The 56,289-nt window shown below is 67.6% G+C and carries 50 protein-coding genes (1 of these 50 only partly in view); 24 read left to right on the forward strand and 26 right to left on the reverse strand.

Annotated elements, in window-relative coordinates:
* Positions 1 to 267 precede the first annotated feature (267 nt).
* Positions 268 to 3,288 (reverse strand): CHASE domain-containing hybrid sensor histidine kinase/response regulator family protein, encoded by a 3,021-nt coding sequence (locus YWC_RS0100010; RefSeq protein ID WP_051306097.1) that lies wholly within the window; start codon positions 3,286 to 3,288, stop codon positions 268 to 270.
* A gap of 101 nt (positions 3,289 to 3,389) precedes the next feature.
* On the opposite strand from YWC_RS0100010, the gene YWC_RS0100015 reads away from it, so the two are divergent.
* On the forward strand, positions 3,390 to 5,444 hold the full coding sequence (locus YWC_RS0100015) for a prolyl oligopeptidase family serine peptidase (protein WP_027863542.1): 2,055 nt from the start codon (positions 3,390 to 3,392) through the stop codon (positions 5,442 to 5,444).
* Here the strand turns inward: YWC_RS0100015 and YWC_RS0100020 are convergent.
* A complete protein-coding gene (locus tag YWC_RS0100020) occupies positions 5,432 to 6,025 on the reverse strand; it encodes an acyl-homoserine-lactone synthase (RefSeq protein ID WP_027863543.1) in 594 nt (197 codons plus the stop codon). The genes YWC_RS0100015 and YWC_RS0100020 overlap by 13 nt on opposite strands.
* Positions 6,026 to 6,182: 157 nt before the next feature.
* On the opposite strand from YWC_RS0100020, the gene YWC_RS27670 reads away from it, so the two are divergent.
* Entirely contained in the window at positions 6,183 to 6,455 is a 273-nt protein-coding gene (locus YWC_RS27670) for a helix-turn-helix domain-containing protein (protein ID WP_036212428.1), read from the forward strand.
* Here the strand turns inward: YWC_RS27670 and YWC_RS0100030 are convergent.
* On the reverse strand, positions 6,430 to 7,164 hold the full coding sequence (locus YWC_RS0100030; RefSeq protein ID WP_036212431.1) for a helix-turn-helix transcriptional regulator: 735 nt from the start codon (positions 7,162 to 7,164) through the stop codon (positions 6,430 to 6,432). The two genes, YWC_RS27670 and YWC_RS0100030, sit on opposite strands and share 26 nt — an antisense overlap.
* 353 nt (positions 7,165 to 7,517) lie before the next feature.
* Between YWC_RS0100030 and YWC_RS0100035 the strand changes: the two genes are divergently transcribed.
* The gene (locus YWC_RS0100035) at positions 7,518 to 12,422 is read left to right on the forward strand and encodes a HAMP domain-containing protein (RefSeq protein ID WP_027863545.1); all 4,905 of its coding nucleotides are present in this window, start codon (positions 7,518 to 7,520) and stop codon (positions 12,420 to 12,422) included.
* Positions 12,406 to 13,284, forward strand: coding sequence for a protein-glutamate O-methyltransferase CheR (locus YWC_RS0100040; protein ID WP_229412971.1), 879 nt, complete (start codon positions 12,406 to 12,408; stop codon positions 13,282 to 13,284). The genes YWC_RS0100035 and YWC_RS0100040 overlap by 17 nt, the downstream gene beginning before the upstream one ends.
* A gap of 55 nt (positions 13,285 to 13,339) precedes the next feature.
* Here YWC_RS0100040 and YWC_RS0100045 read toward each other — a convergent pair whose 3' ends face one another.
* Together YWC_RS0100045 and glpD are read right to left on the reverse strand one after the other, a co-directional pair.
* Positions 13,340 to 13,954 (reverse strand): glutathione S-transferase family protein, encoded by a 615-nt coding sequence (locus tag YWC_RS0100045; RefSeq protein WP_027863547.1) that lies wholly within the window; start codon positions 13,952 to 13,954, stop codon positions 13,340 to 13,342.
* Positions 13,955 to 14,008: 54 nt separating this feature from the next.
* Positions 14,009 to 15,565: a glycerol-3-phosphate dehydrogenase gene (gene glpD, locus YWC_RS0100050; RefSeq protein ID WP_027863548.1), complete on the reverse strand. Its 1,557-nt coding sequence runs from the start codon at positions 15,563 to 15,565 to the stop codon at positions 14,009 to 14,011.
* Positions 15,566 to 15,686: 121 nt separating this feature from the next.
* Between glpD and YWC_RS0100055 the strand changes: the two genes are divergently transcribed.
* Complete coding sequence (locus tag YWC_RS0100055; RefSeq protein WP_027863549.1) at positions 15,687 to 16,331, forward strand: phosphohydrolase; 645 nt, start codon at positions 15,687 to 15,689, stop codon at positions 16,329 to 16,331.
* 342 nt (positions 16,332 to 16,673) lie between these two features.
* On the opposite strand, the gene YWC_RS0100060 is transcribed toward YWC_RS0100055, so the two are convergent.
* A complete protein-coding gene (locus tag YWC_RS0100060; RefSeq protein ID WP_027863550.1) occupies positions 16,674 to 18,764 on the reverse strand; it encodes an ATP-dependent helicase in 2,091 nt (696 codons plus the stop codon).
* Between the two features lie 467 nt (positions 18,765 to 19,231).
* Between YWC_RS0100060 and YWC_RS33265 the strand changes: the two genes are divergently transcribed.
* The 8 genes from YWC_RS33265 (at position 19,232) to YWC_RS0100100 (ending at position 25,104) form a co-directional block, all read left to right on the forward strand.
* Positions 19,232 to 19,408, forward strand: coding sequence for a hypothetical protein (locus YWC_RS33265; protein WP_169728066.1), 177 nt, complete (start codon positions 19,232 to 19,234; stop codon positions 19,406 to 19,408).
* Positions 19,409 to 19,458: 50 nt separating this feature from the next.
* Complete coding sequence (locus YWC_RS0100070; RefSeq protein WP_027863551.1) at positions 19,459 to 20,046, forward strand: chromate transporter; 588 nt, start codon at positions 19,459 to 19,461, stop codon at positions 20,044 to 20,046.
* A complete protein-coding gene (locus tag YWC_RS0100075; RefSeq protein ID WP_027863552.1) occupies positions 20,043 to 20,621 on the forward strand; it encodes a chromate transporter in 579 nt (192 codons plus the stop codon). Before YWC_RS0100070 ends, YWC_RS0100075 begins: the two co-directional genes overlap by 4 nt.
* A 60-nt stretch (positions 20,622 to 20,681) precedes the next feature.
* Complete coding sequence (gene fghA / locus YWC_RS0100080) at positions 20,682 to 21,524, forward strand: S-formylglutathione hydrolase (RefSeq protein ID WP_027863553.1); 843 nt, start codon at positions 20,682 to 20,684, stop codon at positions 21,522 to 21,524.
* Between the two features lie 117 nt (positions 21,525 to 21,641).
* Positions 21,642 to 22,112: an Hsp20/alpha crystallin family protein gene (locus YWC_RS0100085; RefSeq protein WP_036212544.1), complete on the forward strand. Its 471-nt coding sequence runs from the start codon at positions 21,642 to 21,644 to the stop codon at positions 22,110 to 22,112.
* Between the two features lie 109 nt (positions 22,113 to 22,221).
* Positions 22,222 to 22,944, forward strand: a complete 723-nt coding sequence (locus YWC_RS0100090) for a phosphoribosyltransferase (protein ID WP_027863555.1) — start codon at positions 22,222 to 22,224, stop codon at positions 22,942 to 22,944.
* A complete protein-coding gene (locus tag YWC_RS0100095) occupies positions 22,941 to 23,738 on the forward strand; it encodes a hypothetical protein (protein ID WP_156923411.1) in 798 nt (265 codons plus the stop codon). Before YWC_RS0100090 ends, YWC_RS0100095 begins: the two co-directional genes overlap by 4 nt.
* Positions 23,739 to 23,754: 16 nt before the next feature.
* Entirely contained in the window at positions 23,755 to 25,104 is a 1,350-nt protein-coding gene (locus YWC_RS0100100) for an erythromycin esterase family protein (protein WP_027863557.1), read from the forward strand.
* A gap of 215 nt (positions 25,105 to 25,319) precedes the next feature.
* Here YWC_RS0100100 and YWC_RS0100105 read toward each other — a convergent pair whose 3' ends face one another.
* On the reverse strand, positions 25,320 to 27,305 hold the full coding sequence (locus YWC_RS0100105; protein ID WP_036212439.1) for a diguanylate cyclase domain-containing protein: 1,986 nt from the start codon (positions 27,303 to 27,305) through the stop codon (positions 25,320 to 25,322).
* A gap of 163 nt (positions 27,306 to 27,468) precedes the next feature.
* Here YWC_RS0100105 and YWC_RS0100110 point away from each other — a divergent pair, with 163 nt between their 5' ends.
* Complete coding sequence (locus YWC_RS0100110; RefSeq protein ID WP_027863559.1) at positions 27,469 to 27,948, forward strand: (2Fe-2S)-binding protein; 480 nt, start codon at positions 27,469 to 27,471, stop codon at positions 27,946 to 27,948.
* Positions 27,945 to 30,188, forward strand: a complete 2,244-nt coding sequence (locus tag YWC_RS0100115) for a xanthine dehydrogenase family protein molybdopterin-binding subunit (RefSeq protein WP_027863560.1) — start codon at positions 27,945 to 27,947, stop codon at positions 30,186 to 30,188. The genes YWC_RS0100110 and YWC_RS0100115 overlap by 4 nt, the downstream gene beginning before the upstream one ends.
* A gap of 34 nt (positions 30,189 to 30,222) precedes the next feature.
* Here YWC_RS0100115 and YWC_RS0100120 read toward each other — a convergent pair whose 3' ends face one another.
* From YWC_RS0100120 to YWC_RS27675, 3 genes are all read right to left on the reverse strand, one after another.
* Positions 30,223 to 30,546, reverse strand: a complete 324-nt coding sequence (locus YWC_RS0100120) for a hypothetical protein (protein WP_027863561.1) — start codon at positions 30,544 to 30,546, stop codon at positions 30,223 to 30,225.
* Between the two features lie 69 nt (positions 30,547 to 30,615).
* Complete coding sequence (locus YWC_RS0100125; protein WP_027863562.1) at positions 30,616 to 31,152, reverse strand: DUF2059 domain-containing protein; 537 nt, start codon at positions 31,150 to 31,152, stop codon at positions 30,616 to 30,618.
* A 95-nt stretch (positions 31,153 to 31,247) separates the two neighbouring features.
* A complete protein-coding gene (locus YWC_RS27675) occupies positions 31,248 to 31,466 on the reverse strand; it encodes a hypothetical protein (protein ID WP_051306099.1) in 219 nt (72 codons plus the stop codon).
* 673 nt (positions 31,467 to 32,139) lie between these two features.
* Between YWC_RS27675 and YWC_RS27680 the strand changes: the two genes are divergently transcribed.
* On the forward strand, positions 32,140 to 32,751 hold the full coding sequence (locus tag YWC_RS27680) for a PEP-CTERM sorting domain-containing protein (protein WP_036212442.1): 612 nt from the start codon (positions 32,140 to 32,142) through the stop codon (positions 32,749 to 32,751).
* 114 nt (positions 32,752 to 32,865) lie between these two features.
* Here YWC_RS27680 and YWC_RS0100145 read toward each other — a convergent pair whose 3' ends face one another.
* The 5 genes from YWC_RS0100145 to YWC_RS0100165 are packed head-to-tail and all read right to left on the reverse strand — an operon-like array spanning position 32,866 to position 38,315.
* A complete protein-coding gene (locus YWC_RS0100145; protein WP_027863565.1) occupies positions 32,866 to 33,480 on the reverse strand; it encodes a pyridoxamine 5'-phosphate oxidase family protein in 615 nt (204 codons plus the stop codon).
* Positions 33,481 to 33,491: 11 nt separating this feature from the next.
* Positions 33,492 to 33,884, reverse strand: a complete 393-nt coding sequence (locus YWC_RS0100150) for a RidA family protein (protein ID WP_027863566.1) — start codon at positions 33,882 to 33,884, stop codon at positions 33,492 to 33,494.
* Positions 33,884 to 35,050 carry an acyl-CoA dehydrogenase family protein gene (locus YWC_RS0100155; protein ID WP_027863567.1) on the reverse strand — a complete coding sequence of 389 codons (1,167 nt, stop codon included), beginning with the start codon at positions 35,048 to 35,050 and terminating at the stop codon, positions 33,884 to 33,886. The genes YWC_RS0100150 and YWC_RS0100155 overlap by 1 nt, the downstream gene beginning before the upstream one ends.
* 1 nt (position 35,051) lies before the next feature.
* Entirely contained in the window at positions 35,052 to 35,906 is an 855-nt protein-coding gene (locus YWC_RS0100160; protein ID WP_027863568.1) for an enoyl-CoA hydratase family protein, read from the reverse strand.
* 24 nt (positions 35,907 to 35,930) lie between these two features.
* The gene (locus tag YWC_RS0100165; protein ID WP_027863569.1) at positions 35,931 to 38,315 is read right to left on the reverse strand and encodes a bifunctional salicylyl-CoA 5-hydroxylase/oxidoreductase; all 2,385 of its coding nucleotides are present in this window, start codon (positions 38,313 to 38,315) and stop codon (positions 35,931 to 35,933) included.
* A 172-nt stretch (positions 38,316 to 38,487) separates the two neighbouring features.
* On the opposite strand from YWC_RS0100165, the gene YWC_RS0100170 reads away from it, so the two are divergent.
* From YWC_RS0100170 to YWC_RS27685, 4 genes are all read left to right on the forward strand, one after another.
* Positions 38,488 to 40,725, forward strand: a complete 2,238-nt coding sequence (locus YWC_RS0100170) for a hybrid sensor histidine kinase/response regulator (protein WP_027863570.1) — start codon at positions 38,488 to 38,490, stop codon at positions 40,723 to 40,725.
* An 80-nt stretch (positions 40,726 to 40,805) separates the two neighbouring features.
* Positions 40,806 to 42,464 carry a Na+/H+ antiporter gene (locus tag YWC_RS0100175; RefSeq protein WP_027863571.1) on the forward strand — a complete coding sequence of 553 codons (1,659 nt, stop codon included), beginning with the start codon at positions 40,806 to 40,808 and terminating at the stop codon, positions 42,462 to 42,464.
* 75 nt (positions 42,465 to 42,539) lie between these two features.
* Positions 42,540 to 43,730, forward strand: a complete 1,191-nt coding sequence (locus tag YWC_RS0100180) for a DNA topoisomerase IB (RefSeq protein ID WP_027863572.1) — start codon at positions 42,540 to 42,542, stop codon at positions 43,728 to 43,730.
* Complete coding sequence (locus YWC_RS27685) at positions 43,727 to 44,791, forward strand: L-dopachrome tautomerase-related protein (RefSeq protein ID WP_036212444.1); 1,065 nt, start codon at positions 43,727 to 43,729, stop codon at positions 44,789 to 44,791. The genes YWC_RS0100180 and YWC_RS27685 overlap by 4 nt, the downstream gene beginning before the upstream one ends.
* A 3-nt stretch (positions 44,792 to 44,794) precedes the next feature.
* On the opposite strand, the gene YWC_RS0100190 is transcribed toward YWC_RS27685, so the two are convergent.
* Together YWC_RS0100190 and YWC_RS0100195 are read right to left on the reverse strand one after the other, a co-directional pair.
* Complete coding sequence (locus YWC_RS0100190) at positions 44,795 to 45,208, reverse strand: DUF4019 domain-containing protein (RefSeq protein WP_027863573.1); 414 nt, start codon at positions 45,206 to 45,208, stop codon at positions 44,795 to 44,797.
* An 84-nt stretch (positions 45,209 to 45,292) separates the two neighbouring features.
* Positions 45,293 to 46,042, reverse strand: a complete 750-nt coding sequence (locus YWC_RS0100195) for a GAF domain-containing protein (protein WP_027863574.1) — start codon at positions 46,040 to 46,042, stop codon at positions 45,293 to 45,295.
* A gap of 206 nt (positions 46,043 to 46,248) precedes the next feature.
* On the opposite strand from YWC_RS0100195, the gene YWC_RS34095 reads away from it, so the two are divergent.
* The gene (locus YWC_RS34095) at positions 46,249 to 46,827 is read left to right on the forward strand and encodes a hypothetical protein (protein WP_307174966.1); all 579 of its coding nucleotides are present in this window, start codon (positions 46,249 to 46,251) and stop codon (positions 46,825 to 46,827) included.
* Positions 46,749 to 47,831: a methyl-accepting chemotaxis protein gene (locus tag YWC_RS27690; protein ID WP_307174969.1), complete on the forward strand. Its 1,083-nt coding sequence runs from the start codon at positions 46,749 to 46,751 to the stop codon at positions 47,829 to 47,831. Before YWC_RS34095 ends, YWC_RS27690 begins: the two co-directional genes overlap by 79 nt.
* Here YWC_RS27690 and pncB read toward each other — a convergent pair whose 3' ends face one another.
* The 5 genes from pncB to YWC_RS0100225 form a co-directional block, all read right to left on the reverse strand.
* Complete coding sequence (gene pncB / locus YWC_RS0100205; protein ID WP_027863575.1) at positions 47,832 to 49,025, reverse strand: nicotinate phosphoribosyltransferase; 1,194 nt, start codon at positions 49,023 to 49,025, stop codon at positions 47,832 to 47,834.
* Positions 49,026 to 49,034: 9 nt separating this feature from the next.
* Positions 49,035 to 49,532, reverse strand: coding sequence for an SET domain-containing protein (locus YWC_RS0100210; RefSeq protein WP_027863576.1), 498 nt, complete (start codon positions 49,530 to 49,532; stop codon positions 49,035 to 49,037).
* A 113-nt stretch (positions 49,533 to 49,645) separates the two neighbouring features.
* A complete protein-coding gene (locus tag YWC_RS0100215; protein ID WP_027863577.1) occupies positions 49,646 to 50,308 on the reverse strand; it encodes a hypothetical protein in 663 nt (220 codons plus the stop codon).
* A complete protein-coding gene (locus tag YWC_RS0100220) occupies positions 50,301 to 51,182 on the reverse strand; it encodes a hypothetical protein (RefSeq protein WP_027863578.1) in 882 nt (293 codons plus the stop codon). Before YWC_RS0100220 ends, YWC_RS0100215 begins: the two co-directional genes overlap by 8 nt.
* Before the next feature lie 124 nt (positions 51,183 to 51,306).
* The gene (locus tag YWC_RS0100225; RefSeq protein WP_027863579.1) at positions 51,307 to 52,182 is read right to left on the reverse strand and encodes a universal stress protein; all 876 of its coding nucleotides are present in this window, start codon (positions 52,180 to 52,182) and stop codon (positions 51,307 to 51,309) included.
* Between the two features lie 157 nt (positions 52,183 to 52,339).
* Here YWC_RS0100225 and YWC_RS27695 point away from each other — a divergent pair, with 157 nt between their 5' ends.
* Together YWC_RS27695 and YWC_RS0100235 are read left to right on the forward strand one after the other, a co-directional pair.
* Positions 52,340 to 53,920, forward strand: coding sequence for an ATP-binding protein (locus tag YWC_RS27695; RefSeq protein ID WP_051306101.1), 1,581 nt, complete (start codon positions 52,340 to 52,342; stop codon positions 53,918 to 53,920).
* A 4-nt stretch (positions 53,921 to 53,924) separates the two neighbouring features.
* Complete coding sequence (locus YWC_RS0100235) at positions 53,925 to 54,533, forward strand: response regulator transcription factor (protein ID WP_027863580.1); 609 nt, start codon at positions 53,925 to 53,927, stop codon at positions 54,531 to 54,533.
* Here YWC_RS0100235 and YWC_RS0100240 read toward each other — a convergent pair whose 3' ends face one another.
* The 4 genes from YWC_RS0100240 to YWC_RS0100255 all read right to left on the reverse strand — a co-directional run.
* Positions 54,534 to 54,803: a hypothetical protein gene (locus tag YWC_RS0100240; protein ID WP_156923412.1), complete on the reverse strand. Its 270-nt coding sequence runs from the start codon at positions 54,801 to 54,803 to the stop codon at positions 54,534 to 54,536.
* Positions 54,804 to 55,008: 205 nt separating this feature from the next.
* Complete coding sequence (gene grpE, locus YWC_RS27700) at positions 55,009 to 55,353, reverse strand: nucleotide exchange factor GrpE (protein WP_051306102.1); 345 nt, start codon at positions 55,351 to 55,353, stop codon at positions 55,009 to 55,011.
* A complete protein-coding gene (locus YWC_RS27705) occupies positions 55,350 to 55,802 on the reverse strand; it encodes a GreA/GreB family elongation factor (protein ID WP_051306103.1) in 453 nt (150 codons plus the stop codon). Before YWC_RS27705 ends, grpE begins: the two co-directional genes overlap by 4 nt.
* Positions 55,803 to 55,867: 65 nt before the next feature.
* Positions 55,868 to 56,289, reverse strand: the 3' portion of a protein-coding gene (locus tag YWC_RS0100255) for a hypothetical protein (RefSeq protein WP_027863582.1). Its footprint extends 229 nt past the window's final position; 422 of the gene's 651 nt are visible here — the last part of the coding sequence; its start codon lies off the right edge, out of view; its stop codon occupies positions 55,868 to 55,870.

Raw genomic sequence — 56,289 nt, forward strand, 5'->3', positions numbered from 1 at the left:
CATGCCGATCAGGCAGGGCTCGATACGCGTGAAGAACTCCATCATTTCCCTACGCTTGAGCTGCCGTTTTACTCGAACCTCACCTTGCTCACCTATGCCCTGGACCTGGAACGCATCCTTTGCCAGGTCGATGCCAATTGTCGTAATNTTCATGATGACGCCCCCCTCGATGTCGTGGTCAGTTGACACTTCCACTTTGGCACATCGATGCCGTTTCGGGAGGGGGCGTCCATCCCATTGCCTCTAACAATGTCCAAAAAGACAGCGTCAGGCCCGGTCCTGGCCACGCACGCCAAGGCGGCTGGCGATCTCGCGCTCGACGCGCGCCAGCTGGGCGCGCAGGCGCGCCGCCAGCGCCCTCGCCTGGGCCGGACGCCCGGCCTGCGCCTCGATCTCCTCGCACAGGGAAGCGAACGCGCCGGCGCCCACCGCGCGCGCCGAGGACTTGACGCGGTGCGCCACCGCGCCCACCCTTGCCATGTCGCCGCGCTCCAGCGCCGCGTCGATCTCGGCCAGCGCATCGCGCGCGCTCGACACGAACAGGAAGGCGTATTTGCGCATCCGTTCGCGGTCGCCGCCGAAGCTGGCCGCCAGCGTCTCGAAATCGACCGCCCCGGCGTCGGCAACCGGTGGCGGGAGCACGTCGGGCGCCGGCGCCGCACTGCGGCCGAGGCAGCGCGCGATGGTCGCCGCCAGCAGCTCCGGCACCACCGGCTTGCTGAGGAATTCGTCCATGCCGGCCTGCAGGCAGCGCGCCCGGTCTTCGACCCCGGCATTGGCGGTCATGGCGATGACCAGGGTGCCGGCAAGCTGCGGGTCCTGGCGGATGCGGCGTGTCGCTTCCAGCCCGTCCATGACGGGCATCTGCACGTCCATCAGGACGCAGTCGAAACGCCGGCCCCGCATCGCCTCCAGGGCCTCGATGCCGTTGCCGGCCACGCTCACCTCGGCGCCCGCCTGCCGCAGCAGCTCGCGGCCGACCTGCTGGTTGAAGGCGTTGTCCTCGACCAGCAGCACCGCGCAGCCGTCCAGGCGGGTGGCGTGCGCCGCAGGCGCCGCCCCCAGCCCGGCACTGCCGGCGGCGCCCTCTTCCAGGGCCGGGTTCAGTTCCAGCCGCGCCGTGAACCAGAAGGTGCTGCCCTGCCCAGGCGTGCTGTCGACCCCGACCTCGCCATGCATCAGCTCCGCCAGCTGCTTGCTGATCACCAGGCCCAGGCCGGTGCCGCCATGGCGCCGCGTGGCCGAGGGGTCGGCCTGGTGGAAGGGCGTGAACAGGCCGGCCAGCTTGTCGGGCGCGATGCCGATGCCCTTGTCCTGCACGTCGAAGCGCACCAGGAGCTCGGGGCCGAAGGCGTGTTCCAGCCGGGCGCGCAGCAGGATGCGGCCGTGCTCGGAGAACTTGACGGCGTTGCCGGCGAAGTTCAGCAGCACCTGCTCCAGCCGCAGCGGATCGCCGCGCAGGGGACGCATCAGCTCGGGGGCGATGTCGATGTCGAAGCCGAGCCCCTTGCCGGCGGCCGCCTGCCCCAGTTGCTGCTCGACGTTGCGCATCAGCTTGTCGAGCATGAAGCCGCGGGTGGCGAGTTCCAGCTTGCCGGCCTCGATCTTGGAGAAATCGAGGATGTCGTTGATGATGCCGAGCAGGTGCTGGCCCGAGTGGTAGATCTTGTCCAGGTAGCCGCGCAGCTGCGGGTCGGGGTGCGCCTGCAGCGCCAGGTGGGTCATGCCGATGATGCTGTTCATCGGCGTGCGGATCTCGTGGCTCATGTTCGACAGGAAGTCGCTCTTGGCCTGGTTGGCCGCATCGGCGCGCGCCTTGAGTTCGTGCAGCGTGGTGACGTCGGTCGAGATGCACAGCACCGCCGGGATCTCGCCTTCCGGGTACAGGGGCACGCGCACGCTCCACATCTGGCGCACGCTGCCGTCCGGCAGCGGCAGTTCGACCTGGCAGGCGTGACGTTCGCCCGCCTCCAGCACGGCGCGGTCGCGCTCCCAGCCCTGCTCGGCACTGTGCGCCGGTACCAGGTCGAGGTCGCGCCGGCCGACGATCTCGGCCGGCGGACGCCCGATCAAGGCCGCGCTCTTCGCATTCACATAGAGCAGGCGGCGCGCGCTGTCCTTCAGGTACACGTAGGCGTCCAGGTTGTCCAGCACCGAATCGAGCAGCAGTCGCTGGTCGAGTGCGGCGCGGCGCGAACGGTACAGGTTGAAGAATAGCGCGAAGCCCAGCAGGCTCACCCCGAAGCCGGAGCCGAAGGCCAGCAGCGGAAGGGTGCGGTCGGCGCCTACTGCCATGGCCGGGCGCTCGGCCGAGAAATGGGCTTTCCAGCGAGTGCCGGCGTAATCGATCGGGAGCAGGGTCGTGAAGCGCCTTCCGGCCTGCGACCGGCCGCGCACGTCCGGCCCCAGCAGCAGGCGGTCGCCCGGATCCAGCGCCAGCACCCCGGACACCGGCTTGCTGGCGCCGGGCCGGGCCGGCCCGGTTTCGCTGTACAGGCTGAGCGCCACCGGCTGGCTTCCTTCCGGGCCGAGTGCGCGGCGCACCAATTCGTCGACCGAAAACGCGATGCCGATGCTGCCCATGTAGCGTGCCCGCCTCTCTTCCACCGTGGCCGGCAGCCCGCCGCCCAGGTAGAGCTGCTCACGCATGCCGAGCGCCGTATGCGAAGTGGGGTGCTGCAGGCGCACCGGGTTCCCGGACGCCCCCAGGCTGCCCTCGTCGCGCGTGCGCGCCACCACCGCGGCGATGTGCGGTTGGGCCGCGATGTCGACGCCGACCCGGTCGTTCGGCTGCTTGGCCGGCTCGACCCAGGTGATCACGGCATACCAGGGGCGACGTCCGGCCGGCCGGATGTCGAAATCCGGATAGCCGTTCGGGTCCACGCTGCGGTCATGGCGCACGCTCGCGATGAAGGCCTCGCGCTTAGCATCGGGCACGTAGGCGATGAAGGACACCGCCTCAATCGCCGGAAACTGTGCAGGCAGGTCAAGCGCCTTCACGTAGCGGTGCAGCCGCAGCCGCGTCAGCGGGCCTTCGCCGGCCGTATGCAGCGCGGCCATGCCACGTACCACCTGGGTATAGGAGACGATGGCGTTCGACACCCGCTCCTGGGCCAGCCGCGCCACGGTCTCGAAACGGCGCCGCGCGTCGTCCTCGACCGCACCGGCCGCGATCCGGTAGCACAGCGCGCCGACCGCGAGCGACAGCGCGAGCCCGGCCACCCAGGGGGCGGCGCTCGCGCCCTGCTGGGCCGCACCGGGCGTATTCACTGCGGAACTAGCGGTCATTGAAGAATCCATGGCTCTGGAGTGCGGGATCTGCCTGCTCGATGTTGCTAGTATAGGCAAACGCCGGCCCGGCTTGCTCAACAATATTCACTTCACATCCAATGAATTCAGCCACGACGCCATCCGCCCACGACGATCCCTACCTCTGGCTCGAAGAGGTCGACGGCGCCCGGGCACGCGCCTGGGTCGAAGGGCGCAACCGGATCACCGAGGCGGAGCTCGAAGCACAGCCTGCCTACGCCGCCCTGCGCGCGCGCCTGCGGGCCATCCTCGACTCCACCGAGAAGATTCCGTACGCCGGCTGCCACGCCGGCCTGCTGTACAACTTCTGGCGCGACGCCGTTCACGCGCGCGGGATCTGGCGCCGCACCACGCTCGACGAATACCGCAAGGGGGAGCCGGCCTGGGAGACGCTCCTCGACCTCGACCTGCTGGCGCGCGAGGAGGGCGAGAACTGGGTCTGGGGCGGCGTCACCTGGCTCGAGCCCGATGGCGCGCGCTGCCTGGTCTCGCTCTCGCGCGGCGGCGGCGACGCCCACGTGGTGCGCGAGTTCGACGCCACGGCACGCCGCTTCGTGCCCGATGGCTTCATCCTGCCGGAGGCCAAAAGCGACGTCGCCTGGATCGACCGCGACACCCTGTTCGTCGGCACCGACTTCGGCCCCGGTTCGCTTACCGAATCGGGCTATCCGCGCATCGTCAAGGAGTGGCGGCGCGGCACGCCGCTCGAGGCGGCGGAAACGGTGTTCGAGGCCTTGCCGGACGACCTGTCCGCCTCGGGATGGACCGATGCGACGCCCGGATTCGAGCGCGCCTTCGTGCAGCGCCAGATCGGCTTCTACAGCAGCGAGCTGTTCCTGCGGCGCGACGGCCGGCTCGTCAGGATACCAAAACCGGAGGATGCGAATGCCTTCGCGGTGCGCGACCAGCTCGTGATCGAACTGCGATCGAACTGGGAAGCGGGCGGCACGACCTATCCGCAGGGCGCGCTGCTGGCCGCGGACTTCGATGCGGTACTGGGCGGCCGGGCGGCCTTCGAGCCCCTGTTCCTGCCCTCGCCCGTCACCTCGCTCGACGGCCTCACGGTCACCCGCGACGCCCTGCTGCTCACGGTGCTCGACAAGGTCAAGAACCGCATCGTCGAGCTGCGCCGCGAGGACGGCCGCTGGCAGGCGCGCAACGTCGATCTGCCGAACATGGGCGCGCTCGACGCCTGGGCCTTCGACCGGGTCGCCTCGAACCGCTACTTCCTGACCATGACCGGCTTCACCGAGCCGTCCACCCTGTACCTGATGGAAGCGGGCACGGACGTGCGCGAGCCGCTGAAGAGCATGCCCGCCTTCTTCGAGGCCCAGGGCCTGCAGGTGCACCAGTTCGAGGCGCAATCGAGCGACGGCACCCGGGTGCCCTACTTCGCGGTGATGCACCGCGACACCCGGTTGGATGCCGACAACCCGACGGTCCTGTACGGCTACGGCGGCTTCGAGGTGTCCCTCAAACCGTCCTACGGCGCGATCAGCGGCTCGGCCTGGCTGGAAGACGGCGGCGTCTACGTGGTCGCCAACATCCGCGGCGGCGGCGAGTTCGGCCCGGGCTGGCACCAGGCGGCGCTGAAGCAGGACCGCCAGCGCGCCTTCGACGATTTCATCGGCGTGGCCGAAGACCTCGTCGCGCGCAAGATTACCAGTCCGCGCCGGCTCGGCATCATGGGCGGCAGCAATGGCGGCCTGCTGGTCGGCGCCGTGCTCACCCAGCGTCCCGATCTGTTCAACGCCGTGGTCTGCCAGGTGCCGCTGCTCGACATGCGGCGCTACCACCTGCTGCTGGCCGGCGCTTCCTGGATGGGCGAATACGGCGACCCTGACGACCCGGCCGAGTGGTCCTGGATCGCCCGCTACTCGCCCTACCACCAGGTGTGGGCCGGCCAGCGCTACCCGCGCGTGCTGTTCACCACCTCGACCCGCGACGACCGCGTGCATCCGGGCCATGCGCGCAAGATGGCGGCGCGCATGCTGGAGCAGGGCCACGAGGTGCTGTACTGGGAAAACCTCGAGGGCGGCCATGCCGGCGCGGCCGACAATGCGCAGACCGCGCGCATGTGGGCCCTCACCTGGACTTTCCTGCGCCGCCAGCTCGGCAAGGATCAAGCTGCCTGAGGAGCAATAGTGCGCGCATACAGCGCTTCCCAGGTGGCGCGCACGTCCACATAGAAGGCCACCGCATTCTCGATCCCGATGCGCTGCGGCTCGCCGAGGCGGCTGGTGACCACGCCGGCGCGCCGGGTCAGGCGCTCCATCGCGGTGGTGGTCACCGTCACGTAATGGGTCAGGCCGTTCTCGATGCCATACCGGATCACGGCCTCGAAGCATTGCATCGTCATGTCCGAGAAGCCGTAGCGGTTTTCCTTGTCGGTCTCGAGGGCGAAGCGCGACAGCTCCCAGATGCGTGCGTCGCTTGGCGCCGCGCGGCCTTCAAGCAGCTGGGGGAAGGAATCCTTGAGCATGTACGGACCTTCGGTCGGCAGCAGGCGCCAGCAGCCGAGCAGCGTGCCGGCGGGCTCGCGCATCACCATATAGGCCGGGTCCAGGGCGTCATAGCCATCGATCTCCATGCCGGACATGACGGGCACTTCCCAGCCCAGACGCCCGCTGAACACCTTGGCGCGCAGGGTATGCATTTCCCACAGATCTTTGGATTTGAATTCACGGCGTGCTGCGATTTTGATTTGCATCGTCATTTTGGAGCCCCTAGTTGTGGTGGATCAAGCTATGCACTTCGCATACAAGATTCATGCATGGCGGGCAGAACCGGAACTATCAGCTCTGCTAGGTGGCTATGCGCGCCGCCGGTGGAATACTTGCAGTTTGCATAGCCACCGATGGAAAGGAGCAAAGATGGGAAACGAGATGATGTGCGAAGCACTGGCGGCGGAACTGGAAGCGCAACAAGCGGCACAGGCGGGCGGTGCGCACCGGTCCGCGCCACATGAACTGCGGCGCCTGCGCATTGCCAAACGCGAAAGCCAGGAAAAATTCTGGAGCCGTTTCGGCGTCACCCAATCGAGCGGAAGCCGCTTCGAGACCGGCCTTGCGGTCCCTCCCCCGGTCGCCATCCTGCTGCGCCTCTACGTCAATGGACGGGTCAGCGATGGTGATCTGCAGGCGTGATCAGGCCCAGGGAAATTGCCTTGACCACCGCCTGCTGGCGGGTGTTCACGCCGAACTTCTGGCGCACGTTGGCCAGGTGAAAATTGACGGTCGCCTCGGAACAATTGGTGATCCGGGCGACCTCCCAGGAGGACTTGCCGACCATGACCCATTGCAGCACCTCGAGTTCGCGCCGGGTCAGGCGCGGCAGCTCCGGCTCCGCCTTGGCCTCGCGGAAACGCGCCGATGAGGCGAAAGCATAGTCGCGGATCAGGGAAAGGGCCGGCAGCGCCTCGAACAGCGAGCGTTCGAAAGGCGCGTCGGGCCGCAGGTCGGATGCGAAGCTGATCATGCCCAGCTCGCCTTGCGGGCCGTGGATCGGCAAGGTCACGCCGCTGCGGATGCCGTGCGCGCTGGCTTCCTCGTACAGCGCGCCCGGCACGCCGCTGCCGAAGGTGGACGGCGCCCAGACCAGCGGCAGGGTGTTCGAGACGCAATGGACCACGGTCGGGTCGACATAATGGAAGCCGTTGGCTTCATAGCGGTCACGCCACTCCGCCGAATAGTTACTGCGCGTAAAGGCGTGTTCGAAGCGTACATGTCGCGACGGCACGACACCATACAGCATCTGGTCGAAACCCTGGCTGCGCGCGAGTTCGAACAGACGCTGCGCCCAGGTGCGGTCGTCTCCGGCTTCCAGCAGCCCCAGTAATAGTGCGGTGTCGATCATAGGACAAATGCGGGTCAATACTTGATTCATCCTAAATGACTTTGGCGTCCAAATATTCACCAATTGCCACAGCCTCAACCAATGTGAGACTGGATATACGCACAGTTGTCGTTCAAATACAACAACGCTTCTGCAATCGTGCGCTGTATTGATAGGGATTACGTTACCCTCCGCCGAATGCCCACCGCAAGTTTTCTAAATAGCAATATTTCCTGGCGCTAGCACTTCATATCTATTGCGATGCTTGACTTGAATATATACAAGAGTATCTTCTCAGCAGTTAACAGTTCACAGTCGCCGGTCCCGCCGGCGCGGCACGATTTCACCACCCACGCGAAACAAGGATTTAGTCGATGAACAACATGACCGACATGGGCGAACAGTTGGACGTCAAGCTATTGCTGACCACCCTGATGGCGCTGAAAAAAGGCGACTTCTCGGTCCGCATGCCCTCGGACTGGACCGGCGTATCCGGCAAGATCGCCGACACGCTCAACGACATCATCGAAACCAAGCAGAAGATGGTGGAGACGGTCACCGACGTGTCGCGCGTGGTCGGCCGCGAAGGCCACCTGACCCAGCGTGCGGACCTGCCGGGCGTGGTAGGCGGCTGGGCCACCATCATCAGCTCGGTCAACACCCTGATCGACGACCTGGTGCGCCCGACCACCGAGATGGCGCGCGTCATCGGCGCGGTGGCGAAAGGCGACCTGTCGCAGACCATGGCGCTGGAAGTGGACGGGCACCCGCTCAAGGGCCAGTACCTGCGTGCGGCGATGACCGCGAACACCATGGTGGAACAGCTATCCTCGTTCTCGTCCGAGGTGACGCGCGTGGCGCGTGAAGTGGGTACCGAGGGCAAGCTCGGCGGCCAGGCGCAGGTGAAGGGCGTGGCGGGCACCTGGAAGGACTTGACCGACTCGGTAAACTCGATGGCGGGTAACCTGACCTCGCAGGTGCGTAACATCGCCGAGGTGACCACCGCGGTGGCGAACGGCGACTTGTCGAAGAAGATTACCGTGGACGTGCGCGGCGAGATCCTGCAGCTGAAGGACACCATCAACGTCATGGTGGACCAGCTGCGCTCCTTCGCATCCGAAGTGACCCGGGTGGCGCGTGAGGTGGGTACCGAAGGCAAGCTCGGCGGCCAGGCCTACGTGCCGGGTGTGGCGGGTACCTGGAAGGACTTGACCGACAACGTGAACTTCATGGCCTCGAACCTGACGGGCCAGGTGCGTAACATCGCGGCGGTGACCACCGCGGTGGCGAACGGCGACCTGTCCAAGAAGATCACCGTGGACGTGAAGGGCGAGATTCTCGAGCTGAAGAACACCATCAACGTCATGGTCGACCAGCTGTCCTCGTTCGCATCCGAAGTGACCCGGGTGGCGCGTGAGGTGGGTACTGAGGGCAAGCTCGGCGGCCAGGCGGTCGTGAAGGGCGTCGCGGGTACCTGGAAGGACTTGACCGACTCGGTGAACTCGATGGCGGGTAACCTGACCGGCCAGGTGCGTAACATCGCGGACGTGACCACCGCGGTGGCGAACGGCGACTTGTCCAAGAAGATCACGGTCGACGTGAAGGGCGAGATCCTCGAGCTGAAGAACACCATCAACGTGATGGTCGACCAGCTGAACTCCTTCGCATCCGAGGTGACGCGCGTGGCGCGCGAAGTGGGCACCGAAGGCCGCCTGGGCGGCCAGGCGAACGTGCCGGGCGTTGCGGGCACCTGGAAAGACCTGACCGACGGCGTGAACTCGATGGCGGGTAACCTGACCGGCCAGGTGCGTAACATCGCGGAAGTGACCACCGCGGTGGCGAACGGCGACCTGTCCAAGAAGATCACCGTGGACGTGAAGGGCGAGATTCTCGAACTGAAGAACACGATTAACGTGATGGTGGACCAGCTGTCCTCCTTCGCATCGGAAGTGACCCGCGTCGCCCGTGAAGTGGGTACCGAAGGCAAGCTGGGCGGCCAGGCCTACGTGCCGGGCGTCGGCGGCACCTGGAAAGACCTGACCGACAACGTGAACTTCATGGCGTCGAACCTGACGGGCCAGGTGCGTAACATCGCGGCGGTGACGACCGCGGTGGCGCGCGGCGACCTGTCCAAGAAGATTACCGTGGACGTGAAGGGCGAGATCCTGGAACTGAAGGACACCATTAACGTCATGGTGGACCAGCTGTCCTCGTTCGCGTCCGAGGTGACGCGCGTCGCCCGTGAGGTGGGTACCGAAGGCAAGCTCGGCGGCCAGGCGAACGTGTCCGGTGTGGCGGGTACCTGGAAGGACTTGACCGAGAACGTCAACCAGCTGGCGGCGAACCTGACCAACCAGATGCGCGCGATCGGCGAGGTGGCGACCGCGGTGACCCGCGGCGACCTCTCGCGTTCCATTCAGGTGGAAGCGCGCGGCGAGGTGTCCTACCTGAAGGACAACATCAACGAGATGATCCGCAACCTGAAGGAGACCACGCAGAAGAACGCGCAGCAGGACTGGCTGAAGACCAACCTGGCGCGCTTCACCCGCCTGCTGCAGGGCCAGCGCGACCTGCAGGCCGTGACCAAGCTGATCCTGTCGGAACTGGCGCCGCTGGTGTCGGCCCACCACGGCGTGTTCTACATGATGGACTCGCAGGAGACCGACGCACGCCTGCGCATGATCGCCTCCTACGGCTACCGTTCCAGCCGCAAGCTGCCGACCTCCTTCCTGCCGGGCGAAGGCCTGGTTGGCCAGTGCGCGCTGGAGAAGACCCGCATCTGGCTGACCGACGTGCCGCGCGACTACATCGTGGTGTCCTCGGGCCTGGGCTCGGCGCCGCCGAACAACATCGTGGTGCTGCCGATCCTGTTCGAACAGCAGGTCAAGGCGGTCATCGAGATCGCCTCGCTGGACCGCTTCACCGAAACCCACCTGTCCTTCCTCGACCAGCTGATGGAATCGATCGGCGTGGTCCTGAACACGATCGAGGCAAACAGCCGTACCGAGTCGCTGCTGACCCAGTCGCAGTCCCTCGCCCAGGAACTGCAGCAGACCAACCAGGAGCTGGCGGAGAAGGCGCGCCTGCTGTCCGAGCAGAACATCGAGGTGGAACGCAAGAACCGCGAGGTGGAACAGGCGAAACTGGCGCTGGAAGAAAAGGCGACCCAGCTCGCCCTGTCCTCCAAGTACAAGTCCGAGTTCCTGGCGAACATGTCGCACGAACTGCGCACGCCCTTGAACTCGCTCCTGATCCTGGCGCAGCAGCTCTCGGATAACCCGGAAGGCAACCTGTCGTCGCGCCAGGTGGAATTCGCGAAGACCATCCACGGCTCCGGTTCCGACCTCTTGACCCTGATTAACGACATTCTCGACCTGTCGAAGATCGAATCCGGCACCGTCACGCTGGACGTGTCGGAATACCGCTTCTCGAACCTGCGCAACTACGTCGACCGTACTTTCCGCCACATGGCGGAAGCCAAGCACCTCGGCTTCGACGTGGCGCTGGCGGACAACCTGCCGACTGCGGTGATGACCGACACCACGCGCCTGCAGCAGGTCCTGAAGAACCTGCTGTCGAACGCGTTCAAGTTCACCAGCCACGGCCAGGTCGAACTGACCATCTCGCTGGTGAACAGCGGCTGGACCCACGACCACCCAAACCTGGTGCACGCCGACGCGGTGCTGGCCTTCTCGGTGCGCGACACCGGCGTCGGCATCCCGTCCGACAAGCTGCAGCTGATCTTCGAGGCATTCCAGCAGGCCGACGGCTCGACCGCGCGTAAATATGGCGGCACCGGCCTGGGCCTGTCGATCTCGCGCGAACTGGCGCGCCTGCTGGGCGGCGAGATCCGCGTCGAATCGACCGTCAACGTCGGGTCGACCTTCACCCTGTACCTGCCCTACAACCGCGCCGGCTTCATCAACTACGAGCAGACGCGCCAGCCGCAGCCGGCCCGCCTGGCCCCGCCGCCGGCCCCGGCCACCACCGTGTCCTACCAGCCGGTGGTGGAAGCAAGCAGCGAGGTAGCGACCGCCGAGACGGTGGAAGCCGGCTCGCTGGTCGAGTATTCCTCGGTGCTGGACGACCGCGGCCTGGTGACCCCGGGCGACCCGTCGGTGCTGATCGTGGAAGACGACGAGCGCTTCGCCAAGGTGCTGCTCGACTTCGCCCGCGAGAAGAACTTCAAGGGCATCGTCACCCAGCGCGGCGATTCGGCGCTGTCGCTGGCGCGCGACTACCTGCCGTCGGCGATCCTGCTCGACATCGACCTGCCGGACATCGACGGCTTCACGGTGCTCGACCGCCTCAAGCGCGACCCGAACACCCGCCACATCCCGGTCCACGTGATGTCCTCGCTGCGCGAGCGCGAGCGCGCGCTGCGCCAGGGCGCGATCTCGTACATCAACAAGCCGGTGGGCCGCGAGGCGCTGCAGGAAGAGTTCAAGCGCATCCAGAAGTTCCTGATGGGCGGCAAGCGTTCGCTGCTGGTGGTGGAAGACGACATGGCCCAGCGCGAGTCGATCGTGGCCCTGATCGGCAACGCCGACATCCACATGGTGACGGTCGACACCGGCGCCGCCGCGATGGAGGCGCTGGAAAGCGCGCGCTTCGACTGCATGGTGCTGGACCTGACCCTGCCGGACATCTCGGGCTTCGACCTGCTGGACCGCATCGGCGCCAACGAGCGCCTGCGCGACCTGCCGGTGGTGATCTACACCGCCAAGGAGCTGTCGCGCAAGGAGGTCACCAAGCTCAAGCGCTACGCCAAGACCATCGTCATGAAGGACGCCCGCTCGCCGGAACGCCTGCTGGACGAAACCGCCCTGTTCCTGCACCGTTCGCAGGCCAGCCTGCCGGAGCAGCAGCGCCGCATCCTGGAAGAGATCCACGCGGCGGACGGCGGCCTGGCCGGCCGCAAGGTGCTGATCGTCGACGACGACCTGCGTAACATCTTCGCGCTGTCCACCCTGCTGGAGCGCCAGCAGATGCAAGTGCTGTTCGCCGAGAACGGCCGCGACGGCATCGAGGTGCTGGAGAAGGACCCGACCATCGAGATCGTCCTGATGGACATCATGATGCCGGAGATGGACGGCTACGACACGATGCGGGCGATCCGCCGCATCCCGAAGTTCCGTTCGCTGCCGATCATTACCCTGACCGCGAAAGCGATGAAGGGTGACCGCGACAAGTGCATCGCCGCCGGCGCCTCGGACTACATCACCAAGCCGGTCGATGTGGCCCAGCTGCTGTCGATGATGCGTGTCTGGCTCCACTAAGGCCGCGGCGATGGGTGAATTGAGCGCCTGGTCCGGGTTCGCCGCCGCCCAGGCAACGGAGGAACTCGAGATCGAACTGCTGCTGGAAGCCGTCTACCAGCGCTTCGGTGTCGATTTCCGTGGCTATGCGCGGCCCAGGCTGCGCGACAAGCTGTTCGCGCTGCTGCGCGCGCGCAAGCTGGCGACCATCTCCAGCCTGCAGGAGCGGGTGCTGCACGAAGCCGGCGTCGCGCACGAACTCGTGCGCACGCTGGCGGTGCCGCAGGCGGAGCTGTTCGACCTGCCCGAGGACACGCGGCGCCTGCGCACCGCGCTGGGCGACAGCCTGCGTCCGACCGCCCTGCCCAAGGTCTGGCTGGCCGAGCCGGCCGGCGTGGCCGAGGCCTGGACGCTGGCGATCCTGCTGGCCGAGGAAAAGCTGTACGGCCGCACCGAGGTGTTCGCCACCGTCGCCAGCGACGAGCTGCTGTTCGACGTGCGCAACGCCTCGCTGCCGGTGGCCCAGCTGGCGCAGTCGCAGGCGCAGTACCAGGCCAGCGGGGGCGCCGGGCGCCTGAGCGACTACTTCGAGATCGCGAATGGCGAAGCGCGCCTGCTGCCGCGCCTGCGCGAACGCATCACCTGGGCGCAGTACAGCCTGGTGACGGACGCCTCATTCAACGAGTTCCACGGCATCATCTGCCGCCGCGCCCTGCCCGACTTCGGGCCGCTGCTGCGCCAGCGCGTGCTGCGCCTGTTCCGCGACAGCGTGTCGCTGTTCGGGGTGCTGGGGCTGGACCGCGAACTGGCGCCGACCGACGCCGGTGCGGCGGACTACCAGCCCTTGTTCGAGGACGCGGGCTGGTACAAGCGGGTGCGCTGATTTTCAGGCTGACTGGGCGCGCGGTCGGCACAGCCGACCACCCTGCGATTTCCGGCTATGCCTTGTACTCGGCCGCGATCCGGTCGCGCCAGGCCTGCAGGTGCGCCATCCCCTCCTGCCCCGGCCTGAACTTCAGCAGTCCGCGTGCGAATTCGATCGCACAGAAGGCAGTGATATCGGCAATCGTGAACCGTTCTCCGGCCACGTAGGGCTGCCTGCCCAGCTCTCCGTCGAGCCAGCGCGCCGTCGCGCGCATCTTGTGTCCCTGCGCCGCGCCGAAGTCCGGAAACTGCGGCTGCTCCAGGCTGGCCAGCCCCGGATGCGTATGGCGCACGCACAGCGCCGTTTCCAGCATCAGGTGCAGCTCCATGCGGCGGTCGGCCATCTCGATGAAGGCGCGCTCGGTGCTGTCCACCCCCATCAGGTTCGGTTCCGGATACAGGCCTTCGAGGTAGGTGCAGATGGCGCGCGTCTCGCTGAGCGCACGGCCATCGTCGAGCACCAGCACGGGAACGCGCGCCAGCGGATTCAGGGCGGTGAATTCAGGCGAGCGGTGGCCGCCGGCATTCAGGTCGACGTCGACCAGTTCGATGCCTTCGATTCGTTTGGCCGCCATGAACATGGTGACACGCCGCGGGTTGGGCGCGCGGGGACTGACGTAGAGACGCATGGGCTTTTCCATCCTTGAACAAGGATGGCCATAATAGCGCGAACCGGCAGGAGCTCAGGCCGGTTCGACCAGCGGGACCGTGCCTTCACCTGCCCGCGCGGCATCCATCCAGGCGTCGACATCGTCCGCACAACCAGGGGGCAGGTGCAGCCCGAGCTTGCTGCGGCGCCACAACACGTCCTCGGCGCAGCCGGCCCACTCGTGCCGCATCAGATAGCGCAACTCGACGGCATGGAGGCCGGGGGCCACCTCCTCGCCCAGGTCATCGATGCCGGCGGCGCCGGCCAGCAGGATCTCGGCACGGCTACCGTAGGCACGCGCCCAGCGCCGCGCCAGGCTGGCAGGCAGCCAGGGATGGCGGCGTTCGAGCGCGGCCACCCAGGCGTCGAATTCGAGCACGGCGCGGCTGTTTGGCAGGCTGCCGAACAGGTCTCCGCCCGGCAGCACGGCCTGCGCCGTCCACCCCAGCCGGGCGTGCCCGAGCGCGCCGGAGATCCAGTCCGCCGCTTCCTCGGCCAGCTTGCGAAAGGTGGTGATCTTGCCGCCGAAAACAGACAGCAAGGGCGCCCCCGCGGTATCGCGCCCGAGCAGGTAGTCGCGCGTGGCCGCGCTGGCGCTGGCGGCGTCGTCTTCGAGCAGCGGGCGCACGCCCGAGTAGGACCACACGACGTCCGCGGGCGCGACCTGGCGGCGGAAATAGCGGTTGGCGAGCTCGCACAGGTAGACCGTTTCGGTGCCGGCGATCGCCACCCCGTCCGGGTCGCCCTGGAACTCGACGTCGGTGGTGCCGACGAGGGTGAACGCGTCTTCATAGGGCATCGCGAACACGATGCGGCCGTCGGGGTGCTGGAAGATGTAGGCGTACTGGTGGTCGAACAGGCGCGGCACCACGATGTGGCTGCCCTTGACCAGGCGCAGGCGCTGCGTGGGAGCGCTGCCGGTGGCGATCTGGGCCACCCGCGCGGCCCAGGGCCCGGCCGCGTTGACCAGGCAGCGCGCCTTGACCCTTAGCCTGCGCTCGCCCTGCACCAGCGTCGCCGTCCAGTACTGCGGGTGGCGCTCGAAGGCCGCGCAGCGCGTGTGCGTCAGCACGGTGGCGCCGCGCTCATGCGCATCGAGCGCATTCAGTACCACCAGCCGGGCATCGTCGACCCAGCCATCGGAATACACGAAGCCGCGCGTAAAGCTGGGCTTGAGCGCCCCGCCGGCGCGGTGCTCCGCCAGCTCGACCACTCTCGACGCCGGCAGGAAGGTGCGCGGCGCCAGGCGGTCGTACAGGAACAGGCCGGCGCGGATCAGCCAGGCCGGCCGCTGCGTGGCATCGTGCGGCATCACGAAGCGCAGCGGGTGCATGATGTGCGGGGCGCTGCACAACAGGGTTTCGCGTTCAAGCAGCGCCTTGCGCACCAGACCGAACTCGCGGTGCTCGAGGTAGCGCAGGCCGCCGTGGATCAGCTTGCTCGATGCGGAAGACGTGTGGGACCCCAGGTCGTCCTTGTCGCACAGGACCACCCGCAGCCCGCGCCCGGCCAGGTCGCGCGCGATCCCCGCGCCATTGATGCCGCCACCCACGACCAGCACGTCGCATTCCAGCTGGGTGTCCTCGTTCATGTCGCCTCCCGTCTGCGGGCCGGGCCCGCCTAGCCGGTCCAGTGTAGGCACTCGCCAGTAGAGCATCTTTGCTTGTATCAATTATGCGGAGAATGGACCCGCCGGTGTGTAAAATCGGCACATGCACAACTCATCCAGCGCCGACGTGCGTGCCTGGGTCCGCATGCCTTCCGGTAAGCGCCTGGACCTGCTCAACCCGACTCCCTTCGACTGGGACGACGCCGACCTGGCGCTGGGCCTGGCGCGCACCTACCGCTGGGGCGGCCATTCGGCCTGGCCGCTGCCCCTGTCGGTGGCCCAGCACTCGCTGACCGTGATGCTGCTGCGCCGCGCCATCGCTCCCCAGCCCACGCCCCTGCGGGAACTGCGCGAGCTGCTGCACGATGCCGAGGAAGGCCTGCTCGGCTTCGATGCGATCTCGGTGATCAAGCCCTTCCTGGGCGAAGGCTTCCGTGCCCTGACCAGGCGCCTGGAGCAGATGGTCTTCCTGCGCTACGGTCTGCCGGCCTGGACCGAGAAGGAGCACAGGCTGCACAAGCAGGCCGACCGGCTCGCGGCGGCAAGCGAAGCGGTGCACGTGACCGGCTGGACGCCGGACGAAGTCAGGCGCACGCTGAAGATCCGCGCCGACGTGCTGGACCAGGACCCGCTGGTGCCGTATTTCGGCGGCACGCCCTGGGAGCCGTGGCCCCCAGGCCTTGCTGCGGAACGCTTCCTGGCCGAGCTCGATCGCCTGAAGCAGGCCAGCGCCAACGCGCGCGCCTGATCCCGCAACAGCTGCTCCCTACACCAGGCTGCAGAGCTGCACCGAAAATCGGCGCCGAAACTTGAGAACGCTCAAGCTTCGCACGTAAGCGATTGATTTCATAGGAAGTTCTTCACTATCCACAAGAACTGTGGATAAAGATGTGGAAAAGCACTACTTGACAAGCTGAAAGTCCAGTAATGATGCGGGTTTCAACAAATTGCCCGTTCCGCAGGCAAATTGAAAAACTCTAAAAATCAATGACTTGCACGCGCCCTACTTTCGTGCAGTGCGGGAGTCTGGGGCATATTCCTACAAAATCACCGCACGGGGGATAAGTCCTCAACGTGTGCCGATCTTCGCTCATTTCCACGCGTTCCGAGCGCGCTCCCGCACCAGCATGCGCACGCTCTCCGGCACCGGCTTGCGCAGCTGCTGCGTGTCCGCGCTGAGCCAGGTCGTCTCCTCGAAATGCTTCAGCATGGCCGGGGTGATGAAGCGCGACCGGGCCGCGTAGACGTGGCGATCGCCCATCTGGGCCTGCTGCTTGATGAAGAAACGGTTCGGCAGCACCAGGTGCAGGTGTTCGCGCGCGCGCGTCATGGCCACATAGAGCAGGCGCCGCTCTTCTTCGATGTCGTCGTTGTTCCCGGTACTCATGTCCGACGGGATGCAGCCGTCCACCACGTTCAATACCGTCACCGATTTCCACTCCTGTCCCTTGGCGGAATGGATGGTCGACAGGATCAGGTAGTCTTCGTCGAGCAGCGGGCTGCCTGCGCGGTCGCTGGTGGCTTCGGGCGGGTCGAGCGTAATCTCGGCCAGGAAGCTCTCGCGCGTCGCGTGCCCGCCAGCCAGCGCGGCCAATTGCTCGACGTCGGCGGCGCGCACCTGCGCGTCGTCGTACATGCGTTCCAGGTGCGGCAAGTACCATTGCTTGACCAGCTCGATGTCGGCCGGCCAGCGCAGTCCCGGCGTGCGCAGGCGCCGGTACAGTGCGCTGAAGGCGGCCCAGTCCTCGAGACTCTTGGCCGGCGCCGCGAAGGCTTCCACCGCCGCCAGCGGGTCGGTGGCCTCGCCCACCGCATCCAGCAGGCGGGTGGCGGTCGCCGGGCCGATCCCCGGAATCAGCTGGGCCACGCGAAAGCCCGCCATGCGGCCGTTCGGGTTCTGGGCGAAACGCAGCACGGCCAGCACATCCTTGATGTGGGCCGCTTCCAGGAACTTCAGGCCGCCGAACTTCACGAAGGGGATGTTGCGCCGCATCAGTTCCAGCTCCAGCGCGGCGCTGTGGCTGGCCGCGCGAAACAGCACCGCCTGCGATTTCAGGGCGATGCCGGCTTCGCGGTGTTCCAGGATGCGGCGGCAGGCCCAGCGCGCCTGTTCGGCCTCGTCCGGGATCAGGACCAGTTGCGGCTTGAGGCTGGACGCCCTGTCGGTCCACAGCGTCTTGGCGTGGCGCTCGCGGGCGGCGGCGATGACGGCGTTGGAAGCGTCCAGGATCGGCTGGGTCGAGCGGTAGTTGCGCTCCAGCGTGATGACTTCGGCGGGCTGCGAGAACTGCTTCGGGAAGTCGAGGATGTTGCGCACGGTGGCGCCGCGGAAGGCATAGATCGACTGGGCATCGTCGCCGACCACCATCACGCCCTCGCCGCCGGGCTTCATGCCGGTGATGATCGCCGCTTGCAGGCGGTTGGTGTCCTGGTATTCGTCGACCAGCACGTGGTCGAACCGGGCCCCCAGCTCCGGGCCCAGCTCCGGGTCGCTCGCCATTTCGGACCAGAACAGCAGCAGGTCGTCGTAATCCAGCACGTTCTGCTCCTGCTTGGCGTCGACGTAGGCGCCGAACAGGGTTTTCAGCTGTCCTTCCCACTCGCTGCACCAGGGGAAGGTGGACTGCAGCACCGCCTCCAATGGCTCGCGGCTGTTGACCACCCGCGAATAGATCGACAGGCAGGTGCCCTTCAGCGGAAAGCGCTTTTCCGTATGCGACAGGCCGATTTCGTGGCGCACCAGTCCCATCAGGTCTTCGGAGTCGCCGCGGTCGTGGATGGTGAAGGATTCGTCCAGGCCCACGCGGCCCGCATACTCGCGCAGCAGGCGCGCGCCGATCGCGTGGAAGGTGCCAGCCCAGGGCAGGCTCACCTGGGCCGCGTTGGCGCTGCCGCCCTTGCCGAGCAGGCGCTGCAGCACGCCGCTGGCGCGCTGGCTCATTTCGCCCGCCGCACGGCGCGAAAACGTCAGCAGCAGGATGCGCTGGGGATCGGCCCCCAGCTGGATCAGGCGCGCGACGCGGTGCGCCAGCGTATTGGTCTTGCCCGAGCCCGCCCCGGCCACCACCAGCAGCGGCCGTACCCTGGCGGCGCCGATGTCGTGCTCGACCGCGGCGCGCTGTTCGGCATTCAGGCCGGCGAAAGGATCGTCCAGGGCGGACTGTTGGAGGACGGCGGACATGGGATGGACAAGGAATGGCGGCTGCAAATGCCATACTGTACATTTATCCAGTTCTCTTGCGCAAGCCTCAAGAAATCCAGAGTCAAGCCCGCGCACGATTGAACGCACATTTTGCCCGGCGTCAGGTCATGGATTACATGCAGAAGACATGCTAAGTAGTTAATAATTAAAAAGTTTTCCTGATATCCACAAAGTCTGTGAATAACTATGTGGAAAAGCGGGGGCTTGACACGCCAAATGCGGCCATCCGTGCGGCTTTCAACAATTTGCCTATTGGGAAGGCAATCGCGATAGGCCCGGAAATCAAGGGTTTACACGCAGCTGTCGCGTAGTGGGAACGGGTGCGCGCAAAATTATTTTACGGCAATTTTTGTGTATAAGCCCGGCTCGCCTCAACGTCCAGCGCTGCGCCACCTCCCGCATGCGCCGCCTACAATGGCCGCGTGACCAACCATTGTGAGGACGCCATGAGCATGCACCCCGATCCCGACCTGAATCCCGGCGACGAAGCGGAACCCGGTACGCCCGGCGCCGGAGAAGACGTCTGCGAAGCCTGCGCCGGCAGCGGCAAGCTGTCCGACGGCCGGCCCTGTTCCAACTGTGGCGGCAGCGGCAAGGTCATGCGGGGTATCGGCGGCGGCTGAGCGCCAGCCCCGCGTGGACAGGCGGGCGCGGGCCCGGCGATAATCCGGGGATGCGCGTTCCGCCTCCCGCTGCCCACCCCGATCCGGACCGTCCCCGGCCCACGTCGCTGGCCGACCTGTTCGTCTCCTTCACCGTCCTTGCCCTGCAAGGCTTCGGCGGGGTGCTGGCGGTCGTCCAGCGCGAGATCGTCGAGCGCAAGCGCTGGCTGACGCAGGAGGAATTCATCGAGGACTGGGCCGTGGCGCAGATCATGCCCGGGCCGAACGTGCTCAACCTGTCGATCATGATCGGCGCGCGCTGGTTCGGGCTGCCCGGGGCCGTGGCCGCGGTCGCCGGCCTGCTCGCCTTGCCGCTGCTGCTGGTGCTGGTGCTGGCGGCCTTTCACGCGCAGTATGCGGACCATCCCGCGGTGGCCGGCGCGCTGCGCGGCATGGCGGCCGTGTCCGCCGGCCTGATCGCCGCCACCGGCCTGAAGCTGTCGAGCGCGCTGGCCAGGAACCCAATCCCGCTTCCCTGCTCGGTCGGGATCGCGGCGGCCGCCTTCGCCTTGCTGGCCTGGCTGCGTGCGCCGCTGGTCTGGGTGCTGCCCACACTGGGTTCGCTCGGCTGCGTGCTGGCCTGGCGCAGGCTGCGATGACGGCGGCTCCGCTCGTTCTGGGATGGCACGACTGGCTCAGCCTGTTCGTCCATTTCCTGATGCTGTCCCTGTTGCAGTTCGGCGGCGCGATCTCGGTCAGCGCCGACATGCAGCGCTTCCTGGTCGAAGACAAGGGCTGGCTGGCCCAGTCGCAGTTCAGCGATGCGATCGCGCTGGCGCAGGCGGCCCCGGGTCCCAACGTGCTGTTCGTCGCGCTGATGGGCTGGCACCTGGGCATGAACACCGGCAGCCTCGGCGCCGCCCTGGCCGGCGTGGCGCTGACCATGGCCGGCATCCTGCTGCCCTCCTCCATCCTCAACTACCACATCGCACAGTGGGGACACCGCAACCGCGAGCTGCGCGCGGTGCGCGCCTTCCGCCTGGGGCTGGCGCCGATCGTGATCGGCATGCTGCTGGCCACCAGCTGGCTGCTCGCCGGCGCCGGCTCCGACAAGAGCGGCTGGCCGGCCTGGTTACTGGCCCTGCTATCCTGCCTGCTCATCTGGCGTACCCGCCTGCACCTGCTGTGGATGCTGGGCGCCGGCGCCCTGCTCGGCGCGCTCGGATTCGTCTGACTGGCAAGCCGCGACGCCACAGGGCATACTTGCGCAATTAGCCACTCATCCAGCGAACCCATGCTCGAACTTCTCAGCGAACATGCCTGCTTCGGCGGCGTCCAGCGCTTCTACCGCTTCGATTCGACCGCCATCGGCCTGCCGATGCGCTTTTCCGTCTACCTGCCGCCCGGCGCCGAAGGCAAGCGCCTGCCTGTCCTGTTCTACCTCGCCGGTCTGACCTGCACCGAAGAGACCTTCATGATCAAGGCCGGCGCCCAGCGCGTGGCGGCGCAGGAAGGCCTGATCCTGGTCACGCCCGATACCAGCCCGCGCGGCGCCGGCATGCCCGGCGAGACCGACAGCTGGGACTTCGGGGCGGGCGCTGGCTTCTATGTCGACGCCACCGAGGCGCCATGGTCGCAGCACTACCGCATGTACAGCCACATCCTGGAACTGCGCGAGCAGGTAGTAGCCCAGCTGCCGGCCGACCCGGCCCGGGTGGGCATCTTCGGGCACTCGATGGGCGGGCATGGCGCGCTCATGATGGCGCTGCGCAATCCAGGCCTGTTCCGTTCGGTGTCGGCCTTCGCGCCGATCGCGGCGCCGATGCGCTGCCCGTGGGGGCAAAAGGCCTTCGGCGGCTACCTGGGCGCCGACCAGGCGAGCTGGCGCCAGTACGATGCGAGCGAACTGATGGCCGGGATGGACACGGCGCCCTTCCCGGGCGGGATCCTGATCGACCAGGGGCTGGCCGATAAATTCCTGGCCGAGCAGCTCTATCCGGAAGCCTTCGAGGAAGCTTGCGCCCGTGCCGGCCAGCCCTTGACCCTGCGCCGGCATGAGGGCTACGACCACGGCTACTATTTCATTTCGACCTACGTGGAAGATCATTTGCGCTTCCATCGCCGCCTGCTCGGATGAGCGATGGCGGGTGCAGGCCGACGCCTGCCCCGCCTGCTTGAAAACGCCCCGCCTCCGTCCTATAAAGACATTGCCGGCACCCACCGGCACTCTCAGTCATTATCCATGGAGGCCATCATGAATCTCATTAGACGAGGCAATAGCCCGCTCCCGGCCTACCGCCCGGGCGCCGTCGAGGACCAGTTCGGGCGCATGGTCGAGAGCATGTTCCAGGACTTCTTCGCCCCGCTTGCACAGGGCGGGCAATGGGCCGGCGAAGCTGCCGCGACGCCGCGGCTGGACGTCAGCGAAACCGAGAAGACCTACGAAATCCAGGCCGAACTCCCCGGCGTGAACAAGGAGGACGTCAAGGTCTCGGTCGACGGGCAGCGCGTCACCATCGAGGCGGAATGCCGCTCGGCAAACGAACGCCGCGAGGGTGAAACCGTGGTGTATGCTGAACGCACCGCACGCAGGTTCATGCGCAGCTTCGCCCTGCCCACCGAAGTCGACGACGGTTCGGCACAGGCAAAGCTGGAGAACGGCGTACTGCAGCTGAGCCTGCCCAAAAAGCAGGGCGCTGAAGCACGTCGCCTGACCATCCAGTAGTCGCCCGGCCACGCGTCAGGCAGAGTCCATGGTCCGCGTCCCGCGTTGCGGCGCCCTGCCGCGGCGCGGCGCGGCCGTTTTGCGTTCTACCATCGTTACGTTTCGTTCTATGCGCTTCACCATGCCGGAGACCGAAGGCTACAAGGACCGCGCCCACGCCGGCCGACAACTGGCGCGCAGCTTGCGGCATCTCGCCGGCCAGTCCGACCCGATCGTGCTCGGCCTGCCGCGCGGCGGCATGCCGGTGGCCTTCGAAGTGGCCATCGCCCTCGGCGCGGAGCTCGACGTCCTGCTGGTGCGCAAGCTGGGCATGCCCGGCAACGAGGAATACGCAATGGGCGCGATCGGCAGCGGCGGCGTGCGCGTGCTGCAGCCGGGCGTGCCCGGCCTGCTGGGCGTGACCCAGGAACAGGTGGACCAGGTCGCCGTGCGCGAACTGGCCGAGCTCGAGCGGCGCGACCGCCTCTACCGCGGTGGACGCCTGCCGCCGCGGCTCGAAGGCCGCTGCGTGATCCTGGTCGACGACGGCATCGCGACCGGGGCCAGCATGCTGGCGGCGGTCCAGGTGGTGCGCAAGCACCGGGTCGCGCAACTGGTGGTGGCGGCGCCGGTGGGCGCGCCCGACACCCTCGAACGGCTCGCGCGCGAAGCCGACGAAGTCGCCTGCCCGCTTGCCCCGCCCCGCTTCCATGCGGTCGGCCAGTTCTACCGGTCATTCGGGCAGACGGGTGACGAAGAAGTACAGGACCTGCTGGCACAGGCATGGGCGACGCCCGCCGCGCCGAATGGTGGGCAGCAGGGGAACAAGGACAACAGAAAGGAGCGGACATGAAACCAATTCCAACCGAGACGGCAACCGATGTAGGCAGCGTGGGTAAATGGCTGGGTGCGGCAGCGGCCGGAGCGCTGCTGATGTACCTGCTGGATCCCGAACGCGGCTCCGCGCGCCGTTCGCGCGCAGTGTCCGCGGTGCGCGCAGCCGGCGCCCGCACCGGGGCGACAGTCGACGGCGTGCTGCACAGCGCCGGCGACCGCCTGGTGGGGCTGAAGGACAGCGCCGCCAGCGCCCTGTCGCGCGGCGCCGACCGCGTGCAGGCCAAGGCGGCGCCGATGCTCGAACGCGCCCGCCACGGCGCCCAGGAGGCGACCCACCGCCTGGAAGACAGTGCCGAACGTGTCCGCGAGCGCGCCAGGGCCGCGGCCGACGGCAGCAGCATGCGCGGCGACGAATCCGATACCAGCCGTTCGCCGGCGCGCTACAAGCACTACGAGCCGGCCGGAGAGTATGAAGCCGAGCACCGTGCGCGCGGCGGGCTGTCCGCGTGGCTGCGCGGCTCGCGCGGCAGCGCCCGGGACGAGCGCGGCCCCGACTATCTGGAAGGAGCCCATCCGGCCCTGGTGGGCGGCGGCGTGCTGGGCCTGCTCAGCCTGATGCGCCGCTCTCCGGGCGGCCTGCTGATCGGACTGGCCGGCCTGGCCCTGCTGTGGCAAGGCACCCGCGACAAGACCTACCGGGTCAGCGACAACATGCCGGCCCGGCTGCCGCAGATGAATCAGCAGGACGAGCATGGCCAGGCGCCGATGATCCCACCAAGCGAGCAGTCCGGCAGCCGTTACCTGCACTGAGCGAGGCGATGCGTCCATGGCGAGCGTCACCGACCACGAAACCGGCGTCCTGCGTGCGGCCGCCCGGCCGCTCACCGGCAGCGCGTCCGACTACGACCCGCTCCTCGAGCTGGTCGGCGATGCGCGCTTCGTGCTGCTCGGCGAAGCCACCCATGGCACCGCCGAGTTCTACGACGAGCGCGCGCGCATCACCCAGCGCCTGATCGAGGAAAAGGGCTTCACGGCGGTAGCGGTCGAAGCCGACTGGCCGGACGCCTGGCGCGTCAACCGCTACGTGCGCGGCGAAGGCGCCGATGCCGACGGGCGCGCTGCCCTGTCCGGCTTCGAACGCTTTCCGGCCTGGATGTGGAGGAATACCTCGGTGCTGGCTTTTGTGGAGTGGCTGCGGGCACGCAACGACGCCGCGGGCGCCGGGGGTGGCAAGACCAAGGCCGGCTTCTACGGGCTCGACCTGTACAGCCTGTTCACCTCGATCCAGGAAGTCGTGCGCTACCTGGAGCAAGTCGACCCGGTCGCGGCCAGGGAAACCCGGCGCCGCTACGCCTGCTTCGACCACTACGACCAGGACAGCCAGCACTACGGCTATGCGGCCAGCGTCGGCCTGTCCGAGTCGTGCCAGAAAGGCGTCAACGCGGCGCTGCAGGATTTGCAGCAGCGCGCCTTCGACTACGTCCAGGCCGACGGCGCCAGCGCCGAAGACGCCTTCTTCTACGCCCAGCAGAACGCGCGCCTGGTGAAGAACGCCGAGGAGTACTACCGCACCATGTTCCGCGGGCGCATCTCGTCCTGGAACCTGCGCGACAGCCACATGGCCGAAACCCTCGACGCCCTCGCACGACACCTGTCGCGCGAGGGCAAGCCGGCCAAGATCGTCGTCTGGGAGCACAACTCGCACATCGGCGACGCGCGCGCCACCGAGATCGGCCGCCAGGGCGAATGGAACGTGGGCGAGCTGGCGCGCAAGGCCTATGGCCAGGAGGCCTGCCTGATCGGTTTCACCACCTATGACGGCCGGGTGACGGCGGCCTCGGAATGGGACGGCCCCGCCGAACACAAGCACGTCCGGCCCGGCATGCCCGGCAGCTACGAGCACCTGCTGCACAGCGTCGGCATGGAGCGCTTCTTCCTGCCGCTGCGCGAACCCGGCGCGGCGCGCGACGTGCTGATGGAAGAACGGCTGGAACGCGCCATCGGCGTGCTCTACCTGCCGCGCACCGAGCGCCAGAGCCACTACTTCATGGCCCAGCTGCCGCGCCAGTTCGATGCGGTGGTCCACATCGACCGCAGCAGCGCGGTGACGCCGCTGGATGCGACGGGCGGATGGCATTCGGACGAGCCGCCGGAGACCTATCCGCAGGGTTTGTGATCCAGCGCCCAGGCTTACATTGTTGAACAACCAAAGCAGTTAGTTTCACAGTTAGCCTCGGCACGTCGCCCCGGCGAAGGCAGGGGCCCAAGTTTCGTAGCGTTGCGGTGCAATCACCTTGAACCGGCGTGCATGAAAAATTGGGTTCCGGCGTTCGCCGGAACGACGTTGACGGGTCAGCGGGTCAAGCGGGCGCTGATGAGCAGTATCGAGGCTCACCCCTCAAAAAACGCATACCCATTCCTGCCCTGCCCCTTCGCCAGGTACAGCGCGCTGTCGGCCGCCGCCAGCAGCTGTTCCTGCGGCTGGCGCGGCTGCGACAGCGCCACGCCGACGCTGGTCGAGACCTGTACCCGTCCGGCGCTGGTGCGAAACGGCACCCGCATGCTCTCCACGATCTTCCCCGCGATGTGCTCGGCCTCGACGCGCGTGCCGATCTCTTCGAGGATGACCACGAACTCGTCGCCCGACAGGCGCGCCGGGGTGTCGGTGGCGCGCACGCCGGCGGTGAGGCGGCGCGCGAATTCCTTCAGCACTTCGTCGCCGACGCCGTGTCCATGGGTATCGTTGATCTTCTTGAAATGGTCGATGTCCAGGTAGGCCAGGGCCAGCGGCTTGCCCCTGCGGCGCGCGCGGTCGAGCGCGTGGTGCAGGGTCTCGCCGAACATGCGGCGGTTGGCGATGCCGGTCAGGGTGTCGACCCGCGCCAGCTGCTGCAGCTGCTCCTCGACTTCCTTCACGTGGGTCATGTCGTGCACCAGCGCGTACACACCCGCCACGCTGCCGTCCGGCTGCTGGTCCGGGATGTAGGTCGCCTGCAGGATGCGCGGTTCGCCCTGCACCGGAATGCGCACCTCGTGCGTCACCGCCTGCCCGCCGAAGGCCTGTTCCAGGTGCGGCGAGATGTCCGCCTCGGTTTCCGCACCCAGCAGTTTCGCCACCGGCATCCCGACCAGTTGCTCGGGCGCGATGCCGAACCACTTTTCGAAGGTGGCGTTCCCGAAGCGGAAGCAGTGGCGGCGGTCGATATAGGAAATCAGGACCGGCAGGTTGTCGGTGATCATGCGCAGGCGCCGTTCGCTTGCCGCCCGGTGGTCCTCGGCCAGTTCGCGCTCGGCCATGAGCGCATGGAAGGCCCGCCCCAGTTCGCCGATTTCGTCCTTGCGCCCGTCGCGCAGCACGTCGATGTCGGCGCCGTCCTCGCGGATCGCGGCGACGTTGTCGCGCAGGTCCTGAAGCGGCGACAGCAGCCGGAACACCAGCACCCAGGCCAGCAGGCCGGCAGCCAGCGCCAGGCCACCGGCGCTGAAGAAGGCGTTGTGGCGCATCCTGTCCATCGGCGCAAAGGCCTCCGCGCTTGGATAGCGCGCCGCCAGGATCCATCCGGTGGAGCGCAGGCGCTTGTAGGCATAGATCGAATCGGTACCGTCCTTGCTTTCGGTTTCGAGCCAGCCTTCGAAGCCGGCCAGGGCGCGGTCGGTGCCCTGGTTCACGCCGGGTGTGCTGCCGACGTGCTGGAACAGGCGCGATTCGTCGGGATGGTCGATGACCATGCCCTCGGCCGTCATCAGGAACAGGTAGCCGGTCTTGCCCGGCTTGAGGGTGCTGATCTGGCGCAGGAAGCCGGAACGCCGCAGATCCACGCTGCCGGTCAGCACCGCCGCCACCTTGCCCGACTCGTCCAGTACCGGCGCGCTGAAGACCACGATGTGGTTGCCCGTCAGGCGGCTGCGGATCGGCCGCGAGATCACACCCTTGCGCGTCTGGAGCGTGCGCTCGAAGTAATCGGTGCCGCGCGCGTTGAGGGCCGCCGCCCCGGGCAATTCGCGCACCGACAGGCGCAGCTCGCCGTCGGCATCGAAGACCACCAGGTTCAGGTATTCGTTGGCGTCCCAGAGCTTCATCTGGTCGGCAAGGAAAGCCCGCAGCCCGGCCCAGTCGGTGCGCAGCCGTGGCGGAATGCCGGCGGCGAGCGCTTCGACCTGCCCCAGCCGCTCGGCCAGGCGGTCGTCCATGAACGAGGCCGCGCCGGACAGCAGGGTGTACTGCTGGTCGCCGATCACGCCCTTCATATCGCGCTCGGCCACCGACAGCGTCGAGAGCGTTACCAGGAGGGTGGCCGCGAACACCAGTACAGCTGCCACCGAGGCCAGCCGCAGCTTGAGGTTCGCCGATGCCAGGCGTGGACCTTGTTGGGTCATGAAATATCACGAAACGGATCAGCAGGATGACAAAGTATTACACGTTCTTTGTATCCGTACCGCTCCGTTAGACAGGCAATCCGTCAGTATTGTTCAGACCGTTCGATTGGATTAGCATGTCGGATTCGCTCTTATTTCTTCCCCGCAAACAACGAGGCTCCGCATGAGTAAATACACACTGCACATCAACGGCAAGACGCAGGCAGTGGAGGTCGAACCCGACACGCCGCTGCTGTGGGCCCTGCGGGACAGCCTCGGCCTGGTCGGCACCAAGTATGGCTGCGGCCTCGGCCAGTGCGGCGCATGCACCGTGCACATCGACGGCGTGCCGGCGCGCGCCTGCCTGACGCCGGTATCCAGCCTGGGCAAGCAGAAGATCACCACCATCGAGGGCCTCGACCCGAAGGCGCAGCATCCGCTGCAGCTGGCCTGGCAGGAACTCGACGTGCCGCAATGCGGCTACTGCCAGTCGGGCCAGATCATGAGCGCCTGCCATCTGTTGAAGCAGCACCCGAAGCCGACCGATGCGCAGATCGACGAAGCGATGGCCGGCAACCTGTGCCGCTGCGCCACCTACACGCGCATCCGCGCCGGCATCCATCGTGCAGCCGAGATCGCTTCCACCGCAAAGGGCAAGAAATGAGCCAACTGAAGAGCGCACCGACCTCCCCTTCCCGCCGCAGCTTCCTGCGCACTTCCGCCGTCGGCGGCGCCTTCATGCTCGGCATGTCGGCCGAAGGCGTGCTGGCAGCCGCGGCGAACACGGCCGCCACCGCCGATTTCACCCCGAACGCGTTCATTCGCATCGGCCGTGACGGACGCGTGACGCTCATCTCGAAGCAGCCGGAGATCGGGCAAGGCATCAAGACCTCGCTGCCGATGGTGATCGCCGAACAGCTCGAGGTGGATTGGAAGGACGTGCGCGTCGTCCAGGGCGACCTCGACCCCGCCCTCTACGGCCCGCAGGGCGCCGGCGGCTCGACCTCGACCCCGAACAACTACGAGAACTTCCACCGCCTCGGCGCCGCCGCCCGCATGATGCTGGTGCAGGCCGCGGCCAATACCTGGAGCGTGCCAGTCTCCGAATGCGCAGCGGCCAAGGGCGCGGTCATCCACGGCCAGAGCAAGCGCCGCCTCGCCTACGGCGCCCTGGTGGACGCGGCGTCGAAGCTGCCGGTGCCCGATGCGAAGAGCGTGGTGCTGAAAGACCCCTCCACCTACAAGCTGCTGGGCACCCGCATCGGCGGCGTGGACAACGCGGCCATCGTCAGTGGCAAGCCGCTGTTCGGCATCGACGTGCGCCTGCCCGGCATGCTGTACGCCGTGTATGCCAAGTGCCCGGTCTTCGGCGGCAAGCCTGTCAATGCCAACCTGGACGCGATCAAGGCCATGCCCGGCGTGAAGGATGCCTTCATCGTCGAAGGTACGAGCAACCTGAACGGCCTGCGCCCGGGCGTGGCGATCGTCGCCACCTCGACCTGGGCCGCGCTGCGCGCCCGCCGCGAGCTGCAGGTGACGTGGGACGAAGGCGAAGGCGCGAACCACAGCTGGGCCGATTTCACGGCCCAGGCCCAGGCCGCGTCCAAAAAGGCCGGCGCAGCCACCGTGCGCAAGGACGGCGACGTCCCGGGCGCGCTGGGCAAGGCCGCCAAGGTGGTGGAAGCGGCCTACAGCTACCCCTTCATCTCGCACGCGAGCATGGAGCCGCAGAACTGCACCGCCTGGTTCAAGGAAGACGGCGCGCTGGAACTGTGGGCGCCGACCCAGAACCCGGGCTCCGGCCAGGCCCTGGTCACCGCCACCTTCGGCATCCCGAAAGAAAAAATCCTTCTCCACATCATCCGCAGCGGCGGCGGTTTCGGACGCCGCCTGAGCTCGGACTTCATCGTCGAGGCGACCGCCATCGCGAAGCGGGTCGCGGCGCCGGTCAAGCTGACCTGGACCCGAGAGGACGACCTGCAGCACGACCACTTCCGCCCGGGCGGCTTCCATTTCCTGCGCGGCGGCGTGGATGCGGCCGGCAAGGCGGTGGCCTGGCACAACCATTTCGTGACCTTCGCCAACCGCGTCGAGCGCGAGGGCAAGAGCGTCTTGCAACCGGGCAGCGGCGGCAACCTCTCGAGTGACGAATTCCCGGGCCGCTGGCTGGAAAACTGCCAGTTCGAGCAGACCATGCTGGAAACCCGGGTGCCGATGGGCCCGTGGCGCGCGCCGGGCAGCTGCGTGTTCTCCTGGGTGCTGCACAGCTTCATCGACGAGCTGGCGCATGCCGGCGGACGCGACCCGCTCGAGTTCCGCCTCGAGCTCTTGGGTAGCAAGGACCTGGTGCCGGCCAGCTTCGAACGCGGTCAGCCCTACGACGTCAAGCGCATGCGCAATGTGCTGGTCGAAGTGGCGCAGCGCGCCGGCTGGGGCAAGAAGACCTTCCCGCGCGGCCAGGGCCAGGGCATCGCCTTCCACTTCAGCCACCGCGGCTACGTGGCGCAGGTGGCCGAGGTGACCGTCTCGCGCGAGGGCAAGCTGAAGGTGGACCGGGTGGTGGTGGCGGCCGACGTCGGTTCGCAGATCGTCAACCTGTCGGGCGCCGAGAACCAGGTGGAAGGCTCGGTCATCGACGGCCTGTCGACCATGATGTTCCCGGAGCTGAACATAGAGAAGGGCCGCATCGTGCAGAGCAACTTCCACGATTACGGGCTGCTGCGCATGCCGGATACCCCGACCAGGATCGAGACGCACTTCATCAAGACCGACAATCCGGTGACGGGCCTCGGTGAGCCCGCCCTGCCACCGCTGGCGCCGGCGGTGTGCAATGCGATCTTCGCCGCGACCGGCAAACGGGTGCGCCAGCTGCCGCTGAGCAAGACCGACCTCAGCTGGAGCTGATGGGATAGCGGGCGCCGAACGGCGCCCGTTGCTTTTAGTGTTTGTGCGCGGGGTCGTTGTCCTTTGCGCCGTGATACTCGAGGATTGAAGCCGCCTTCTCGAGCCGCGATTCGTCGGCGGTGACGGTGACGACGCACTTGCCGATCTCCAGCCCCGGCGTGTACACGTCCTTGTAGTCGGTGCCGCCCTTCACCGCGGGCGAGTCGCCCACCGTGAAGTTGGCTTCCGACGGGCCGGCTTCATCGCCGGTATGGCTGATCTCGATGCCATCCCGGTCGAAGCCCGCGTCCAGCAGCGCCTGGCGCGCCCGCTCCGCATCCTGGAAGTTCTCGATCACACGTACGATCTGATTGTTCATGGTGCCTCCATCGATTCCTGTTGGAGAAACCGTACCAGAAATGCGCGCGGGCCGGCGCTCACCCTGCTTCTAGCGCCCCTTGTTGATCTGTTGCAGCAGCTTGAAGGCTTCGCTCTCCAGCACGGGTTGCGCATCCGCCAGCTCCTTGCTGGCCTTGACGTAGGCAGCGCGCTTGCGTTCCTTCTTCTCTTCCGGCGGCACGACCGGCTTCGCTCCCGGGAACATGATCTGTGGACCGCTGTTGTACTTTTGCTGGATGAGCTGCTTGCCGTAGGGCGTGTTGTAGAAGCGGGTCATCTCGGTTGCAGTATCGACGGAGATCACCTTCGCCATCGGCAGCGCCAGGCGCCGATGCACCTCGGCGGGCGGCGTGCGGTCGAGCTTGGCGAACACGTCCTTGCGTTGTGCTTCGCTCGGATAGCGGCTGCGGGCGGCAACGCCGCGCAGTGTTTTCTCGGCCTGCATGGCGGCCAGCAGGTCTTGCACGGCCTTGACGTGGGCAGGACTTTGGGCCGCAACCTGCGCCGGCGCCGCCGCGGGAGCGGCATGGACGGGGCTCACGGCGACCAGCGACAAGCCGAGCATGGCATGGACTGCAAACTTCATGGTTTCCCTTTCGGATGAGGATCTCATCGCGAATGATGCCATGTCCTAGCCTAAAGATATGCGTGGAAACTCACTTAAGGCCCGGCTGCGCCCTGCTAGCGCCCGATGCCGATGCCGATCCCCAGGCCGCTGCGTCCCCCGCTGCCGAAGCCGCCGAAGATCGAGGTCGATACGCCGCCGCGCCGGACACCGTCGCGCTCGGCCAGCTGGACGACGCAATTTCGCCATGGGTCGGAATTGACTGCAAAACCCAGCTGGGTGCAGGCTGGTCCGAATTCGGTGATCAGGCGCTCCATCTCGGCTTGTTGCTGCATTGCCTTTTCCTGGGGCGTCGCACACCCGAGCAAGCAAAGGGCGCTTGCTGCCGTCACGATCAAAGCGCGCATGGCGGTTCTCCCTATGTCAGGTTTGGTATCGCCAACTTACCGCGATGTGCAGAAAGGGGCAAGGTGCTCGACACTTGCCTGGACGTAGGAGCGCTCCTGCGGCGGCGTCCGCCCGGGACCTGACGCTGGTCAGCGCCGCCTGGCTGCGCACTTTCCAGGCAGGCGCGCGGCTCGTCGCCAAATCATGGTAGCCGCTCATTGCGACCACTTTCAGCGCGGGAGCGATTGTCAGGGCTGCGGCCAGGTCCGGGATCGCGTCCGGCAGCGTCTTGCCGTGATGGGTGAAGCTCCACAGGGCGTGACCGCCGTATAGCGCAGAATAGAGACCGGCGCGTACCGCGCCGATCATGCACCGGCTGCGGAAAAATTCAACAGTAATTACAGCGACCTCACACGACGACGATGACGAGCCGGCGACGGCCCCTCTCGATCGCTGCAAGTACCGGGAGACCTGTTAATCCCTCATGCAAAATACATTTCTCTGTCGAAAATTTTTACAATCAGAAATACGACCTGCACGTAACTTATTGTTATCAATAATAATCTCAACCTGGTATGTTTCTTGCTGAGCTAACTGGGTCCAACCCTAGGGAGTTCTAGAATGAAGCGAATCATCCTCCGTACCTTTGCAGCTGGCCTCCTGGCTATCTCTGCCACGGGCTCGGCTCAGGCGGGAATTTACACCGAAGATTTTGAACAAGCGTTTCCTGCATGGGAAAGCAATTGGTTTGGTACCAAGAGCAACGCTCACAACGTCTACTGCCCGCTGGGCGGTTGCAGCACCCGTGGTAACAATCCGGACGGTCTCTGGCTTGGCGGTTCCGGCAGTATCAGTGTGACGTTTGACAGTGTTTTTGCTTCCAGCCTGATGTCGCTTACCCTTGACATAGCAGCGTTTTCCTCGACCCGTTTGACTGCTTTCGACATCAATGAGGTACAAATTTTCGACGAGGGCATTATGCTGACCTATGGCGCGTTTTCCGACCCTGGCACCTATGCCACGTACACCATCACCAGCGGCAGTGGAATCAAGCGTTTTGAATTCTCGGGTAATGCCGCCGGCAACACGTCGATCGACAACCTGATTGCCATTACTGCAGACGCTCAAGGCGAGGTACCCGAGCCAGCCACGCTCGGACTGGTCGGCCTCGGGCTTCTCGGCGCGGCAATCTCGCGACGCCGGCCGCGTTTCGAGCAAGCCCAGGTTCGTTGATCAAAAGCGGATCGTGTCCCGCGCGATCTGCCTTTCCTATTACCGAGCCGCCCTCGCTTGATCGGGAACCACGGTCATCGCTTCGCGTTCGACCCGGTAGGGCACTCCTCCAGATCAATAGAGCGATTCGCGCTGCCGCTGTGGCAGAGCACTGTCATACGCGCCGCCATCGATCTGGCCACGGGTAAGCGCCGCCAGCATCGTCCCCGGTGACGGTACGCTCGCGGTGTCGTGCTCCTGGGGATACCAGAGCCGCGAGCGCAGGATCGAACGCGCGCATTGGAAGAACACCTTGTCGATGGCAATGCGCAGGACGCAGATCGGCCGCTTGCCTTCGTGTTCGAACGATGCAAGCAAGGCCGGCTCGACGGAGATCTGTGCACGGCCCCGCACCCGCAGGGTTTCGCCGACGCCCGGAATCATGAACAGCAGGCCGATACGCGGATCGGCGACCAGGTTGCGCAGGCTATCGATGCGATTGTTCCCACGCCGCTCAGGCAGCAGCAGCGTCTGTTCGTCGACGATCCGCACGATTGGTCCGGCGTCTCCACGCGGCGAGACGTCCAGTCCCTGCGGCCCGTTCGTGGCCAGCAAGGCGAAGCGCGCCTGCGCGAGCCAGCGCGCGTAGACAGGGTGCAGGCTGTCGGTTTCCTTGGCGAGCGACGGCGCTGCGACGGCGCCGAACAGGGCCTCCAGCGCGGCGAGGTCGGTCACGAGATGGTCGGTCATGGGCCTTCTTTTCAGTCCGGCACCACGGCCGTCACTTCGATTTCGATGCGGGCGCGTTCTTCCATCAGCGCCGCCACCTGCACCGCGCTCATGGTCGGATAATGGCGCCCGATCACGTCCCGGTAGGCCGCGCCGAGCGCCGCGCCGGCCTGCAGGTATTCCTGCCGGTCGAGCACGTACCAGGTCATGCGCACGATGTGTTCGGGGCCGGCACCCGCCTCCCTCAGCACGGCGACCACGTTTTCCAGCGCCTGGCGCGCCTGCCCCACGAAATCGTCGGTCTGGAAGCGGCACTCGGCATCCCAGCCGATCATGCCGCTCACGTAGACCTGGCGGCCGCGGGCGGCGATGCCGTTCGAGTAGCCCTTCGGGCGCACCCAGCCCGGCGGTTGCAGGATATCCATCAGTTTCCCTCCTGGGCCAGCAGTTCGCGCGCGATGATCAGGAGCTGCACTTCGCTCGCGCCCTCGTAGATGCGCAGCGCGCGGATTTCACGGTAGAGCGTCTCGACGGTCTCGCCGCTGACCACGCCCTGCCCGCCGAATAATTGGACCGCCGCGTCGATCACCTGTTGGGCGGTCTCGGTTGCGGTGAGCTTGGCCATCGCTGCTTCCTTCGTGACACGCTTGCCCCCGTCGCGCGTCCAGGCTGCGCGGTAGGTCAGCAAGGCCGCGGCATCGATTCCGGTCGCCATCTGCGCCAGCTTGGCCTGGGTCAGCTGGAAGTCGGCCAGGGTCTTGCCGAACATCGCCCGTTCGCGGGCACGCTTCAAGGCTTCATCGAGCGCCCGGCGTGCGAAGCCGAGGCTGGCCGCCGCCACCGAGGTGCGGAACACGTCCAGCGTGGCCATCGCCACCTTGAAGCCCTGCCCTTCCTCGCCGATGCGGTTCGCAAGCGGCACCCGGCAGCTGTTGAAGCGCAGGCGCGCCAGCGGGTGCGGGGCGATCACCTCGATGCGCTCGGCGATCTCGAAGCCGGGCAGGCCGGCTTCGACGATGAAGGCGGATATCCCGCGCGAACCCCTGCCGCCCTCGCCGCCGCCATCGCCGGTCCGTGCGAACACGACATAGAAGTCGGCAATGCCGCCGTTGGAAATCCAGGTCTTTTCGCCATCGAGCACGTAGCTGTCGCCGTCGGGCCGGGCGGCGCACTGCATGGCGGCCACGTCCGAGCCGGCCTGCGGCTCGGACAGCGCAAAGGCGGCGATGGCCTCGCCGCTCGCCACGCGCGGCAGCCAGGTTTCCTGCTGCTGGGCCGTGCCGAACAGCGAGATCGCGCCGCTGCCCAACCCCTGCATGGCGAAGGCGAAATCCGCCAGGCCGGCATGGCGTGCCAGCGTCTCGCGGATCAGGCAGATGGCGCGGGTGTCGACCTGCCGGCCGGCGCCGCCAACGGCATGGTGCAGCCAGCCACCGCTGCCGAGTTCCTTCACCAGCGCACGGCAGGCCGTATCGACGTCGCTGCCATGCGCATCCTGCAGGTGTGCGCCCGCCCACGCATCGAGCGCCAAAGCCAGCGCGCGGTGACGCGGCTCCAGGAAGGGCCAGTCGAGGTAATCTCGGTCCGGCATCTCAATCCCCCTCGAAGCGTGGCGTGTCCTTGGCCACGAAGGCGTGGTAGGCACGGTGGAAGTCATTGGTCGCCATGCAGATCGCCTGGGCCTGGGCTTCGGCCTCGATGGCTTCGTCCACACCCATGTTCCACTCCTGCTGCAGCATCTTCTTGGTCATGCCGTGCGCGAAGGTCGGGCCGTTCGCGAGCAGCGCCGCGAACGCCTGCGCCTCCGCCAGCAGCGCCTGCGGCTCGCACAGGCGATTGAAGAAGCCCCAGCGTTCCGCTTCCTCGCCCGTCAATGCGCGGCCGGTGTAGAGCAGCTCGGCCGCCCTGCCCTGGCCGATCACGCGCGGCAGCAGCGCGCAGGCGCCCATGTCGCAGCCGGCCAGGCCGACGCGGGTGAACAGGAAGGCGGTCTTGCTGCGCGCGGTGCCGTAGCGGATGTCCGAGGACAGGGCCAGGATCGCGCCCGCGCCCGCGCAGACCCCGTCCACGCCGGCGACGATCGGCTGCGGGCAGGCGCGCATGGCCTTGACCAGGTCGCCCGTCATCCGGGTAAAGGCCAGCAGGCCCGGCATGTCGAGTTTGGTGAGCGGCCCGATGATCTCGTGCACGTCGCCGCCGGAGCAGAAATTCTCGCCCGCGCCGGCGATGACGATCGCCTTGACGTCGTCCGCGTAGGCCAGGGCGCGGAACAGGTCGCGCAGCTCGGCATAGGACTCGAAGGTGAGCGGATTCTTGCGCTCCGGCCGGTTCAGGGTGATGGTCGCCACCCGGTCCTGCACGGCGTACTGGAAGTGGGTGGCCTGGTAGCCGGCAAGGCTGGCGCGGCTGCCCGGCAGCCGGTGCGCGTCGCCCGGAGAATAGTGCATGCGGTGACTCCTGATTAAGTAAATTCAGCCTTCGAGCAGGCGCGCGGCAAGCTGCTGCGGGCTCAAGCCGCTACTTAGCGCCTGCATCTGGCGCTCGCGTTCCAGGTTGCGTTCGAGCTGCAGCTTGCCGGATTGGTACTGGCGCGGCCAGGCCGCGCCGGTATAGCCGATGCGCGCCGCTTCGTTCAGCGTCCAGGCCGGATTGGCCAGGTGTGGCCGCGCGACGGCGCACAGGTCGGCGCGGCCGGCCGAGACGATGCCGTTGACGTGGTCCGCCTCGTAGATCGAGCCGACCGCGATGGTGGGAATGCCGGCCTCGTTGCGGATGCGGTCCGCGAACGGCGCCTGGAACATCCGCCCATACACGGGCTTTTCTTCCTTGCTGACCTGGCCCGACGAGCAATCGATCATGTCGGCGCCAAGCGCCTTGAACAGGCGCGCGATCGCCACCGCATCGTCGGGCGTGATGCCGCCTTCGACCCAGTCGTGGGCCGACAGGCGTACGCTGATCGGCTTCTCGGCGGGCCAGGCGGCCCGGATCGCGGCGAATACCTCGAGCGGATAGCGGCAGCGGTTTTCCAGGCTGCCGCCATAGGCGTCCTGGCGGCGGTTGGTCAGCGGCGAGATAAAACTCGACAGCAGGTAGCCGTGGGCGCAGTGCAGCTCCAGCCAGTCGAAGCCCGCCTCATGCGCCGCCCGGGTGGCGCGCACGAAGTCGCGCTTGATGCGTTCCAGGTCCTCAGGCGTGGCTTCGCGCGCCAGCTGCGACACCCCTTTCAGGTACTGCTGGGGAGAGCTCGAGACCAGCGGCCAGTTGCCCTCCTCGAGCGGCAGGTCGATCCCGTCCCACATCGGACGGGTCGAGCCCTTGGCGCCCGCGTGGCCCAGCTGCACGCCGATCTTCGCGTCGGACTGCGCGTGCACGAAGTCGACGATGCGCTTCCAGGCCGCCGTGTGTTCCTCCGTGTACAGGCCGGGGCAGCCGGGCGTGATGCGCGCGTCGCTCGAGACGCAGGTCATTTCCGCCATCACCAGCGCCGCGCCACCGAGGGCGCGCGCGCCCAGGTGGGCCAGGTGGAAGTCGCCCACCGCGCCGTCCACGGCCGAGTACTGGGCCATCGGCGAGACGATCACGCGGTTCTTCAGCAGCACGCCGCGCGCTTTATAAGGCGTGAACATCGGCGGCGTGAAGCCGCCTGGCGCCGGCACCCCGGCCTGCGCCGCCGCCCGATCGGCGAACCAGCGCTCGAAGCCAGACACGTAGGCAGGGTCGCGCAGGCGCAGGTTTTCGTGCGACAGGCGCTGGCTGCGCGTGAGCAGCGAATAGGCGAACTGCTCGGCCTCCATCGCCGTATAGCGCTTGACGTTCTCGAACCATTCCATTGAATTGCGCGCCGCGCTCTGCAGCTTGAGCACCTCGACCCGGCGCGCTTCCTCGTAGGCGCCCAGGGCCTGTTCCATGGACACGGCAGGGTCGTCGAGGCAGCGCGCCAGCTCGATCGCGTCTTCCAGCGCCAGCTTGGTGCCGGAGCCGATCGAGAAGTGCGCGGTATGGGCCGCGTCGCCCATCAGGACCACGGGCACGCGGCGCCCGTCGATGTCATGGAAGTAGACCCAGCGGCGGCAGGCGATGCGCGGGAAGCGGATCCACATGCCGGAGCCGCGCAGGTGGGCCGCATTCGCCATCAGCGGCTGGCCGTCGAGGTAGCGGGCGAACAGGCGCTCGCAGAAGGCCAGCGCTTCCTGCTGGCCCATCGCTTCCAGGCCGGCGGCCTGCCAGGTCTCCTCGGGTGTCTCCACGATAAATGTCGACGTGTCGCCGTCGTACTGGTAGGCGTGGGCCTGGAACCAGCCGTGTTCGGTCTCTTCGAAGGCGAAGGTGAAGGCGTCGAAGCGCTTGCGCGTGCCGAGCCAGACGAAGCGGCAATGGCGCCGTTCGACCTCGGGCTGGAATACGTCCGCATAGCGCTTGCGTATCGCACTGTTGACGCCGTCGCAGGCGACGACCAGGTCGGCCTGGTACGCGCGCGCCAGCTCGGCGTCGTCGCGCACCTCATGCTCGAACTCCAACTGCACGCCCAGCGCCCCGCAGCGCTCCTGCAGGATGTTCAGCAGGCGCCTGCGTCCGATGCCGCAGAAGCCGTGCCCGCCGGACGTGACGCTGCGTCCCTTGAAGTGGACGTCGATTGCGTCCCAGTGGTTGAAGGACTGCAGGATGGCGCGTGCGCTGTCCTCGTCGGCCCCGGCCAGGTGACCGAGCGTCTGGTCGGAAAACACCACGCCCCAGCCGAAGGTGTCGCTGGCGCGGTTGCGTTCGACGACGGTGACGGCGTAGTCCGGGTGGCGCTTTTTCATCAGGAGGCCGAAATACAAACCGGCCGGACCGCCGCCCACGCACACAATGTTCATTCCCGCTCCCACTCTGGTGTTGCCGACATCTTACATGGGCACATGCTTTAAGTGTCAAGCAATGTTGAGGGGCAGCTTGGAAGCGGTATATCCGACAGCATTGTTTTAGTACAATATAGAAACGCCTGCACCTTATTGGTGCATGGGCAACCGCACGCTCACCGAGATGTTGATGAATCCTTTGCTCCAGCGCCTACGCCTGAACAGCCTGCGCAGCCGCCTGATGCTGCTGGTCGCTCTGGCGATCACCCCCATCGCCATCATGACGGTGCTGGGGGGCGTGCGCGAACGCGAGGCGGCGATCCGCGCCTCCGAAGAGAATCTGCAGCGCCTGACCGGCATGGCTGCCGCCAACGAAGCCCAGTCGCTCGACCGCGCGCGCCAGATCCTGGTGGACCTGGTCAGCGTGCCGGACCTGATGGGCCCGACCGAGCGCTGCAACGCCCTGCTGGCCGATGTCCTCGACCGTAACGAAGGTTACGCCAATTTCGGCCTCATCCAGCTGGGCGGCGAAGTGACCTGCAGCGCGGTGCCGATGCTGCATCCGGTAAACCTGGGCGACCGCAGCCACTTCCGGCGCGCCATCGCCGAACGCCGCTTCATCGCCGGCGACTATGTGTTCGGCCGGGTGATCCGCCGCCATACGATCAACCTCACCTACCCAGTCACCAACCGCAGCGGCCGCGTGGTGGCCGTGGTGTTCTCGGCCATGGACCTGGCCGGGCTCGACACCTTCGTCAACGAAATCAACCTGCCGGCCGGCTCGATCCTGGAGACGGCCGACGCCAACGGCTTGCTGATCTCGCGCCGGCCCGATCCGGAGCGCTGGTTCGGCAAGAAGATCAGCGCCCCCCTGCTCGCCGCCATGCGCGACCCGGCGCTGCGCCCGGTGCTGCTGCGCGGCGACGACGGCATCGAGCGCCTGCATGCCTTTGCCCGCGTGGGCGGACCCTCGCTGTCGGAATACACGGTGACCATCGGCGTGCCGGTCGAAACCATCACCGCGGCGGCGCGCGAGGCCCAGCTGATGTCGCTACTGGGCCTGGGCGTGACCACCATGCTGGCCCTGCTGGCGGCCTGGCTGGCCGGCGACATCCTGATCGTGCAGCGGGTGCGCAAGCTGATGGACACCGCGCGCCGCATCGCCGCCGGCGAGCTGCAGGCGCGTTCCGGCATCAGCTACGGCAACGAGGAGATCGGCCGCCTGGCGGCCGCCCTCGACGAGATGGCGGCCGCCCTGCAGGCCAAGGAGGCGGCGCGTAGCCAGGCCGAGCGCGAACTGCGCGCGGCCGACCAGCGCAAGGACGAATTCCTGGCGATGCTGGCCCACGAGCTGCGCAACCCGCTGGCGCCGATCAGCACCGGCGCCCACCTGCTCAAGCTACTCCATTCGGACAACGCCCAGATCACCCAGACCTGCGCCATCATCGCGCGCCAGGTCGAGCACATGACCAGCCTGGTGGACGACCTGCTGGACGTCTCGCGCGTCACGCGCGGCCTGGTCTCGCTGTCGACCGGGGTGCTGGACCTGCGCAAGGTAGTGGACGACGCGGCCGAACAGATCCGCCCCTTGATTTCGGCGCGGCGCCACAAGGTGGTGCTCGACCTGCCGAGCGAGCCGGTGCAGGTGAAAGGCGACCACAAGCGCCTGGTGCAGGTGGTGGCCAACCTGCTGGGCAACGCCACCAAGTACACGCCAGAGGGCGGCCATATCACGCTGCGCCTGCTTGACGCCGACGACAGCTGGGTGCTCACCGTCACCGACGACGGCATCGGCATGGAGCCGGCGCTGGTGGACCGCGTGTTCGACCTGTTCACCCAGGCCGAGCGCACCCCGGACCGCTCGCAGGGCGGCCTGGGCCTGGGCCTGGCGCTGGCGCGCAGCCTGGTCGAGCTGCACGGCGGCAGCGTCAGCGCGGCCAGCCCGGGACTCGGCAAGGGCAGCACCTTCACCGTGCACCTGCCGCGCTACGGGCAGGAATCCGAAGTGCAGGTACTCGATGCGGTCCGCCATGCCGCCTCTGCCCAGGCGCCGCTGCGCGTGCTGGTGGTGGACGACAACCTGGATGCCGCCCATACCCTCAACCTGTTCCTGGCCTCCAGCGGGCACCGGGTCGAGATCGCCTACAACGCCCTCGACGCGATCGAGGTGGCGAAGGTGTTCTCGCCCCAGGTCTGCCTGCTCGACATCGGCCTGCCGGACATGGACGGCAACGAACTGGCGCGCCACCTGCGCCGCCTGCCGCAGACAAGCGGCGCCATGCTGGTCGCGGCCACCGGCTACGGCCGCCAGCAGGACCGCGATGCCGCCCGCGACGCGGGTTTCGACCATTACATGGTCAAGCCGGTCAATACGGTGCAGCTGAGCGATCTGCTGGCCTCGGCCGGCGCCGCCCCGGCTACCAGCTGAGGCAACAAGCCATACCCCCCTGGGCGACGCCGCCCCGGCAGCGCTTCGCATATCATCGGGTTTTACATTGAGGGGCGCGCATGGGTGAAGTCGGGGTTGTGCTGGCCATGCTGGTGGCGGTGGTGGCGAGCGGCTACCTGGTACGGGTGCTGCCGGTCGCCCTTCCCCTGCCCCTGGTCCAGATCGGACTGGGCGTCCTCATCGCCAGCATGGGCTGGCATCCGGTGCGGCTCGATCCACACACCTTCTTCATCCTGTTCCTGCCGCCGCTGCTGTTCCTGGACGGCTGGCGCATCCCCAAGGTCGGGCTGTTCCGCGACAAGAACGTGATCCTGGAACTCGCGCTCGGCCTGGTGCTGTTCACGGTGGTCGGCGCCGGCTTCCTGATCCACTGGCTGATCCCCGAACTGCCGCTGGCCGTGTCCTTCGCGCTGGCCGCCATCCTGGCGCCGACCGATCCGGTGGCGGTCGGCTCGATCGCGGCGCGGGTGCCGATCCCGCCGCGCCTGATGCACATCCTGGAAGGCGAATCCCTGCTCAACGATGCCAGCGGCCTGGTGTGCTTCCGCTTCGCGGTGGCGGCCGCCCTCACCGGGACCTTCTCGCTGTCGAACGCCGCGCTCACCTTCCTGTGGGTGGCGCTGGCCGGCATCGCCTCGGGCGTGCTGGTGACGCTGGCCATGGGCGGCCTGCAGCGCCTGCTGGCCAAGCGCTTCGGCGAGGAGCCCGGCGCCCCGATCCTGCTCAACCTGCTGCTGCCCTTCGGCGCCTACCTGGTGGCCGAGCACATCGGCGCTTCGGGCATCCTGGCTGCGGTCGCCGCCGGCGTCACGATGAGCTACGTGGAGCTCAGCGGACGGGCACTGGCCACTACCCGGGTGCGCCGTAACGTGGTCTGGGATACCGTGCAGTTCGCACTGAACGGCGTGATGTTCGTGCTGCTGGGCGAACAGTTGCCCGCGATTGTGCAAAATGCCGTGCGCGCCGCGGCAAACGGCCCGGACCTGGCGGTGCCGCGCGACTTCTGGTGGCTGGCGGGGCATGCGCTGGCGATCAGCTTCGGACTGATCGTGCTGCGCCTGGTGTGGGTCTGGGTCTCGCTGCGGCTGTCCATGGCGGCGGCGCGGCGCCAGGGGCGTGCCGGTATCATGCCGCGCAAGCGCCTGATCCTGGCCACCTCGCTGGCCGGGGTGCGCGGCGCCATCACCCTGGCGGGCATCCTCACCCTGCCGCTGGCGCTGCCGGGGGGCGAACCCTTCCCGGGACGCGACCTGGCGGTGTTCCTGGCCAGCGCCGTCATCGTCATTTCGCTGGTGGTGGCCAGCATCGGCCTGCCGCGCGTGCTGCACGGGCTGGAACTGCCGCCGGAAACCACGCTCGATGCCGAGGAGGACCAGGCGCGCGAGGCGGCCGCGCTGGCGGCGCTGGGCGCCATCGACAGCGCCGGCCCTCCCCATCCCTTCGACGAGAAGGATGCCGACATCCACGCCAGCGCCGCCGAGCAGGTGCGCGGCATGTACCAGCACCGGCTCGGCGGGGCCGGCGACAGCCACCATCCGGGCCGGGCGCGGGTGGCCGAGGAAGCGGAACGCCACTACCGGCTGGCCGCGCTGGCGGCGGAGAGAAAGGTGCTGCTGCGGATGGCGCGCAACGGGCAGATTTCCGACGAGACAGCGCGCCGCCTGGTGCGCGAGATCGACCTGGTCGAGGCGCGCTACCAGCCCACCCGCCAGCACTAGCACTACGTTAGCTCCCGTACGGCGCGGGTGCCGGCTTCGGCGTAGGATCGGGCAACCAGACTGGAAGGAAGCCCCATGCACAGCGAAGAAAACGGCAGCGCCGACAACCCGCTCAGCGATCCACCCGCGGCCGCGAAAGCCGTCGGCCTGCGCTACGTCCACGACGACCGCCCCGGCATCCGGCGCGAAAAGTCCGGCGACGGATTCCGCTACCTCGACGCCGGCGGCGACCCGCTCACCGACGCAGCAAGCCTTGCCCGCATCAAGTCGCTGGTGATTCCGCCGGCCTGGACGGATGTGTGGATCTGCCCGCAGGCCAACGGCCACCTGCAGGCCACCGGCCGCGACGCCAGGGGCCGCAAGCAGTACCGCTACCACCCGAAGTGGCGCGCCGTGCGCGACGAGGTGAAATACGAGCGCATGCTGAACTTCGGCCAGGCCTTGCCAGCTATCCGCAAGGAAGTCGACCGCGCCCTGTCCCTGCCCGGCATGCCGCGCGAGAAAATGCTGGCCACAATCGTCTACCTGCTCGAGGCGACCATGATGCGCGTCGGCAACGAGGAATATGCGCGCACCAACAAGTCGTTCGGCCTTACCACGCTACGCAACCGCCACGTCAAGGTCGACGGCAGCGACGTCGAGTTCCGCTTCCGCGGCAAGAGCGGCGTCTACCACAAGGTGCAGGTGCACGACCGCCGGGTGGCCCGCATCATCCGGCGCTCGCGCGACCTGCCTGGCCAGGAACTGTTCCAGTACGTGGACGACGCGGGCGAAACCCACAGCATCGACTCCAGCGACGTCAACGACTACCTGCGCTCGATCACCGGCGAGGACTACACCGCCAAGGATTTCCGCACCTGGTCGGGCACCGTGCTGGCCGCCCTGGCCCTGCAGGAGTTCGAGAAGTTCGATTCCGAGGCCCAGGCCAAGAAGAACATCGTGCGTGCGATCGAGTCGGTGGCCGAGAAGCTCGGCAATACACCCTCGGTCTGCCGCAAGTGCTACGTGCACCCGGTCGTGCTCGACGCCTACCTCGACGGCGCGGTGCTGGAAACCCTGCGCGAGCGCACCGAGCAGGAACTGATGGAAGACCTGCACGCCCTGCAGCCGGAAGAAGCCGCGGTGCTGGCCATGCTGCAGCAGCGCCTGCGCCACGAACAGGAACAGGAGCAGAAGCGCGCCACGGCCGTACCTGGAAAGACCGACAAACCCAAGCGCGCACCGCGCCGCCGCAGCGCGCCCCAAGCCATGAGAGGAGCAGCATGAAGGAGCAGTCAGGATGGTCGATCGAGCAGGTCGCGGCTTTCGAGCACCAGGTGACCGGCGTCTCGGTCTCCGAGAACAACCGGATCTTCGTGAATTTCCCGCGCTGGACCGAAGACAGCGCGCTGTCGGTGGCCGAAGTCGGCAAGGACGGCAGCCTGCGCCCCTACCCGGACGAGGAATGGAACGCCTGGCGCAACGCGCGCAAGGATGAACTGCCGCCCGACCGGCACTGGGTATGCGTGCAGAGCATCGTGGCCGACGGCCGCGGCAGCCTGTGGGTGCTGGATCCGGCCGCGCCTGCGCAGGCCCACCTGGTCTCCGGTGGCGCCAAGCTGGTGCAGATCGACCTGGCCACCGACCGGGTCAGCCGCAGCATCGCCTTCGACGAGGAGGCGGCCCCGCAGGGCTCCTACCTGAACGACGTGCGCTTCTCGAACGACGGCAAACATGCCTTCATCACCGATTCGGGCGTGGTCGGGGCGATCCTGGTCGTCGATCTTGCCAGCGGCAAGACGGTGCGCCTGCTCGACGGCCATCCGTCCACCCAGATGAAGAAGGGGCTGAACGTGAAGGCCGACGGCAAGGAGCTGCGCCGGCCGGACGGGCGCGGCGTCGAATTTTCGGCCGACGGCATCGCCTTGTCCGATGACGGCCAGTGGCTGTACTGGCAGGCGATCAAGGGCGATACCCTGTACCGCATCGCCACGTCAAGCCTGCTGGGTGCGGGCATGCAGGGGCAGGACGTGGGCGGCGAAGTCGAGGAGTTCGGCAAGAACGGCGTGTCGGACGGCCTCCTGATCCCGCGCGGGACCAACCGGATGCTGCTCAGCGCCGTCGAGGACGATGCGGTGAAAGTGCGCGACCTCGACGCCGGGCCCGGCGGCCAGCCGGAGATCCTGGTGCAGGACAAGCGCCTGCGCTGGCCGGACACGTTTACCCAGGGCCCGGACGGCACCGTTTACGTGACCACCTCGCACATCCAGGATTCGGCCTTCTTCAAGCCGGATGCGCTGCCTGCCCTGCCGACCCAGCTATGGAAGCTGGTCGGCGGACAGTTCTAGGACCTATCTGATGTAGTAGCCGGAGACTTTCCAGCTGCCGTCAGGCTCGCGCATCGGCACCACGGTTTCGACGCCGGCCTTGTTGGCGAACTCGGTCTGGTACTGGATCACGACGTACTCGCCCGCGGGGGCGTTGGGAAGGCTCGTGGTGTGATGGGCGCGCAAGAAACTGCGCGAGCGCACGGCGCCATATGGCGCGCGCGTCTTGCGCATTGCTTCATTCCACTGCTGCTGCGTCACCAGGCTGCGAAAGCTCGCTGCGGTCCGGGACCAGCTGGCGGCATAGTCGCCTCCATCGACCAGGGGCAGCCAGGCTTCGGCCGCGACGGCGGCGGCCTGCGTCGACGTGGCGGATTCCTGCGCGATTGCAGGCTGCACGCATACTGCAAGGCTCAATACGGCGGCGGCAAACTTCATGGCGATCTCCGGTTGTGGCTGGTAGCGGTACCACCAGCTTACCGGATCATCTTCGCAACAATGTCTCGCATTGTTGCATCTAGCTCAAGCTATCTTGGCCTGGAATTCCGAAGAAGCGATATCGGCCAGGTCGCACAGCGCCTGCAGTTCCGCCGAACGCAGGCGGCGCGGTTCGCGGTCGATCACGCACAGCGTCCCCATCGGCAGGCCGGAACGGTCGCGCAGCGGCACGCCGGCATAGAAGCGGATGTGCGGCTCGGCCAGCACCAGCGGGTTCTCGCGGAAGCGCTCGTCGGTGGCGGCGTCTTCGACCATGAAGGGCGCATCCTGCAGGATGGCGTGCGAGCAGAAGGCCCATTCGCGCGGCGTCTCCTGCGGCCCCAGGCCGACGCGCGCCTTGAACCATTGGCGGCGCGCGGTCAGCAGCGACACCAGGGCGATCGGCGAGGCCGTGACAGTGGCCGCCAGGCGCACGATGCGGTTGAAGCGCTCTTCCTGCGGGCTGTCGACCAGCCTGGACGCCGCGAGCGCCGCCAGGCGGCGCGGCTCGTCGGCGATGGTCGGGTATGCCTCGTCCCCCTGCAACAGGAATTCCGGATCGGTCGGTGCCTGCACCAGCGTTTCGCCGGAAAGCGCGCCCGACAAGGGTCCTGCACGGTCCAGCATGGCCTGGATCGTACTTTGACGGGTACGCCGATGGCCCCCCGGGGTTTTCCACGACGGGATGGCGCCGCTCTCCATCCATAACTGAACGGTGCTGGTTGCGACGCCCAGCATGCGCGCCGCGGCACTGGTGGTGAGGATCGGGTCCTCTTCGGTGAACTTGCTCTGCATTAGCGGTCCTGGTTATCCCTTGAAGTATACCCGAAATGACGAAATCCCTCATTTAAAACACGCATTCCAGAGATGAGTTTCAGATATACACAATTAACTCAAATTCAGTTGCACTTAAGAAATTATACATACATACTCTTGCGCAATTTAATCATATTCAATTATTCAGTTACTAACTTTTCGTTCATTTACCTGAGAAGACCATCATGCACTTCTTCCAACGCGCGGGCATTGCAACCAGGCTGAGCACGGCATTCGCCCTGATTTTGTCGCTCACTCTCATCCTCGCCGCGTTCTCGGTGTCACGCGTAAACAGCATCGAACGTGCACTGCACAGCTTCGACTCGGTCAGGAACAGCGAACTCGAACCCCTGTACGCCGCGCGCGAAGCCCTGGCCCAGACCGGCATTGCGGCGCGCAATGCCTACATCTTCCAGGACGAAGCCGCGGCCCGGCGCGAGCTCGACCTCGTCGACGCGCGCAAGGCCGAGTACCTGGCCGCCCTCGCCCGCCTCGACCCGGTCCTGCGCGACAACCCGCAGTACGGCAAGGTGCGCGACGGCATGCTGACGATGGCGCGCGAGCTGGAACGGCCGCGCGCCTATCGGGCGAGCGGCGACATGGAAGGCTTCGGCCGCTTCCTGGTCGAGGAATGCAGCCCGCTGCGCCGGAGCATCGTGGCCGACATCGACGTCTGCTCAAGGGATTGCAGGCGCGTACCGCCGAGGCCGTCCAGCTTGCCAAGGCCGAGGCTGCGGGCACGCGCTACTGGATTACCGGCCTGAGCATGCTGGCCGTGGTCCTGTGCGTGCTGGTGGCGCTGCTGCTGGTGCGCAGCCTGCTGGCCCAGCTCGGCGGCGAACCGGCCTACGCCGCCCGCGTGGCGCGCGCCATCGCCGGCGGCGAGCTGCACCAGGCGGTGGACACGGCCCGCGCCCCGCCGTCCAGCCTGCTGTATGCGATGAGCGCGATGCGCGACGGCTTGAGCGGCATCGTCGGCAAGGTCCGCGGCGGCACCGACGCGATCGCCTCGGCATCCATCCAGATCGCTTCGGGCAATCTCGACCTGTCGACCCGCACCGAGACCCAGGCCGCCGCGCTGGCCGAGGTGGCGAGCTCGATGAAGCAGCTGATCGAGTCGGTGCGCCGGAACGCCGAGTACGCGGCGCAGGCCAGCCGGCTGGCCGGCACCGCGTCAAACATCTCGGTCAAGGGCGGCGCGGCGGTGGAGGAAGTGGTCACCACGATGCAGCTGATCGACAGCTCCTCGAAGAAGATCGTCGACATCATCGCGGTCATCGACGGTATCGCCTTCCAGACCAATATCCTGGCGCTGAACGCTGCGGTCGAGGCGGCGCGCGCCGGCGAGCAAGGGCGTGGATTCGCCGTGGTGGCGAGCGAGGTGCGCAACCTGGCGCAGCGCTCCGCCGCGGCCGCCAAGGAGATCAAGGCGCTGATCGAGGACTCGGTGAGCAAGGTCGGCCTGGGCGCGGCGCTGGTGGGCGAAGCCGGCGAGACGATCCGCCAGGTGGTCGACGGCGTGCACCGCGTCACCGACATCATGGGCCACATCAGCAGCGCGACCGGCGCCCAGCGCGCCGACATCGAACGCGTGGACGACGCCATTGCGCGCCTGGACGAGATGACGATCCAGAATGCGGCGCTGGTCGAACAGGCGGCAGCGGCGGCGCAGTCGCTGCGCCGGCAGGCGGCAGAGCTGGCGGCGGTGGTGGATACCTTCCAGCTCGAAGAGGAAGGGTCTTCGGCGCGCCGGCCGGCGCGCCCGTGATCAGCCCGGGCCCGGGTGGTTGAACACCTGCCGCAGGTAGGCCAGGAAAGTCTCGTCGGTGCACATCGACTTCCCCGGCGTATCCGACAGCTTGGCCACCGGCTGCCCGTTGCAGTGGGTGAGCTTCATCACGATGTTCAGCGCCTGGTAGGGCGTGTCGTTGGTGAGCTTGGTGCCGATGCCGAAGCCCAGCATGGTGCGGTCGGCAAAGTGGCGGTACAGGGCGAGCGCCTTGGGCACCGTGAGCGCGTCCGAGAACACCAGGCGCTTGCTGCGCGCATCGATGCGCAGCCTGGCGTAGTGCGCCAGGGCCTTCTCGCCCCACTCGACCGGATCGCCCGAATCGTGGCGCAGGCCGTCGAACAGCTTGGCGAAATACAGGTCGAAGTCGCGCAGGAAGGCGTCCATGCCGACCACGTCGGTGAGCGCGGTGCCGAGGTCGCCCCGGTATTCCTGCACCCAGTCTTCCAGCGCCGCCTTCTGGAAATCGCGCAGGCGCACCCCGAAGGCCTGGTAGGCCTGCAGGTACTCGTGCGCCATGGTCCCGATCGGCACCAGGTTGTACTTGTGCGCCAGGTAGACGTTCGAGGTGCCCTTGAAGAACTGCGGCAGCTCGCGCGCCATGGTCTGCACCACCTCGTCGTGCCACTCGCCGGAAAAGCGCCGGCGCACGCCGAAGTCGAAGAACTCGAAAGGCGTGGCGCGCAGCGGCTCCTCCTCGAAAGCGCGCAATTCGTCGATCTTCTGCTGCAGGCGCAGCCGCGCCTCGAGGATCGCGGCCTGCTGGTCGAAGCGGCGGAAGTACAGCTCGTTGACGATGTAGAGCACGAAGATCTCGAAGCCCATCACGTGCACCAGCGGACCGGTGGCGCGGATGCGCAGGTGCGGGCCGTCGGTCTCGACCTGGATGAACTTGCGCTGGAAGCGGAACAGCGTGAGGAAGTCGGCGAAGTCGCTCTTGATGAAGCGCAGGCTGCGCAGGTAGGCGACTTCGTGGTCTTCGAACAGCATCGAGCACAGGTGGTCGAGCTCGCGCTCTACGTCATCCTTGAGCTCGGCCAGCGGATAGGCCGGCTGGTTCCGGCACAGGAATTCGTATTCGCCGATCGCGTCCGGGTGGCTGTGCAGCAGCGCCTGCCACATGGTGAACTTGTACAGGTCGGTCTCTAGCAGGCTGCGAACGACGGGCTTCATCGGGCTCCTTCAGGCGGTGGCGGGATTTTTCTTGGTGCGCTTCTTCGGCGCCAGCATGGTGCCGGTGCAGCCGGGCGTGCCGCAGCGGCAGGCGAACAGCTTCTTGAGGGCCGGCGTATGGCGCTCGTCGTAGATCAGCGCGTAATTGTAGTTCAGCTCTTCGCCGGGCGCGATGTCGCGCATCGCGTGGATGTAGACCTTCCCTTCGTCCTCGAAGGCTTCGCAGTTGGGCGAGCAGGCGTGGTTGATCCAGCGCGCCGCGTTGCCGTGGCTGCCGCCATCGATCACGCGGCCGTCCGCCAGCGTGAAGTAGAAGGTGTGGTTGATCGGTCCGCCTGCCTCGGCCGCGCGCCGGGTCGCCTCGTCCCAGCTGATGCGCTCGCCCCGGTATTCGATGATGCGCTCGCCGGCGCCGATCGGCTTGAGCGCGAACACGCCGTTGCCGTGGACGGGAGACTTCCTGACTTCATAGGCCTTGGCGGCGGCGGTGCGGGCTCTGGTGCTCATCGGGTCCTTGTGTGATCGTCACGGCGGCGGCGCCGCCGGAGTTGCATGTCGAGCACGTATTATGGAGCCAATCGCTGCTGCGATGCCGCACATTTTGATGCGCCGCGGCGCGGTCAGGCCGGCGCCGGCGCCTGCGGATCGCAGGGCAGCATTCCGGCGCTGGACGCCAGCCGCTCCGCGCTCCAGCCGTTGCCGAGCAGGATCATCCGGATATGGAAATCGTCGCCCAGGCAGGGCGCGGCGCCTGGCGCCTGCTGGCGCAGCTTCTTGTCGCGCAGCGCTACGTACAGCAATTCGCGCCGCCGCGCCAGCGACAGCCAGAGCGCATGGGCGCCGGCCGACTGCCGCGCGCCGCTGATCAGGCAGTTCCCGCCCTGCAGCCACCAGCGGTAGATCGCGGTCGCGATCCCCTTGCGCTGGTAGGGAGGCGCAAACTTGGAATGCGGCGCGCGCAGGTAGCGGTCGGCGCGCCGGTCCAGCTCGACCAGGCGGTTGAACACCGTGTAGCCCGCCAGGCGGCGCAGCTGGAGGTCTTCCGCATACACGTAATGCTCGCCGTCGGCCTCACGGTGGCGGAACACCAGCCCGGGATATTCGCCGGGCGCCACCGGCACGGTGGCCATCCCGTGCAGCCGGTGGCCGGGGCGCTGCATGCGGCGGTACAGTTCATCGAGCTCGCGCCCCAGGTCGTCGGGGCGATGCACCACGTCGATCCGCAGTTCCGCGGGACGCTGCCAGGCCCAGCCGAAGCCGGGCGCCAGGATCATGCTAGCCATCGGCAGCTCCGCAGCGCGGCACCCAATGGCCGCTCAGCAGTTGGCGTGGCCGTTCGCTCGCGTGCACCTGCGCGCTGCAGTCCCAGCGGTCCTGCTGGATCGCCAGACCGGCGAACACGCCGTAGCCTTCCCCGGCGCGGATCTCTTCGCCGGCCGTCAGGCTTTCGCCGGCCCGGATCGCCCCCGCGGCGGCGAGGGCGCCGTTGGCCTTGATGCCCCAGGCGGCCTCGAGATGCCCGCCGCTCTCGATGCTGCCGCCCGATTCGATGCCGCGGCCGGCGCGGATGTCCGCCTGCCCCGTGATCGCGCCGCCCGCGCGGATGCCCTGCTCGCAGCGCGCCGGGCCGCCCAGCACGATCTCGTGTCCCGCGCTGCATTCGCCATCGAGGGACAGCGTGCCGCCGCAGGCGATGTCCCAGCCGGCGCGCAGGGAGCCGGCCACGCGCATGTCGCCCAGCACATGGATGCCCCAGCCGGCGTCGACGCCGCCCCCGGCCTTCAGCGTGCCGGCGCACTGGATGCCGCCGCCGGCGCGGATGTCGTCGCCGCCTTCGATCGACTGGCCGGCGCGGATGCCGCCGCCGGTGCGGATGGCGCCGCCGGTCCGGAGCACGGTGTCGATCTCGATGTTGCCCTTCACCTCGAGCGAGCCGGCAAACACCAGGGCCTCGGCCTCGATCGCGTCGACCGTCATCACCGCCGAGGTCGGGCCGAACTGGGCCAGCAGCCAGCAGGCGTCGTCCACCCGTCCGGCGGCGACCAGGGCGTCGAGCAGGGGCTGGTAGTCGCTGCCCTGCGCGTGGTGTTGCAGGAACCAGCGGAAGCCTTCCGTACAGGGACGCTTCGTCTTGATGAAATTCTTGTTCAGATCCATGTGATTCTCTTCGTGCATAGGACGGCCGGCCGCGCTGCGACAGCGCGCGGCCGGCGGCAGTATCGGTGAAATCGGCAGGGCTGCCTATTCGCCCGGGTCCGTACGGGAAACCCTTAGATTGCGCCTAGGCAGCGGGCGCCGGGCTGGCCGGCAGTGCCAGGATGTCGCAGTCGGAGCGGACCAGCGCCTCGCCGACCAGGCTGCGCAGGAATACGCGCCGCAGCCGCGCCGTCCGCTCGTTTGGCAGCACCAGGAGGTCGGGTTGCAGGCGCCGCTCCGCATACTGGAGCACGGTGGGCGCGTAGCCATGCTCGACGATGCGCACGACGCCGTCGGGAGCCCCCATGGCTTGCAGGGCGTCTTCGCGCTGTTGCTGGACCAAGGCCTCGATCCGGTCTTCGCCGGCGCCGGAGGCGCGCAGCCGGTTCTCGCCCTTGCGATCGAGCGCCGCCAGCAGCACGATCTCGGCCCCGGGCGCGACGCCGCCGAGGTGCGCGAGCGTCTCGCTCACGGAAACCGCGGGGTCGACCAGCACCAGGGCGCGCCGATAGGCATGCGCGGCGTCGCGCCTGACCATCAGCACCGGGTGTGCGGCGCCCTGCGCGATGCCTGGTGCGAGGCGCAAGCCATGGCGGCCCGGGCCCCAGGCCCGGTAGGCCTCGACCACGCTCAGGCGCGCCTGGCCGAAGCGCTTGCACAGCTCGGCCCCGCTGCGCGGCGAGCCGCGCTGGGCTTCGACCTCGAACAGGAATCCGGTCTGGCGCTCGACCAGCTGGGCGAGCTGCTCCAGGCGTTCGCGCTGGTGCCGCGCGCAGGCCTCGGCGCTCATGCCGCGCACCAGATGCTGGAGACCGTAATGATGGAAGTGCACCAGCAGGCCCCGCTCTCCACGCTGCTGCGCGAGGCAGGCGGCGCGGCGCGCCACCTGCACGGTCCGGTCGGACCATTCGGCCGCAACCAGCGTCCAGTCGCGCGCCGCGCCCTCCTTCGTCATCTCCATCGGTCCTCCAGGGCGCCCAGTGCGCTCCCTGCGCATCGACGGCTGCCCGACGCCTCCAGTATAATGAGGCGCCGGTGCCACCACATCCGCAGCCCGCGTAAGGGAAGCCCTTAGCCTGGCGCGCCCGACACGACGGGGCGCATCCGAGGAATCCGCCATGTTCGATCTCCGTGCCGTCCGCGCCGCCTGGCTCGGCGGTGCTTTCTGCCTTGCCTATGTCGCCCTGGACGTGACCAGCGGTCCCGAGGCGCGCCACCAGACCATCGCCCCGGTCTGGCACCCCGCGGCGGGCCTGGCGCTGTTCCTGGTCCTGCGCTGCGGGCGTCGGGCGGCCCTGCCACTGGTCCTGGCCGCCCTGCTGGCGGCCGCGATCACCCCGGCCCTGCCGGCGCGGCCGGCATTCTCGCTCCTTATCGGGCTGCTGCCTCCGGCCATCTACCTGGCCGTGGGCACGGCAATGCGCCGCCACCTGCCCGGCAGCGCCTTCCATGCCAGCCACCAGGGCCTGCTGCTGTGGGCGGTGTTCGCCACCATCGGCAGCCTGGCCGGCGCCCTCGCCTACGCCAGCATGCTGCACGGGCCGGAGGTGTTCGCCACGCGCGGTTGGCTGGACGTGGTGGCGCGCTACGCGATCGCCGAGACGGCGGGCATGCTGGTGGTGGTGCCGATCTGCCAGTTCCTGCTCGACGAGGAGCTGCGCGCGGCCTACCTCGGCCGGATCCTGCGCTGGGAAACCGCCGCCTACATCGCCCTGATGGCCGCGGTGCTGGCGGTCGCGCTGCAGCGGCCCGCGCCGGAATCGCTGGCCTACTACCTCCTGATCCTGCCGCTGGCCTGGTCGGCCGCGCGCCAGGGCATGGCCGGCGCGGTCACGGCCGCCCTGGTGCTCGAGATCGGCGTCACCGTGGCCTCGCTGCGCCCGATCGCCTATGCCGCCCAGATGCCGAACGTGCAGATGCTGGTGCTCACCCTGACCCTGTCCGGCTTCCTGATCGGCATCGCCGTCGACGTCGCGCGCCGCGCCAGCCATGAGCTACGCCATTCGCTGCGGCTGGCGGCGGCCGGCGAGATGGCAGGCGCGGTCGCGCATGAACTGAACCAGCCGCTGACCGCCCTGTCGATGTACGGCAGAGCCTGCGAGCGCCTGATGGCGCGCGGCGACAGCGAGGAACTGCTGCAGAAGACCATCCGCGCCATGGTCGCGGAATCGCAGCGCGCCTCGGAGGTGCTCAAGCGCCTGCGCGAGTTCTTCCGTACCGGGACCACCTCGCTCGCGCCGGTGGCCCTGCCCGCGCTGGTGGGCGACATGCTCGCGTCCTTCGCCGACCAGGCGGCCCGGGAAGGCGTGCGCCTGGAAGCGGGGCCGCTGCCCGACGCCTGCGTGCTGGGCGACCGGGTGCAGCTCGAGATCGTGCTGCGCAACCTGCTGTCGAACGCCATTCACGCGGTGGCCTCGATGCCGGCGGGCGTCGAACGCCGGATCGCGCTGGACGCCGGCGTGGAGGGCGACTCGGTATGGATCCGCATCGCCGACAACGGCCCGGGCATCGCCGACAAGATCCGGGCGCGCCTGTTCGAACCCTTCATTTCGCTGAAATCCAGCGGCCTGGGCCTGGGACTGGCGATCAGCCGCGCCATCATCGAGACCCACGGCGGCGCACTCAGCGTCGAACCGGGGCGCCACGCCATCCTGAGAATCACCCTGCCGGCCCACACCGGGGACGGCGAAAGGACCTAGTCACATGAACCGCAACCAGACCGTGTACATCGTCGACGACGATGCCGCCGTGCGCGACGCGCTCGGCCTGCTGCTGAGCCTGCATGGCTACCGGACTGCTTTCTTCTCCGACGCGGATTCGTTCCTGCGCGCGTGGACGAGCGAGGCCGGCGGATGCCTGCTGCTCGACATCCGCATGCCGGGAATGGATGGATTGAGCCTGCAGAAGAAGCTGCGCGAACTGGGCAGCCGCCTGCCGGTCCTGATCATCACCGGCCATGGCGACGTGCATTCGGCGCGCGAAGCGTTCCGCTCGGAAGCCGTGGATTTCCTGGAGAAGCCGCTGCAGGAAGGGCCGCTGGTCGCGGCCGTCGAAGAAGCGCTGGCGCGGGCGGCGCAGCCGGGCGCCGGCCAGGCTTCGCCCGAGTACCTGAAACGCCACGCCAGCCTGACCCCGCGCGAACGCGAGGTGATGGAGCTGGTCGTGGCGGGGCGGCACAACCGCGAGATCGCCGAAGAACTCGGGATCAGCGTGCGCACCGTGGAAGTGCACAAGTCGCGGGTGATGGAGAAACTGCAGGTGGATTCGATCGCGGACCTGGTCCGCCAGCACCTGCAGAACCCGATCGGATAGTCAGGCCGCGCGCAGCGCCTCGCCCTGCGCGGCAGGCGGCGCGCCGCCCGGCTGTGCGACGGCGACCTCGCCGAACAGCAGCTGCCCGGCCAGCAACGCCGCCAGGGCGGCGGCCATGGCCTTGAGCACCGTGCGCCGCCATTGCGCATTGCGCTCCAACAGGTGCTTCGCCAGGCGCCGCTTGCTGCGCCGCTCCATGCGCTGTTCCATCCGCTGCTTGGCGCGCAGCGCCGCATCCCGGCCAAACAATCCCGGTCGATACATTGACATTCCGTCCTCCAGTTCGCCCCTGCTGCGGGGCATTCATCATGTCGCGGCGCCTGGGCCGCGGGTCGTCGTCGCAAGGGGGCTCGGGAGCTGCGTAGTAGCGGGCCAGAAGGCCGCGCCGACGCAATCCCGAGCCCAGGCGAGGCCGGCGTGGCCTCGCATCCGGCGCAACCGGTACATGACGATGGGAGTGACGGGAATCATGCCGTCAGCCGTGCCGGCGTGCCAGCGCCGCGTCGAGCTGGCGACCGGCCAGCACCAGGCCTTCGCGCAGGGCGGCGGCGTCGCCGGTGCGCACCGCCAGCGCGGCTTCGAGCGCATCCCGGAACGGCAGCAAGGCCAGGGCCAGGTCCTGGTGTCCATACCGGGCCGCGAGCGCGAGATCGGCCGTGGCGCGCCGCCGTGCATGGCCGAGTTCCTCCATTGCCCCATCCAGCTGGCGCTGCAGCGCCGCGATACGGCGTCCGGTGGCGGCGATGCGCTCCTCGATGCCGCCCGCGGTACGCGGACCGTCTTGCGGGTGGAACGACCCGGCACAGTTCATCTCGGTCATGGGGTTCTCCTTTCCGGTGGGTTGCAAACTGGGTGGTATGGGGCCGGCGGCGGGATGCGCGCCGGTGCGTCCACCCCGACAATGTCGACCAGCATGGAGCGCGCGTTCGGCAGCTCGATCTCCACGCTGCAGCCTTCGGCATGCCCGAGCAGTCCCAGCGCCAAGGGCGACAGGATGGTCACCCGCGCCAGCAGGGCGTTGGCGTCATAGGGGCAGGCGATCACGATCGAACTCAGGTCGCGCGCGCCGTCGGACCGGTAATGAACCGTCGCCCCCAGCGACACGTGGCGCGGCGCGGCGTCGGTCTCGGGCAGCGGCAGGGACGAGGCGAGCAAGGCGGCGAGCTTGCGTCCGGACGGGTCGCGCACCTCCGCACCGATGCCCTGTTCGCGTGCGAACCGATGGAGGATCGCCAGGTCGTGCTGGCTCAGGTAATGCTTGTTGCACATACAATGCCTTTCCCAGCCACGGTGGGCTGGTCGACAGTCAGGAAACCGGCCGGGCGCCGGAGGAATCAGTCTGCACGCGCAGGCGGCGGCAGCAGCAGCAGGTCGCACTCGGTGCGGGCCAGCAGTGCGCGCAGGCTCGCGCGCCAGCGCCACGCCGCCCAGGGACCGCCCCCGCCATCGGCCAGCACCAGCAGGTCCGGGCGGGCCATGGCGGCATGCGCCGCGACCGCCGCGTGCCACGGCTGGCGCAGCACCATGAGCACCGGGCGGACCTCGCGCGGCGGCAACTGCGCGGCGAAGCGCCAGAGCGCCGCGCGCGCCGCGCCTTCGCTGCGGCGGCGGCAGGCATCGAGCGCGGCGTCGCCGACACCCGCGGTGCGCATGCTGCCTTCGCCGCCGACACGGCAGCCGTGCAGGAGCGTGAAGCGCATGCGCGGCTGCGTGCGCATCGCCAGGCGCAGGCTGTCCAGGGAGGATGGCGACAAGT

It is taken from the genome of Massilia alkalitolerans DSM 17462, assembly GCF_000427785.1.
Classification (GTDB): domain Bacteria; phylum Pseudomonadota; class Gammaproteobacteria; order Burkholderiales; family Burkholderiaceae_D; genus Telluria; species Telluria alkalitolerans.

Coding starts and splice junctions, on each gene's coding strand:
- YWC_RS34095 (WP_307174966.1), top strand. CDS start 46,249: ATGCACTTCTTCCAACGCGCGGGCATTGCAACCAGGCTGAGCACGGCA.
- YWC_RS0100110 (WP_027863559.1), top strand. CDS start 27,469: ATGAGTAAATACACACTGCACATCAACGGCAAGACGCAGGCAGTGGAG.
- YWC_RS0100020 (WP_027863543.1), bottom strand. CDS start 6,025: ATGACGATGCAAATCAAAATCGCAGCACGCCGTGAATTCAAATCCAAA.
- YWC_RS27670 (WP_036212428.1), top strand. CDS start 6,183: ATGGGAAACGAGATGATGTGCGAAGCACTGGCGGCGGAACTGGAAGCG.
- YWC_RS0100015 (WP_027863542.1), top strand. CDS start 3,390: ATGAATTCAGCCACGACGCCATCCGCCCACGACGATCCCTACCTCTGG.
- YWC_RS0100045 (WP_027863547.1), bottom strand. CDS start 13,954: ATGCGTCTCTACGTCAGTCCCCGCGCGCCCAACCCGCGGCGTGTCACC.
- YWC_RS0100195 (WP_027863574.1), bottom strand. CDS start 46,042: ATGCAGAGCAAGTTCACCGAAGAGGACCCGATCCTCACCACCAGTGCC.
- YWC_RS0100125 (WP_027863562.1), bottom strand. CDS start 31,152: ATGAAGTTTGCAGTCCATGCCATGCTCGGCTTGTCGCTGGTCGCCGTG.
- YWC_RS33265 (WP_169728066.1), top strand. CDS start 19,232: ATGAGCATGCACCCCGATCCCGACCTGAATCCCGGCGACGAAGCGGAA.
- YWC_RS0100055 (WP_027863549.1), top strand. CDS start 15,687: ATGCACAACTCATCCAGCGCCGACGTGCGTGCCTGGGTCCGCATGCCT.
- glpD (WP_027863548.1), bottom strand. CDS start 15,565: ATGAACGAGGACACCCAGCTGGAATGCGACGTGCTGGTCGTGGGTGGC.
- YWC_RS0100115 (WP_027863560.1), top strand. CDS start 27,945: ATGAGCCAACTGAAGAGCGCACCGACCTCCCCTTCCCGCCGCAGCTTC.
- YWC_RS0100105 (WP_036212439.1), bottom strand. CDS start 27,305: ATGACCCAACAAGGTCCACGCCTGGCATCGGCGAACCTCAAGCTGCGG.
- YWC_RS0100235 (WP_027863580.1), top strand. CDS start 53,925: ATGAACCGCAACCAGACCGTGTACATCGTCGACGACGATGCCGCCGTG.
- YWC_RS0100100 (WP_027863557.1), top strand. CDS start 23,755: ATGGCGAGCGTCACCGACCACGAAACCGGCGTCCTGCGTGCGGCCGCC.
- YWC_RS0100085 (WP_036212544.1), top strand. CDS start 21,642: ATGAATCTCATTAGACGAGGCAATAGCCCGCTCCCGGCCTACCGCCCG.
- YWC_RS0100220 (WP_027863578.1), bottom strand. CDS start 51,182: ATGGATCTGAACAAGAATTTCATCAAGACGAAGCGTCCCTGTACGGAA.
- YWC_RS0100165 (WP_027863569.1), bottom strand. CDS start 38,315: ATGAACATTGTGTGCGTGGGCGGCGGTCCGGCCGGTTTGTATTTCGGC.
- YWC_RS0100030 (WP_036212431.1), bottom strand. CDS start 7,164: ATGATCGACACCGCACTATTACTGGGGCTGCTGGAAGCCGGAGACGAC.
- YWC_RS0100120 (WP_027863561.1), bottom strand. CDS start 30,546: ATGAACAATCAGATCGTACGTGTGATCGAGAACTTCCAGGATGCGGAG.
- YWC_RS0100090 (WP_027863555.1), top strand. CDS start 22,222: ATGCGCTTCACCATGCCGGAGACCGAAGGCTACAAGGACCGCGCCCAC.
- YWC_RS27675 (WP_051306099.1), bottom strand. CDS start 31,466: ATGCAGCAACAAGCCGAGATGGAGCGCCTGATCACCGAATTCGGACCA.
- YWC_RS0100075 (WP_027863552.1), top strand. CDS start 20,043: ATGACGGCGGCTCCGCTCGTTCTGGGATGGCACGACTGGCTCAGCCTG.
- YWC_RS0100225 (WP_027863579.1), bottom strand. CDS start 52,182: ATGGAGATGACGAAGGAGGGCGCGGCGCGCGACTGGACGCTGGTTGCG.
- YWC_RS0100210 (WP_027863576.1), bottom strand. CDS start 49,532: ATGAGCACCAGAGCCCGCACCGCCGCCGCCAAGGCCTATGAAGTCAGG.
- YWC_RS0100095 (WP_156923411.1), top strand. CDS start 22,941: ATGAAACCAATTCCAACCGAGACGGCAACCGATGTAGGCAGCGTGGGT.
- YWC_RS0100160 (WP_027863568.1), bottom strand. CDS start 35,906: ATGCACTATTCTCCGGGCGACGCGCACCGGCTGCCGGGCAGCCGCGCC.
- YWC_RS0100215 (WP_027863577.1), bottom strand. CDS start 50,308: ATGGCTAGCATGATCCTGGCGCCCGGCTTCGGCTGGGCCTGGCAGCGT.
- fghA (WP_027863553.1), top strand. CDS start 20,682: ATGCTCGAACTTCTCAGCGAACATGCCTGCTTCGGCGGCGTCCAGCGC.
- YWC_RS27680 (WP_036212442.1), top strand. CDS start 32,140: ATGAAGCGAATCATCCTCCGTACCTTTGCAGCTGGCCTCCTGGCTATC.
- YWC_RS27685 (WP_036212444.1), top strand. CDS start 43,727: ATGAAGGAGCAGTCAGGATGGTCGATCGAGCAGGTCGCGGCTTTCGAG.
- YWC_RS0100035 (WP_027863545.1), top strand. CDS start 7,518: ATGAACAACATGACCGACATGGGCGAACAGTTGGACGTCAAGCTATTG.
- YWC_RS0100070 (WP_027863551.1), top strand. CDS start 19,459: ATGCGCGTTCCGCCTCCCGCTGCCCACCCCGATCCGGACCGTCCCCGG.
- YWC_RS0100180 (WP_027863572.1), top strand. CDS start 42,540: ATGCACAGCGAAGAAAACGGCAGCGCCGACAACCCGCTCAGCGATCCA.
- YWC_RS27695 (WP_051306101.1), top strand. CDS start 52,340: ATGTTCGATCTCCGTGCCGTCCGCGCCGCCTGGCTCGGCGGTGCTTTC.
- YWC_RS0100150 (WP_027863566.1), bottom strand. CDS start 33,884: ATGGATATCCTGCAACCGCCGGGCTGGGTGCGCCCGAAGGGCTACTCG.
- YWC_RS27705 (WP_051306103.1), bottom strand. CDS start 55,802: ATGTGCAACAAGCATTACCTGAGCCAGCACGACCTGGCGATCCTCCAT.
- YWC_RS0100060 (WP_027863550.1), bottom strand. CDS start 18,764: ATGTCCGCCGTCCTCCAACAGTCCGCCCTGGACGATCCTTTCGCCGGC.
- YWC_RS0100010 (WP_051306097.1), bottom strand. CDS start 3,288: ATGACCGCTAGTTCCGCAGTGAATACGCCCGGTGCGGCCCAGCAGGGC.
- YWC_RS0100155 (WP_027863567.1), bottom strand. CDS start 35,050: ATGCCGGACCGAGATTACCTCGACTGGCCCTTCCTGGAGCCGCGTCAC.
- grpE (WP_051306102.1), bottom strand. CDS start 55,353: ATGACCGAGATGAACTGTGCCGGGTCGTTCCACCCGCAAGACGGTCCG.
- YWC_RS0100190 (WP_027863573.1), bottom strand. CDS start 45,208: ATGAAGTTTGCCGCCGCCGTATTGAGCCTTGCAGTATGCGTGCAGCCT.
- YWC_RS0100170 (WP_027863570.1), top strand. CDS start 38,488: ATGAATCCTTTGCTCCAGCGCCTACGCCTGAACAGCCTGCGCAGCCGC.
- YWC_RS0100145 (WP_027863565.1), bottom strand. CDS start 33,480: ATGACCGACCATCTCGTGACCGACCTCGCCGCGCTGGAGGCCCTGTTC.
- YWC_RS0100240 (WP_156923412.1), bottom strand. CDS start 54,803: ATGTCAATGTATCGACCGGGATTGTTTGGCCGGGATGCGGCGCTGCGC.
- YWC_RS0100175 (WP_027863571.1), top strand. CDS start 40,806: ATGGGTGAAGTCGGGGTTGTGCTGGCCATGCTGGTGGCGGTGGTGGCG.
- pncB (WP_027863575.1), bottom strand. CDS start 49,025: ATGAAGCCCGTCGTTCGCAGCCTGCTAGAGACCGACCTGTACAAGTTC.